This is a genomic window from Salinarchaeum laminariae, assembly GCF_023204835.1.
GTDB classification, from domain to species: Archaea; Halobacteriota; Halobacteria; order Halobacteriales; family Salinarchaeaceae; genus Salinarchaeum; species Salinarchaeum laminariae.
In genome coordinates this window covers 1,198,790-1,256,460 of sequence record NZ_CP096270.1, presented here as the reverse complement: position 1 = coordinate 1,256,460, position 57,671 = coordinate 1,198,790, and the positions used below count along the sequence as shown (strand labels likewise).

53 protein-coding genes, 1 tRNA gene and 1 pseudogene (2 of these 55 running past the window's edge) are annotated in these 57,671 nt (G+C 64.0%); 32 read left to right on the top strand and 23 right to left on the bottom strand.

All coding sequences use genetic code 11. From position 1 onward, the window contains the following. A protein-coding gene (locus MXF70_RS05680; RefSeq protein WP_248518034.1) for an AAA family ATPase crosses the window boundary here: on the top strand, positions 1-673 show its 3' portion. The gene continues 287 nt to the left of window position 1, outside the view; only the last 673 of its 960 coding nucleotides appear in the window; the start codon falls outside the window, past its left edge; it ends in the stop codon at positions 671-673. Between the two features lie 126 nt (positions 674-799). Here MXF70_RS05680 and MXF70_RS05675 read toward each other — a convergent pair whose 3' ends face one another. From MXF70_RS05675 to MXF70_RS05650, 6 genes are all read right to left on the bottom strand, one after another. Next, on the bottom strand, positions 800-1,927 hold the full coding sequence (locus tag MXF70_RS05675; protein WP_248518033.1) for an ABC transporter ATP-binding protein: 1,128 nt from the start codon (positions 1,925-1,927) through the stop codon (positions 800-802). Further along, a complete protein-coding gene (locus tag MXF70_RS05670) occupies positions 1,924-3,006 on the bottom strand; it encodes an ABC transporter ATP-binding protein (RefSeq protein ID WP_248518032.1) in 1,083 nt (360 codons plus the stop codon). The genes MXF70_RS05675 and MXF70_RS05670 overlap by 4 nt, the downstream gene beginning before the upstream one ends. A 1-nt stretch (position 3,007) precedes the next feature. Then, a complete protein-coding gene (locus MXF70_RS05665; protein WP_248518031.1) occupies positions 3,008-4,147 on the bottom strand; it encodes an ABC transporter permease in 1,140 nt (379 codons plus the stop codon). Then, positions 4,128-5,147, bottom strand: a complete 1,020-nt coding sequence (locus MXF70_RS05660) for an ABC transporter permease (protein WP_248518030.1) — start codon at positions 5,145-5,147, stop codon at positions 4,128-4,130. Before MXF70_RS05660 ends, MXF70_RS05665 begins: the two co-directional genes overlap by 20 nt. 27 nt (positions 5,148-5,174) lie before the next feature. Continuing rightward, positions 5,175-6,971 carry an ABC transporter substrate-binding protein gene (locus tag MXF70_RS05655; RefSeq protein ID WP_248518029.1) on the bottom strand — a complete coding sequence of 599 codons (1,797 nt, stop codon included), beginning with the start codon at positions 6,969-6,971 and terminating at the stop codon, positions 5,175-5,177. 485 nt (positions 6,972-7,456) lie between these two features. Beyond that, complete coding sequence (locus tag MXF70_RS05650; RefSeq protein ID WP_248518028.1) at positions 7,457-8,395, bottom strand: HEAT repeat domain-containing protein; 939 nt, start codon at positions 8,393-8,395, stop codon at positions 7,457-7,459. Positions 8,396-8,766: 371 nt separating this feature from the next. On the opposite strand from MXF70_RS05650, the gene MXF70_RS05645 reads away from it, so the two are divergent. Beyond that, complete coding sequence (locus MXF70_RS05645) at positions 8,767-10,446, top strand: CRTAC1 family protein (RefSeq protein ID WP_248518027.1); 1,680 nt, start codon at positions 8,767-8,769, stop codon at positions 10,444-10,446. Between the two features lie 87 nt (positions 10,447-10,533). Here the strand turns inward: MXF70_RS05645 and MXF70_RS05640 are convergent, their stop codons facing one another. Together MXF70_RS05640 and MXF70_RS05635 are read right to left on the bottom strand one after the other, a co-directional pair. Next, entirely contained in the window at positions 10,534-11,889 is a 1,356-nt protein-coding gene (locus MXF70_RS05640; protein WP_248518026.1) for a DUF7405 family protein, read from the bottom strand. A gap of 172 nt (positions 11,890-12,061) precedes the next feature. Next, a complete protein-coding gene (locus tag MXF70_RS05635) occupies positions 12,062-12,385 on the bottom strand; it encodes a hypothetical protein (protein WP_248518025.1) in 324 nt (107 codons plus the stop codon). Positions 12,386-13,001: 616 nt separating this feature from the next. Between MXF70_RS05635 and MXF70_RS05630 the strand changes: the two genes are divergently transcribed. The 11 genes from MXF70_RS05630 (at position 13,002) to MXF70_RS05580 (ending at position 25,954) form a co-directional block, all read left to right on the top strand. Beyond that, positions 13,002-15,845, top strand: a complete 2,844-nt coding sequence (locus tag MXF70_RS05630; RefSeq protein WP_248518024.1) for a HAMP domain-containing methyl-accepting chemotaxis protein — start codon at positions 13,002-13,004, stop codon at positions 15,843-15,845. Between the two features lie 157 nt (positions 15,846-16,002). After that, positions 16,003-16,854 carry a creatininase family protein gene (locus MXF70_RS05625; RefSeq protein ID WP_248518023.1) on the top strand — a complete coding sequence of 284 codons (852 nt, stop codon included), beginning with the start codon at positions 16,003-16,005 and terminating at the stop codon, positions 16,852-16,854. A gap of 161 nt (positions 16,855-17,015) precedes the next feature. Next, on the top strand, positions 17,016-18,179 hold the full coding sequence (locus tag MXF70_RS05620) for a signal peptidase I (RefSeq protein ID WP_248518022.1): 1,164 nt from the start codon (positions 17,016-17,018) through the stop codon (positions 18,177-18,179). 81 nt (positions 18,180-18,260) lie between these two features. After that, on the top strand, positions 18,261-18,554 hold the full coding sequence (gene eif1A / locus MXF70_RS05615; RefSeq protein WP_259370403.1) for a translation initiation factor eIF-1A: 294 nt from the start codon (positions 18,261-18,263) through the stop codon (positions 18,552-18,554). Positions 18,555-18,708: 154 nt separating this feature from the next. Next, positions 18,709-19,206 (top strand): Holliday junction resolvase Hjc, encoded by a 498-nt coding sequence (hjc, locus tag MXF70_RS05610; protein WP_248518021.1) that lies wholly within the window; start codon positions 18,709-18,711, stop codon positions 19,204-19,206. 99 nt (positions 19,207-19,305) lie between these two features. Continuing rightward, positions 19,306-20,421 carry a DUF7536 family protein gene (locus tag MXF70_RS05605; RefSeq protein WP_248518020.1) on the top strand — a complete coding sequence of 372 codons (1,116 nt, stop codon included), beginning with the start codon at positions 19,306-19,308 and terminating at the stop codon, positions 20,419-20,421. Between the two features lie 97 nt (positions 20,422-20,518). After that, a complete protein-coding gene (gene citZ / locus MXF70_RS05600; protein ID WP_248518019.1) occupies positions 20,519-21,670 on the top strand; it encodes a citrate synthase in 1,152 nt (383 codons plus the stop codon). Positions 21,671-22,214: 544 nt separating this feature from the next. Continuing rightward, positions 22,215-22,288, top strand: a tRNA-Arg gene (locus tag MXF70_RS05595). A 494-nt stretch (positions 22,289-22,782) separates the two neighbouring features. Beyond that, positions 22,783-24,102: a replication protein gene (locus MXF70_RS05590; RefSeq protein ID WP_248518018.1), complete on the top strand. Its 1,320-nt coding sequence runs from the start codon at positions 22,783-22,785 to the stop codon at positions 24,100-24,102. 169 nt (positions 24,103-24,271) lie between these two features. Next, positions 24,272-25,255, top strand: coding sequence for a DUF8098 family protein (locus tag MXF70_RS05585; protein WP_248518017.1), 984 nt, complete (start codon positions 24,272-24,274; stop codon positions 25,253-25,255). 3 nt (positions 25,256-25,258) lie between these two features. Beyond that, positions 25,259-25,954, top strand: a complete 696-nt coding sequence (locus MXF70_RS05580) for a hypothetical protein (RefSeq protein WP_248518016.1) — start codon at positions 25,259-25,261, stop codon at positions 25,952-25,954. Here MXF70_RS05580 and MXF70_RS05575 read toward each other — a convergent pair. Both MXF70_RS05575 and MXF70_RS05570 read right to left on the bottom strand, forming a co-directional pair. Then, a complete protein-coding gene (locus tag MXF70_RS05575; protein WP_248518015.1) occupies positions 25,919-26,407 on the bottom strand; it encodes a hypothetical protein in 489 nt (162 codons plus the stop codon). The genes MXF70_RS05580 and MXF70_RS05575 overlap by 36 nt on opposite strands. Before the next feature lie 9 nt (positions 26,408-26,416). After that, entirely contained in the window at positions 26,417-26,761 is a 345-nt protein-coding gene (locus MXF70_RS05570; RefSeq protein ID WP_248518014.1) for a helix-turn-helix domain-containing protein, read from the bottom strand. Between the two features lie 250 nt (positions 26,762-27,011). Between MXF70_RS05570 and MXF70_RS05565 the strand changes: the two genes are divergently transcribed. Together MXF70_RS05565 and glmM are read left to right on the top strand one after the other, a co-directional pair. Next, on the top strand, positions 27,012-28,061 hold the full coding sequence (locus MXF70_RS05565) for a tyrosine-type recombinase/integrase (protein ID WP_248518013.1): 1,050 nt from the start codon (positions 27,012-27,014) through the stop codon (positions 28,059-28,061). A gap of 275 nt (positions 28,062-28,336) precedes the next feature. Continuing rightward, positions 28,337-29,689: a phosphoglucosamine mutase gene (glmM, locus tag MXF70_RS05560; RefSeq protein WP_248518012.1), complete on the top strand. Its 1,353-nt coding sequence runs from the start codon at positions 28,337-28,339 to the stop codon at positions 29,687-29,689. A 44-nt stretch (positions 29,690-29,733) separates the two neighbouring features. Here the strand turns inward: glmM and MXF70_RS15240 are convergent, their stop codons facing one another. Continuing rightward, a complete protein-coding gene (locus tag MXF70_RS15240) occupies positions 29,734-29,862 on the bottom strand; it encodes a hypothetical protein (protein WP_259370402.1) in 129 nt (42 codons plus the stop codon). Positions 29,863-29,885: 23 nt separating this feature from the next. Next, positions 29,886-30,365, bottom strand: a complete 480-nt coding sequence (locus MXF70_RS05555; protein ID WP_248518011.1) for a hypothetical protein — start codon at positions 30,363-30,365, stop codon at positions 29,886-29,888. 151 nt (positions 30,366-30,516) lie between these two features. Here MXF70_RS05555 and trpD point away from each other — a divergent pair, with 151 nt between their 5' ends. The 4 genes and pseudogenes from trpD (at position 30,517) to trpG (ending at position 34,856) form a co-directional block, all read left to right on the top strand. Then, a complete protein-coding gene (gene trpD / locus MXF70_RS05550; protein ID WP_248518010.1) occupies positions 30,517-31,512 on the top strand; it encodes an anthranilate phosphoribosyltransferase in 996 nt (331 codons plus the stop codon). Positions 31,513-31,516: 4 nt separating this feature from the next. Beyond that, positions 31,517-32,143: pseudogene (locus MXF70_RS05545) on the top strand (phosphoribosylanthranilate isomerase); the annotation flags it as partial. Between the two features lie 251 nt (positions 32,144-32,394). Beyond that, entirely contained in the window at positions 32,395-34,221 is a 1,827-nt protein-coding gene (gene trpE / locus MXF70_RS05540) for an anthranilate synthase component I (RefSeq protein ID WP_375140842.1), read from the top strand. After that, a complete protein-coding gene (gene trpG / locus MXF70_RS05535) occupies positions 34,218-34,856 on the top strand; it encodes an anthranilate synthase component II (protein WP_248518007.1) in 639 nt (212 codons plus the stop codon). Before trpE ends, trpG begins: the two co-directional genes overlap by 4 nt. Positions 34,857-34,896: 40 nt before the next feature. Here trpG and MXF70_RS05530 read toward each other — a convergent pair whose 3' ends face one another. Then, a complete protein-coding gene (locus MXF70_RS05530; protein WP_248518006.1) occupies positions 34,897-35,094 on the bottom strand; it encodes a DUF8029 family protein in 198 nt (65 codons plus the stop codon). A gap of 617 nt (positions 35,095-35,711) precedes the next feature. Between MXF70_RS05530 and MXF70_RS05525 the strand changes: the two genes are divergently transcribed. Continuing rightward, positions 35,712-38,867, top strand: coding sequence for an adenosylcobalamin-dependent ribonucleoside-diphosphate reductase (locus tag MXF70_RS05525; RefSeq protein WP_248518362.1), 3,156 nt, complete (start codon positions 35,712-35,714; stop codon positions 38,865-38,867). Positions 38,868-39,248: 381 nt separating this feature from the next. Here the strand turns inward: MXF70_RS05525 and phoU are convergent, their stop codons facing one another. Both phoU and pstB read right to left on the bottom strand, forming a co-directional pair. Continuing rightward, positions 39,249-39,929, bottom strand: coding sequence for a phosphate signaling complex protein PhoU (phoU, locus tag MXF70_RS05520; RefSeq protein WP_248518005.1), 681 nt, complete (start codon positions 39,927-39,929; stop codon positions 39,249-39,251). An 84-nt stretch (positions 39,930-40,013) separates the two neighbouring features. Then, positions 40,014-40,910 (bottom strand): phosphate ABC transporter ATP-binding protein PstB, encoded by an 897-nt coding sequence (pstB, locus tag MXF70_RS05515; RefSeq protein ID WP_259370420.1) that lies wholly within the window; start codon positions 40,908-40,910, stop codon positions 40,014-40,016. 241 nt (positions 40,911-41,151) lie between these two features. Between pstB and MXF70_RS05510 the strand changes: the two genes are divergently transcribed. Then, positions 41,152-42,150 (top strand): phosphate uptake regulator PhoU, encoded by a 999-nt coding sequence (locus MXF70_RS05510; RefSeq protein ID WP_248518003.1) that lies wholly within the window; start codon positions 41,152-41,154, stop codon positions 42,148-42,150. A gap of 121 nt (positions 42,151-42,271) precedes the next feature. Here the strand turns inward: MXF70_RS05510 and MXF70_RS05505 are convergent, their stop codons facing one another. Both MXF70_RS05505 and MXF70_RS05500 read right to left on the bottom strand, forming a co-directional pair. Then, positions 42,272-42,472: a DUF7981 family protein gene (locus tag MXF70_RS05505; protein WP_248518002.1), complete on the bottom strand. Its 201-nt coding sequence runs from the start codon at positions 42,470-42,472 to the stop codon at positions 42,272-42,274. Beyond that, a complete protein-coding gene (locus MXF70_RS05500) occupies positions 42,473-42,850 on the bottom strand; it encodes a RidA family protein (protein ID WP_248518001.1) in 378 nt (125 codons plus the stop codon). A 151-nt stretch (positions 42,851-43,001) separates the two neighbouring features. Between MXF70_RS05500 and MXF70_RS05495 the strand changes: the two genes are divergently transcribed. From MXF70_RS05495 to minD, 3 genes are all read left to right on the top strand, one after another. Further along, positions 43,002-43,247 carry a ferredoxin gene (locus MXF70_RS05495; RefSeq protein WP_248518000.1) on the top strand — a complete coding sequence of 82 codons (246 nt, stop codon included), beginning with the start codon at positions 43,002-43,004 and terminating at the stop codon, positions 43,245-43,247. 62 nt (positions 43,248-43,309) lie between these two features. Continuing rightward, a complete protein-coding gene (locus MXF70_RS05490; RefSeq protein ID WP_248517999.1) occupies positions 43,310-44,488 on the top strand; it encodes an inorganic phosphate transporter in 1,179 nt (392 codons plus the stop codon). A gap of 120 nt (positions 44,489-44,608) precedes the next feature. Continuing rightward, positions 44,609-45,370 carry a MinD/ParA family ATP-binding protein gene (minD, locus tag MXF70_RS05485; RefSeq protein ID WP_248517998.1) on the top strand — a complete coding sequence of 254 codons (762 nt, stop codon included), beginning with the start codon at positions 44,609-44,611 and terminating at the stop codon, positions 45,368-45,370. 52 nt (positions 45,371-45,422) lie between these two features. Here the strand turns inward: minD and argS are convergent, their stop codons facing one another. Then, positions 45,423-47,234 (bottom strand): arginine--tRNA ligase, encoded by a 1,812-nt coding sequence (argS, locus tag MXF70_RS05480; RefSeq protein WP_248517997.1) that lies wholly within the window; start codon positions 47,232-47,234, stop codon positions 45,423-45,425. A 156-nt stretch (positions 47,235-47,390) separates the two neighbouring features. Here argS and MXF70_RS05475 point away from each other — a divergent pair, with 156 nt between their 5' ends. After that, positions 47,391-48,596 (top strand): outer membrane protein assembly factor BamB family protein, encoded by a 1,206-nt coding sequence (locus tag MXF70_RS05475; protein WP_248517996.1) that lies wholly within the window; start codon positions 47,391-47,393, stop codon positions 48,594-48,596. Positions 48,597-48,647: 51 nt separating this feature from the next. Here MXF70_RS05475 and MXF70_RS05470 read toward each other — a convergent pair whose 3' ends face one another. Then, positions 48,648-49,070: a universal stress protein gene (locus MXF70_RS05470; protein WP_248517995.1), complete on the bottom strand. Its 423-nt coding sequence runs from the start codon at positions 49,068-49,070 to the stop codon at positions 48,648-48,650. 98 nt (positions 49,071-49,168) lie between these two features. Between MXF70_RS05470 and twy1 the strand changes: the two genes are divergently transcribed. The 6 genes from twy1 (at position 49,169) to fer (ending at position 54,038) form a co-directional block, all read left to right on the top strand. Continuing rightward, positions 49,169-50,161, top strand: coding sequence for a 4-demethylwyosine synthase TYW1 (gene twy1, locus MXF70_RS05465; protein ID WP_248517994.1), 993 nt, complete (start codon positions 49,169-49,171; stop codon positions 50,159-50,161). 211 nt (positions 50,162-50,372) lie between these two features. Then, on the top strand, positions 50,373-51,062 hold the full coding sequence (locus MXF70_RS15490; protein ID WP_445677852.1) for a GNAT family N-acetyltransferase: 690 nt from the start codon (positions 50,373-50,375) through the stop codon (positions 51,060-51,062). A gap of 30 nt (positions 51,063-51,092) precedes the next feature. Then, positions 51,093-51,662 (top strand): DUF5810 domain-containing protein, encoded by a 570-nt coding sequence (locus tag MXF70_RS05450; protein ID WP_248517993.1) that lies wholly within the window; start codon positions 51,093-51,095, stop codon positions 51,660-51,662. A 21-nt stretch (positions 51,663-51,683) separates the two neighbouring features. Beyond that, positions 51,684-52,097 (top strand): DUF5809 family protein, encoded by a 414-nt coding sequence (locus MXF70_RS05445; RefSeq protein ID WP_248517992.1) that lies wholly within the window; start codon positions 51,684-51,686, stop codon positions 52,095-52,097. Positions 52,098-52,477: 380 nt separating this feature from the next. Further along, a complete protein-coding gene (gene ddh / locus MXF70_RS05440) occupies positions 52,478-53,404 on the top strand; it encodes a D-2-hydroxyacid dehydrogenase (RefSeq protein ID WP_248517991.1) in 927 nt (308 codons plus the stop codon). Positions 53,405-53,648: 244 nt separating this feature from the next. Further along, a complete protein-coding gene (gene fer / locus MXF70_RS05435) occupies positions 53,649-54,038 on the top strand; it encodes a ferredoxin Fer (protein ID WP_248517990.1) in 390 nt (129 codons plus the stop codon). 471 nt (positions 54,039-54,509) lie between these two features. Here the strand turns inward: fer and MXF70_RS05430 are convergent, their stop codons facing one another. From MXF70_RS05430 to MXF70_RS05415, 4 genes are all read right to left on the bottom strand, one after another. Beyond that, entirely contained in the window at positions 54,510-54,755 is a 246-nt protein-coding gene (locus tag MXF70_RS05430) for a hypothetical protein (protein ID WP_248517989.1), read from the bottom strand. A 95-nt stretch (positions 54,756-54,850) separates the two neighbouring features. Further along, a complete protein-coding gene (locus MXF70_RS05425) occupies positions 54,851-56,104 on the bottom strand; it encodes a hypothetical protein (RefSeq protein WP_248517988.1) in 1,254 nt (417 codons plus the stop codon). Between the two features lie 216 nt (positions 56,105-56,320). Continuing rightward, a complete protein-coding gene (locus tag MXF70_RS05420) occupies positions 56,321-56,830 on the bottom strand; it encodes a PIN domain-containing protein (protein ID WP_248517987.1) in 510 nt (169 codons plus the stop codon). Next, positions 56,823-57,374, bottom strand: a complete 552-nt coding sequence (locus tag MXF70_RS05415; protein ID WP_248517986.1) for a UPF0175 family protein — start codon at positions 57,372-57,374, stop codon at positions 56,823-56,825. Before MXF70_RS05415 ends, MXF70_RS05420 begins: the two co-directional genes overlap by 8 nt. 44 nt (positions 57,375-57,418) lie before the next feature. Between MXF70_RS05415 and MXF70_RS05410 the strand changes: the two genes are divergently transcribed. Then, positions 57,419-57,671, top strand: partial view of a hypothetical protein gene (locus MXF70_RS05410; protein WP_248517985.1) — the beginning only. 950 nt of this gene lie beyond the right edge of the window; the window shows 253 of its 1,203 coding nt (coding positions 1-253); it begins with the start codon at positions 57,419-57,421; its stop codon lies off the right edge, out of view.

Sequence of the window (57,671 nt, the reverse complement as noted above, 5' to 3'; positions counted from 1 at the left end):
GGAAGGACCGATCTTCGCGAACGTCGTTCTCGCCGACGAGATCAACCGAGCACCACCCAAGACCCAGGCCGCACTTCTCGAGGCGATGGAAGAAGAGCAGGTGACCGTCGACGGCGACACCCACAAGCTACCCGACCCATTCATCGTCATCGCGACGCAGAACCCCATCGAACAGGAGGGAACCTTCGAGCTCCCCGAGGCCCAGGTCGACCGGTTTCTCATCAAAACGACGCTTGGCTACCCCGAGGAAGCGGGCGAACTCGAGTTGCTCCGTCGGCGCGCCGGCCGAAGCGATCAGACGCCGACCGTCGAGCCCGTTCTCGATGGCCCGACCGTTCGCGAGCTTCGGCGCGTCCCCGAAGACGTCCACGTCGATCCCGACGTGCTCGAGTACATCGCGGCACTCGGGCGGGCGACGCGGATCCGCCCACAGGTCCAGACTGGCGTCTCCCCGCGTGGCACGCAGCGTCTGTTCGAGGCTGCTCGGGCACGCGCGGTGATCGAAGGCCGGGACTTCGTCACCCCAGACGACGTGCGCCACGTCGTAGAGCCGGTGCTCGCCCACAGGCTCGTGCTCACGCCAGAGGCGGCCGTCGAGGGCGTCGAACTCGAAGGAATCGTCGACGACGTCCTCGAAAGCGTGCCGGTGCCGACCGTCGAGCCGACCGTCTGAGTGTGCGGCTTTGGAGTTCTATCGTTACAACGACGACCAGCAGTGCTGCGTGACGTTCGAAAGATCAATCACTCGACGGTGCAGTCGCTGTAGGCGGTGAGAAACGAGAGAAATGACGCCGAGGTGTTAGTCGTCGGCCTCGGAGTAGAGCTGGTCGGCTTCGTTCTCGTCGTCCGTGATCTGCGGACTCGACCAGTACTCGTGGGAGTCGTCCTCCCGGAAGCATTTCGTCTCGTGGAACTCCTCGGTGGTGTACTCCGGCGGCGTCTGCTCCATGCAGACCTGCCGTGCCTCCGGACACCGAGTGTGGAACCGACAGCCCGGCGGCGGGTTTTTCGGGTCCGGGATGTCGATCTTGCGAACCGGCGGCTTATCGCTGCTCGCGCCGTCCGGTGTGAGGTCCGGCGTCGCCCAGCGCAACACCTTGGTGTAGGGGTGCTGGGGGTTGTTGATGATCTTCTCGGCCGGACCGATCTCGACGAGTTCGCCGAGATACATCACGCCGATACGGCCACCGCTGTGGGCCGCGAAGTAGCGTGCGTTCGACAGGTCGTGTGAGACGAACACGAACGACGTGTCGAACTTCTCCTGCAGGTCCAGCATGAGATCCATCATCTCGACGCGAAGCGACACGTCGAGGGCGCTGACGGCCTCGTCGGCCAGGATCAGGTCCGGGTCCATCAGCAGGGCCCGTACCAGTGCAACGCGCTGTTTCTCTCCGCCAGAGAGCTGGTGGGGATAGCGGCCGGCGTAGTCGTCCGGCGGCGTCATCCCGACCTCCTCCAGCATCGAGAGCACCTGTCCGCGGCGGTCGCCCGCGCTCATCTGGCTCTGCCAGCGTTTGAGCGGCGCCTCGAGGATCTTCATGACCCGGCGGTTCGGGTTCAGCGACGAACCGGGGTCCTGGTGGATGATCTGGAGCGACGATCGGATGTCCTTGTAGGGAATCTCGACGTCACCCTTGCCGTCCTTGGCGTCCCAGATGTCCTGACCGCGGTAGCTCACGCTGCCGCCGGTCGGACGCTGGAGCCCGATGGTCGTCTTGCCGAGCGTGGTCTTCCCACACCCGGACTCGCCGACGAGAGCGACGACGTCTTGCTCGAAGATGTCGAGGTCGACGCCGTCGACGGCGCGGACCACTTCGGGCTCGCTGAAGTCGAAGAGTCCGCTGCTCTCCTCGAAGTGGACTTCGACGTCTTCCAGCGATACGAGCGGGTCTCGGCCCTCGTAGTCGGGATGTGTATCGACGCTCATCGTGCTTCACCTTCCTCGGGCGAGGACGGTTGTTCGATGTTGAACGGGATCGCCTCCGCAGCGTCCTCCCAGTGGAAACACTCCACCTGGTGACTGCTGCTGACATCGTGGAAATCCGGCGCCTCCGCGACGCACTGTTCGTCGGCGAGCGGACACCGCGGGTGGTAGGAACACCCCTCGGGAACGTTCACCGGGTCCGGCGCCGATCCCTCGATGGACGTCATCTCGGAGAGTGGCGCGTCGAGGTTCGGCGTCGAATTCAGTAGCGCTCGCGTGTAGGGATGTGCTGCGTTCTGCAGGATCTCGTCCGTCGATCCCTTCTCGACGAGCTCGAAGGCGTACATCACCGCCATGCGGTTTGCCAGCTCGGCGACGAGCGGCAGGTCGTGGGTGATGAACACCATCGTCAGATCGTACTTCTCCTTTAGCCCCTCGAGCAGCGAGAGGATCGACCGCTGCATGAGGAGGTCGAGCGCCGCCGTCGGCTCGTCCATGACGAGCAGATCGGGCTCGAGAACGACCGAGAGCGCGATGAGTGCGCGCTGTCGCATCCCGCCACTCAGCTCGTGGGGGTACGACTCGAGCACTCGCTCGGGATCGAGGTAGAGGTCCGAGAGAAGCTCGTGGGCCCGCTCCATCCCCTCCTCGCGGTCGTACTCGTGGGCCTCGAGCGTCTCGACGAAGTGGCCCTTGACGGACATCGTCGGGTTGAACGAGCTCATCGCTCCCTGGAAGACCATCGAGATGTCCTCCCAGCGGAGTCGCCTGAGCTCTTCGTCGCTCAGTCCGAGCACGTTGACGGGGTCGCCGTCGTCCGGGTAGTAGGTAATCTGTCCGGAGAGGATTCCGGGGTCGACGACTGCGTCGAGCATCGCGGACGCGAGCATCGACTTGCCACTACCACTCTCGCCGACGACGCCGAGGATCTCGCCCCGGCGGATATCTAGATCGACGTTGTCGAGCACGCGGGAGACGCCACGGCTCATGTCGAAGACGACCTCCGTGTTGCGGAGTTCGATGATCGTCTCCGATGCGCTGTACATCTCTCCACTCTCGTTTGTGGTGTTGTGCGTGCTCATATTAGGCCATTGCCGGCTGGACGCTATCGTCGTCGTCCATCTCGTGATCTTCGACCGTGTCACCCTCGTGGCGCGTCCGCACGCGCGGGTTGAACAGCCGGTCGGTCCCCTGCGAGAGCAGGATGAGGCCGAACGACAACAGCACGATCGGGGCCATCGGGACGATGATGAGGTACCGGGGCCCGCTCGGTGCGAGCGCGCCCTGGTTGGCGTACGCCCAGTTCATCATCACGCCCCAGTTCGCGATCGTCGAGTACGACAGGAAGCCCAGGAAGTACAGCCCCACCGTGTCGTAGATCACCCGACGCGCCGAGTAGACGAAGTTAACCATGATGTACGGCATCAGGTTCGGCAAGATGTCTTTCTGGATGATCGATGGCGTCCCGATACCCATCGTGCGGGACGCCTCGACGTAGGACTGCTCGCGCAGGGAGAGTACCTGCGCCTGGATCGTCCGGGCCAGGCCGGCCCAGACGTTGATCGTCACGACGACGCCGATGAGGTACGGGTTCGTCGGATCGAGAATCGCGACGATAACGATCACCAGCGGCAGGCCGGGGATCGACATCGCGACGTCGGTGAGGGTCATCAGGACCGTGTTGACCACACCGCCCTTGTAGCCCGCAACCGTGCCGACGATCGTCGCGACGGCGATCGAGAAGACGCCGCCTGCCAGAACCATCCGGAGCATCCGCGGCGTCGCCCAGACGATGCCGGCGAAGATGTCCCTCCCCTCGGGATCAGTTCCGAGCGGGGTTTGCCAGTTTTCGAATGGCTGGCGACTACGCTCGTACCCTGCGACGCAGTTGTTCCCGTTCGCGTCACAGCCGAAGGCACTCGACGGCTTTGTGAGTTCCCAGGGCGAACCGACGATCCCCAGGAAGTCGTTGAGGATCGTGTAGCCGTTCTGGTGGAGGTCCGACAGAATAGCGATCAGCACGAAGGCGCCCAGGATGATGATCCCGGTCTTCGTTCGCCAGTCGGACCACGCGATTTTGGCGGGCGCTACGAGGCCCTCGTAGAGGACCTCCTTGTACTCCTGAACGGCACCGACGTCCGTCGACTCCGCGTCGTCGAACATCTGGCCGCCGTCAGTGCGAACGTCGTCCGCCGTGTCTTCCTCAGTAGGCTTCACCTTCATCACCCGATTTGATCCGCGGATCCAGATAGCCGTAGGTCAGGTCTGCGATATACGTGGCGATGACGACGCTTACCGTGATCATCAGGAAGATCGCCATCATCAGCGGGATGTCGGTGTACTGGACGGCGCGATCCATCCAGTAGCCGACGCCCTGGTAGACGAAGATCTGCTCGAGGATGACCGACGCCCCGAGCATGAACCCGATCGACAGGAGCAGGCTCGTGTACAGCGGGAGCACTGCGTTTCGCCCCACGTATCGGAGCGCGATTCGTCTGTCGGGGAGGCCCCGAAGCTGCGCGACGCGCACGTAGTCCTCGCCGAGCACCTGAATGCTGTTCCCGCGCATCGAGAGCGCGAGCAGCCCGTAGGCCGTGATGACGTAGGACAGTGCGGGAAGCGTCGCGTGTCGAATGGCGCCGCTGATGAACGCCAGCGTGAAGCCCGGATCGACGCCGTCGGGAAGCTTGTACCGCACCGGGAAGTACTGCGTGAACACCCCTTCTGGGTAGCCGATGTAGATGATCAGCAGGATACCGGCGACGTAGTAGGGAATCGACGTCGTGACCATGCCCAGAAGCGTGTTCGAGAGGTCGAACAGCGACCCCTCTTTGTAGGCCATGATCGCACCCAGTGCGAGCGAGATGCCGAAGAGACCGAACGTGGCCAGCGCCATGACGAACAGCGTCCACGGGACGGTCTCGGCCATCAGTGTGTTCAGGTTCTTCTGCGCTTCGATCGACCAGCCGAGGTTCCCGGAGAGGAGCTCGCCGAAGTAGGCGATGTACGCCTCGTGGAACGGCGCGTTCGGGTCGATCATCAGCTGTTCGACGATGTTGCTTCGGACGATCTCCGGGTCCTGCTCCGGGTTGTTCTGGATTACCTGGTCGACGTAGGTCGCGACCTGATCCCCCGGCATCTGCCGCGTCAGGAAGAACGCCAGCGACGCAACTGCCCAGAGCGTGAACAGCGCCTGCCCGGTCCGTTTTACGTACCAGTTCATTGGAAATAAGAAAATAACCCGCGGCGATCAGTTGGTTCGTGCCTTCATCAGGCCTTCCGTCGCCTCCTCGCTCGCGGAGCTGAGCTTCTCGCTGACCTGTGGGAGCCACCAGAGCGGCCAGAAGACGGAGGCGTGCGATCCAAGCTCTCCCTCCGGCGGGATGTCGAAGTCGGCGGTGTCGATGAAGGACTGCTCGTACTTCTCCATGATGACGAAGACGGGCACGTCCTTGTTGACGACCAGCGCGAGGTCACGGATGTGCTGCTCACGCTCGCCCTCAGGCGCCGTGGAGAGCGCCTCGAGAGTCTCGTCGATGTTGATCGTCTTGCCGTCGATCTCGACTTCGTTCTTGTCGTAGCCAGCGAAGTGAGAGCTGTCGTCCTCTCGAAGGGTGTTTCGCAGCTTGTAGTTGAGAGCGAAGTACGGGATGGTGTACGTACTGCCACCCGCCGTGTGCTGGTCGGCTGCCAGGTCGAACCCATCGCCGAGGTTCGCAGCGTAGGTACCGGGACCGTTGGAGTTCCCGTTGCCCGAGATGTCCCAGCCAGCGTTGCTTGCCTGGTCGACGACTGCCTGCGCGGCAACGGCCCAGTCGGACCATCCGGCGGGGTACTCCAGCGTCGGGCTGATGTCGCTCATGGAGTAGCCAGCCTCAGAGAGCAGCGACTCGGCCTTCTCGGTGTCGAGCGAGTAGGAGTTGAAGCCCTCGGGCTCGTCGGAGCCGAGAGCCGACTCGACGCTTGCGGCCGTCAGTCCCGTCGGAGCCGGGTGCTCGACCTTCGTACTCGAACCGACGTTCTCGATGATCGCGGTGCGGTCCAGGGAGTAGTAGAACGCCTGGCGGACCTCTCGAACGCTCCACGGCTCGTTGGAGTGGTCGGGCCAGATACCCATCCCGAACCCACCGGGGATCTGGAACTGTCGCACGGAGTCGGGGAATCGATCGAGCGTCTGCGGGTCCGCGAACAGGCTGTGAACGCCGTCCAGCTCGCCCGCCTCGAAGGACGAGTGGAACGCGTTGTTGCTCTGTCGGTAACCGAGGTCGTAGCCATTCCAGTTGTAGTGGTCACCGGCGACGGCGTCGTCCTCGTAGTTCTCGAGACCATTACGCGGCTCGTAACGGTGGTAGTTGGACTCTCGGGACGTGAGGGCGAGGGGACCCGACGGATCGGGCTCCGGAACCTCCACGCTGGCAGGGGACTCGTTGTCGGCCTCGTCCTCCCAGATCGACGGGGCGAATGCGGCCTGTCGGTCGAGGACCGAGTACGTGATGAAGTCCTGGCGAACGTCGTCGGCGTAGCTCACCGTGAGCTCGTAGTCGCCAGTTGCCTCGATGTTGTCGGCCAGATCCCCGAGCTGGTCGCCGTTGTTGATCTGGATCTGAAGCTGCAGTGCGAGGTCCTCGGCGGTAATGGAGTTCCCAGTGCTGCCCCAGGTGAAGTTCTCGGCGAGAGTGCACACGAATGAACCGTCGGTGTGCTCCCAGTCCGTGACGAGATGGGGAAGGAACTCGCCGTTGATGTAGTCGAACTGTGCCCAGCGGGCGTACACTCCGAACTGACTGTGCGGAATGAACCACCCAGCAGCAGGGTTGTACTGGAACGTGTCGACGGCGAACGAACCGGACGCCGTCTCGAACCAGATGTTCTCTTCCCCGTAGTCGTAGGTTTCACCGGAGGTGCCGTCGTCACCGTCGTCGTCGCTGTCGCCGTCACCGCCAAGGCAACCGGCGACCGCTGCCGCTCCAGTTGTTCCAGCGAGCGATACGAATTTCCGTCGGGAGACCACGTCGCTATAGTCCCCACTTGAATGGCTATCTGCCATACGGTCACTGAGTCATGGTCACACATACATAAATGTTTCATATGTCGGTGGCGGGTGGAAAACGGGCCTGAGAAGCCCGAAATCCGGGACCCCTGTTACTCGGTCCCACCCCTCAGATAGAACCACATCCGGTCGTGATTGCCGGTTCGCATCGTCGCTACGGCCCGTTGAGGGACGGGGCGTATCGATCGGGCAACGGTCGGGCGAGCGACGACCCCGGAGAACGTTCACCACGTCTGGAAACCATCGAGGCGATCTGTACATCGGTATAGCCGAAGCCTGGGCGGCTGCTCGCACGGATGGCCCGCAACCACCACGACGTCGATCGAGCGACCGAAACGGTCGAGGAACGGGAGCGCCGGAGTACGTGACTGTCGGAAAACGACCTCGGAGAGCGAAAGACGTGGAGAGTGAGAACGACGGGGAGAGTGAGAACGACGGGGAGAGTGAGAGAGACGTGGAAAACCACGGAGAGGAGCGACGGCTCAGTGCTGTGCGTCGATGAAGTCGGCGGTCTCCGTCGCAAGATCGCTGACCTCGGGAGAGACGGCCTCGTCGTCGGATTCGGCGACCTCTCGCAGCGGCTCGATCGCTTCCGGTGCCTCGGCGAAGCCGAGGGCCTGAATAGCGTGAACGCGCGCAGCTCGCATGTCGGTGGTGGCGATCTCGATCAGGTCCTCTACCACTGGCTCCACGGCCGAACTGTCGTGTTTGGCGACGTTCGCGACGACGTCGGTAGCTGCACCCCTGACGATCGGCGGCTCCGTCTCGAAGGAGGGTCGCAGTTCGGTCAGCCGACCCACGAGCGCCTCGGGTTCCACGTCGCTGACCTCCACGAGTGTGTGAAGCGTCATCTCACGGATGCCGTACACGCGCTGAACGTCGTGCTCGACCTCGTCACCGCGAGAGGAGAGCTGGTCCATGACCTTCTCGCGGATGTCGGGATCCATCTCGTCGAGATCCGCCTGCGTGGGGACGCCGTCGTCCGGGGGATCGGACGCGATGGCGAGAAGTTCGTCGACGTGTTGCACGAAGTCCTCGGGGTAGTGCTCGAGGAGCGGGGCGATCGCTCGCCCGGCTCGGTAGCCGGTGAGTGGCGGCATCTGGTCGAGCAGTTCGACCAGGCGAGGGATCGCCGGTCGAACCGCCTCGGGATACTCCGATCCGAGGCGTGAGAGCACCTGCAGCGCGGTGCTCTGCGCCACGGGGAACTCGTCGTCGAGGTGGTCGATAACCTCGTCGGAGTGCTCGACGACTCGATCGGGCTCCTCCATAGCAATCGTCGAGAGCGCCATGAGACCGATGTTGCGGAAAGTGCCCATATCGTGATCGAGCAGCTTCACGATTGCGTCGACCTCGACGGACGTGGGATCATCTCGGACGGTTTCAAGAAGATGCTCGTCGTCCGGGGGTTCTGGTGACATGCTTGGGAACGTACTGACACAGCACCAAGTACCTCACGATACGAAGTGTACGACGGCGTGACTCCCGATTGTATGGTCGTACGCGACGAGAGCGAGTGAGAGGAGCGAGACGTTGAGAGTAGCATGACTAGCGAGATGGGCGAATGAGATGCTACTGAGAATCGGCTGTGAGAACCAACTGGGGAGCGAGTGCAAGGCCCCTGTGAACGCGAGGTCAGTGTGAGGTCAGTGTGAACTGCGTTGGCGGCTGGGCAGGAATCAGCCTGAAACCAGTCCGGAAGGATCGTGACGGGAAACGAGAGCGGCAGCGATACCACGCCGAGTCCGCCACTCCAACAGCCTTATGAGCGCCAATCGGATCTCTATACGGTATGCGAGCGGTCGCCGTGGGAATATCCCTCTTGACGCTAGTGGTTTTGGGTGGATGCCTCGTCGGGGTCCCGGCCGACGTCGCCGTCGACTCCTCGGGACCACCTCCGAACGCCACGGACCTCTCCTTCGCCGAGGTCTCCGGAGAGATCGGATTCAACTACAGCTCGATAGAGGGCGGAGCCGGCAACGGGAACGACGGCATCTACGTCGCGGACTACGACGGCGATCTCAGGGACGACGTCCTCGTCCTCGGTGGCGAATCGCCAACGTTGTTCCACAACACCGGCGACGAGTTCGAAACGTCCGGAGCGCTACCCAACGTCTCCTCGCCCGACGCCGGACGGATCCAGAGCGCACTCTGGCTGGACCGTGACAACGACGGGAGCGAGGACCTCCTCCTGTTCCCGCGGTCAGCTGACCCCATCTACCTCGAGAACGATGGCGGATCCTTCGAGCAACGGGACGTCGGACTCGACGACGCGTTCACCAACCCGGTATCGGCATCGACTGCGGACTACAACGGCGACGGCTGTCTCGACGTGTTCGTCGCTCAGTACGGCCTCTGGTCGGATAACAACCCCCAGGCGTGGCAGAACAGCTACTGGGAGACTGACAACGGCAACCCGAACGCGCTCTACCGAGGGAGCTGTGGGGACGGGTTCGAGCGGGCCGAGGACGCCGGCATCGGACCCAACGACCGCGGCCCGCACTGGAGTCTCGCGACGAGCTTCGTCGACCTCGACGACGACGGACTGCCCGACATCCACGTCGCGAACGACTACTACAACGACACGATCTACTACAACGACGGCGACGGGACCTTCACCCGCAAGATTATGGGCGCGACCACGGACCGCAACGGGATGTCCTCGGAGGTCGCCCACGTCATGGGCAACGATCGCCCCGAGATCTTCGTGACGAACATCTTCTTCCCGCGCGAGCGTATCGGCGAGCTCGCCCCACTCCAGCGAGAGCTCATCACGGATTTCTTCTCTGTCAGGCTGGGCAAGCGAATGCACGGGAACAACCTCCTGCAGCCGACTGGCAACGGGTACGACGGACTCGGTGAGCAGGTCGGCCTCGCCGAGGGCGGCTGGGGCTGGGCGTCGGCGCTGGCAGACCTCGACAGCGACGGGGAGCGCGACGCCGTCCACAGCACCCAGACGGTCGTGACCTTCGACAAGGAGAACCCGGTCTACGACCTCCCGATGGTCTGGCTCCAGCAGGACGGCCAGTTCTATCGCCAGGACGCCGACGAGATCGGCCTGGAGAGCGCCGACGGCCGTGGCATCAGCCGAATGGACTACGATCTCGACGGCGCCCTGGACGTCGCCGTCGCGACCTACGACGACTCGTACCTGTTCTACGAGAACCAGGCCGAACAGGGCAACAGCCTGCAGGTCGTCGTCGACGGCGGCGACGCCGGGACGGCCGTCGGCGCGGAGGTCTACGCCACGGCGGACGGCGAAACACAGCAGTACGTGTCGAACGCACGCGCGGACTTCCAGTCTCAGGAGAGCAGCGTCCTCCACGTCGGGCTTGGCGACGCCGAGGCAGTCGAAGAACTCCGCGTCGTCTGGCCGGACGGCACCGAACGAACCTTCGAGGACGTGCCGGCTGGCGGGCGCATTCGGATCACTCCCGACGGGATTGAGCAGCGACTCGACTACGAGGACTGACGACCACAACGGGCGCCGCTCGCGAAGCTCTCGAAGAGTAGGAGTAGAGATCGGTGTCGGCGGTGCGCTACGCGCGTAACGGCACGGTCACTCCCCGTCTGGCTGCGGAGACGGCAGCGCCCGCTTCGAGCGCGGGGGGATGAGATACGTGCCACGGCGCTCGACGGTCAGAAAGTCGACGATGCCGCTGTGGTGGGGATCGATGTCGTCGGATCCCATGTCGTTCATCGCCTCGCGAACGGAGACGAACTCCTCGATGCCCCGTTGAACGGAGGTGAAGTTCATCCCGGCGTCGTGCTCGGGGTCGGAGACGTTCCCCTCCGAACGCCGCAGGATCTTCGGAACGAACGACTCGTCACGAGCACGGGCGGTCTTCTGGGTATGGCCGAGCCGGCCGTGCTCCTCGGCCTTCTCGGAGAGGTTTTCGGTTTTGTCCTCCGTGATGCGGCTGCTCGCACCGAGGTCCTCGGCCGTGTCGCCGACCTGCTCCTCGTCGTAGCTCGTGCCGAACATCTGGGTCACGCGCTCCTCGTCGCTGAGTTCGTACCAGCCGTCGAGGTCGATGCCGAGCCGGCTGACGAGCTGCGTCGTGCCGCTCGCAAACGGCCCCCCCTCGAACGTCACCTTGTCTTCGGGCGGGTTCGAGTCGTCGAACCCGGATTTGAACCCCATCGATAGCGGGGACTCCTCACGAATCTCGGGGTGGTCGAGCTCCTCTGCGGGGTTGCCGCGGCCGACGACTGCAGGACGGCGGCCGATCTGCTCGAACACCGAGGCGAAGTCGCCACCGACGTCGACGCCGTTGATCCTGTCGAGATTGCCGGCGAGCGCCTCTTCGACGGACAGCGGAATCGTGCCGTAGTCGCTGTTGAGCAGGATTGCGACGTCGGCGCTCTCCGCGGTTGCGTCGTCCTCACCGAGTCGGTCGATGACGTCCTCGGGGCGCTGGAGGTCGACGCTTTCGGGGAGCGGCTCCTCGAAGCGATCGAAGTAGGTCGGCGAGTAACCCACCATGAAGAGAAGCCCGCGCGACCACGTCGCGCTCGTGTCGCCCCCGGTCCCACGCTGGTAGGCCCGTTCGACCGACTTGAGCGCCTCCTCTACCGCGGCGCGCTCGTCCTCGGTCGGCGGAATCGAGCCGGTGTATTCATAGAACAGGACGAGTTGCTGTTCGGGCAGATTCGTGTTTCCAGAGGGCTCACGTCGGAGATACGCGTTCCAGGCGTGCTGGCGTTCTGGAAGTAAGGAGAGATCCTCGGGGCCCTTCGGGAAGTTTGGGTCCTCGGGGGTCGGCCCCCCATCCGTGGTGTTCGAACCTGGACCGTCACTGGAATTCCCTGACTCCACGTTGAGACACGCCGACAGCGCGCTGGCGCCGCCGATCGCCAGTGCACTCCTGACGAACTGACGCCGCGGGATCGCTTCGAACCGATCGCGTGACATGGCCACACAGTATGGAGCAGGGGGATAAATGGGTGTTGTACCCTCGGCCAAACTACTCGGGGGACGGGCTCGGGGCAGGACGGGCCGTAGACGAGATCGAGTCGGGGATGGAGAGGAACGGTGCGATAGGGAAACAGCACGTAGGCGAAAGGGCGCGCCAGGCCGACGGTGCTCAGGCCGATTCGTTGTACTCCTTGGGCGCACGCATACGATTGCACTGCCAGAGCACGAGGGCGACGCCACCGCCGGTCGTGCCGAGGATGACGAACACCATCACCGAGATGACGAAGGATGCCGTCGACTGCTCGGCGAGCAACATTGCGATCGCGTTGAGAACCGCGAACACCGTCAGCATGATGAGGAGCATGAAGTAGTACTCCGAGTACTGGCAGACGTTGAACCAGAAGCGCGGCCAGAACCCGCTCTGACTGGGTCCGATCCGGTCACGTGGCTCCTCGGGACGATCATCCGACGGGGGAGAGCTATCGCTTGGCATACCGGCTCTCGTGGGCGGGTGGTTATAAACACCGGTACCGCGAGGAGAGCCGACTACGTTGCGGCCCAGGCGGTGATACGGAACGTCGGGAACGGATCGCAGAGGGAGACTAATGGGGAGGGGCAAGCAGGGCGGAGAGCACGCAGGAATGCCAGGAGGGAGTGCGAAGAGAGGATACCAAGATGGAGTACCAAGAGACGGTGCCAGGAGGGAGGTGGTGGAAGGAGTGACCAAACGGACGTGAGACAGAGAGGAAGAGACGCGACAACTGTTCGGAGAGCTGTACGAGAGAGTGGCAGATGAGAGAGGACGAAGCAACTGGGACAGAACGACGCAGACTCGAGATCGGTTTCGCCAGACTGTTGCAGGAAATAGAATATAACTGATACGTTTTCGTTCCGGGAATCGTCGGACGTGGCGACCCACGGTCGTTCAGCGGAACGGCATCGCTCGCTCGCCTGTGCCGGGTGCAACACCGCTAGCGGGGCATGCGAAAACGACCGTGGTTTCGGATTTGCAGATGCCGAAAAGAGCAGCACTCAGCAAGCCAACACCTTTAATATCGGGCGAAAGCGTTGCCTACTACATGCCAAATACCGGAGGGTCGTGAACAATCATGGCACCGAAACTCTCCTCACTCCTAGTCCCGTCATTCATCCAGCGCAGATACACGGCGAAGTTCATCGTCTCGATTCTCTTCGTCCTGCTGGCGATCGGGATCGTGGGGTACGTCGGGTACGCACAGGTTAATACCACAATCGAAGACAGCACGCAGACGAACGTCGAAACCACTGCGTCGTTGCAGGCCGACTCGCTGGACGAGTGGACCAGCGCGATGGGTTATCAGACCCGAGCGGTCGCAAATCTCGATACCGTCGCTAACGGCGACGCTTCGAGGATACCGTCCTACCAGACGAATATGCAGGGGTACGCGGCGATACACGTCCTCGATCTGGCCAACGAGACGATCGTCCACTCCTCGGTGAGCGATCTCGAGGGAGAGCCCATCAATAGCGTCGACGACCCGTGGTCGACCGCGGATCTCGAATCTGCAACCAGCGGCGGGGACCTCTGGACCTCAGAGTCGAGCTACGATTCCAGTACCGTCCCGGGCACGCAGGTAGTCGCGTTCGGTGCGAGGACGCCGACGAACGGCGACCGAGTCGTGATCCTCGACGCGTCCATCGGTACTCGCGTGAACCAGCTCCAGCAGAGCGGGTCCAGTGATTCCGGTAGCAGCGACCAGACGAGCGACATCGTCGAGGGCAACGGTAACTACGTCCTCAGCCAGGAGGGGACCGCCGAAGGATCGATCGATGATCCCGACGAGCTCCAAGCGATCCGGGACGCCCTCCAGGAACAGACGGTGCAGTTCACCAGCAGCGGTAACTCGCTTCGTGCATACGCGCCGGTCGACGGCTCGGGGAACACGAACGACTGGGTGGCGATGACCACCATCCCGAAGGACGAGGCGTACACCGTCCGTGACACGGTCGGGCAGAACGTCCTGCTGATCGTCGGGGTTGCGTTCCTCGCACTCGGCATCATGGGCGTCGTGCTCGGTCGACAGACCGTCACGCCGCTCCGCCGGCTCCGATCCAAGGCGCAGTCCATGGAGGAGGGAGACCTCGACGTCGACCTCGAATCCGGACGGAAGGACGAGATCGGTCAGCTCTACCAGGCGTTCGACAGCATGCGGCTGTCCCTCCGCGAGCAGATTCAGGAGGCCCAGTCCGCACGCGAGGAGGCCGAGGCAGAGCGCGAACGCATCCAGCGCATCAACGAGGAGCTGGAGGCGACCGCCGACGGCTACAGCGACGTGATGCAGCGGGCAGCAGAGGGCGACCTCACCGCTCGCATGGATGCGTCGACGGAGAACGAGGCGATGGAGGACATCGCCGAGGAGTTCAACGAGATGCTCGCGGAGATCGAGGGCACGGTCGAGGAGCTCAACGCCTTCGCCGCGGAGGTCGCGACGGCCTCCGAGCAGGTGACCGCCTCCAGCGAGGAGGTTCGCTCCGCCAGCGAGCAGATTAGCGACTCCGTCCAGGAGATTTCCGCTGGCGCCGAGCGCCAGAACGACTCGCTGCAGTCCGTCAACCAGGAGATGTCCGACCTCTCGACGACGACCGAGGAGATCGCAGCCTCCTCCAACGAGGTCGCCGACATCGCCGAGCGGACCGCCGAGACCGGGAAGGAAGGTCGCGACGCCGCCCAGGCGGCGATCGCGAGTATGCGCGAGATCGAAGACGAATCGAGCCAGGCAGTCGAGGAGATCGGCCAGCTCGAACAGGAGGTCGGGCAGATCGACGAACTGATCGAACGGATTCAGGAGATCTCCGACCAGACGAACATGCTCGCTCTCAACGCGAACATCGAGGCCTCCCGATCCACCAGCGGCGACGGCGACGGCGGGTTCGGCGTCGTGGCCCAGGAAGTCAAGGAGCTCTCACAGGACGCCAAGGAGGCGGCCGAGGAGATCGAGGACCGGCTCGAAGGAATTCGAGAGCAGACCCAGCGCTCCGCCGAGGAGGTCGAGCAGACCAGCGAAGACGTCGACGAGGCGAGTGCACAGGTCGCCAACGCCGTCGAGGCGCTGGAGGAGATTGCGGAGTACGCCGCCGAGACGAACACCGGCGTGCAGGAGATTTCCGCCGCGACGGAGGAGCAGGCAGCCTCCACCCAGGAGGTCGTCGCGATGGTCGACGAGGCCGCGACGATCAGCGAGGAGACGACCGCGGAAAGCGAGTCCGTGGCCGCAGCCGCCGAGGAGCAGACCACGGCGCTGACGGAAGTGTCCAACTCCGCGAGCGATCTCTCCGAGCAGGCAGCGCGCCTCTCGGAGGCGCTCGATCGCTTCGACACCGACGCAGACGCCGACGCCGCGGAGACCCGGATGCTCGACGGCGAGCAGCTCGAGGGTGACCTCGCCGAGGCCGACGAGCTCGACGACGGCACCGGCGACGCCCCCGAGGACATCGAGGAAGACATCGACGCATTCGAGCCCGGCGTCGAGCCCGACGAGTTCGGTGCCGATACCGCAGCAGATGCCGAGGGCGGCGTCGACGAACCCGCCGCGGCTCCGGCCGCCGAACCCGACGACGAATCCGGCGACGCGCCCGACGAATCCGACGGCGACGACGCTGACGCCACCGAGGCCGAGGGCGACGCGGAGCAGGCCGAGGAGGACGTGTTCGAGTTCGGCGCCTCCGAGGGCAGCGACGTCGTCGACGGTCTGGAGGACGACGTCGCGAACGCAGATGCCACGGATGCTGACGCCGCGGACGGCGTGCTGACTGACGTCGCCGGCGTCGGCGACGCGAAGGCCGACGCACTCCGCGAGGCAGGCTACGAGTCGGTCGCGGATCTCCGCGCGGCGAGCCAGGCAGAGCTCGCCCAGATCGAGGGCATCGGCGACGCTCTCGCCGTCGAGATCAAGAACGACGTCGGCAGCGAGTAAGCGATCGGCTGCGGCTGCGGCCGGTGCAGTGTTTTTCCGGATTTTCGTCGCGCTGGGTTCGACCGCGGCATCGATGGCCGAGAGTGGCCCACGCAGCGACCGGTAACCTGCTTGCCCGCGTCGGCAGATCTTTGCGACGGAACGACGATGGCAGCGTATGCGACTCGATCCAGCAACCAGCCTCGCGGCACGGCCGGCGCCGGACGTCCGAGCCGTCGCCGAAGCGCCGGGGTCGATCCTGGTCGTTCCAGTCGGAAGCATCGAACAGCACGGCGAGCACCTCCCGGTCGCGACCGATAGCCTGCTCGCAGAGGCCGTCGCGCACGGCGGCGTCGAGCAAGCCAGCGACGGCACAGCAGATGGAACCGATTTCGACGTGCCCGCACTCGTCGCGCCGGTCGTCTGGACCGGCTACTCGCCCCACCATCTCCCCTTTGGCGGCACGCTCACGATCGGATTCGAGCGGCTGCTCGGCGTCCTCGAAGATCTCGCAGCGAGCGGACTGGGCGGCAGTGTGGGGAGTGGGGACACTGAGAGTGGAGAGAGCAACGGCTTCGACGCGCTCCTCCTCGTCAACGGCCACGGCGGCAACGCGGCGCTCCTCGAGGGCGCAGTGAGCGAAATCGGTATCGCGAACCCCGACGCGGAGGTCGTCGGCGTGACCTACTTCCAGCTGGCGGCGGGGCTGCTCGAGGACGTTCGCGAGAGCGAGCCGGGCGGCATGTCCCACGGCGGCGAGTTCGAGACGTCGCTCATGCAGCATCTCCACCCGGAGCTGGTCGGGGACTCGCGGGCGGCGACGCCACTGGAGCCCGCGTACGATCGGTCCAGCACTGACCTCCTGTCGGGCGGCCCCGTCTCCGCATACCGGTCCTTCGACGAGTACACCGATAGCGGCGCGATCGGGGAGCCCGCGCTGGGAACCGCGGAGACTGGCGAAGCGATCTACGAGCTGGTTACCGGCGAGCTCGCGTCGCTACTGGCGGAGATACACGAGACTGCACGCTAAGGCCAGTGGAGCACGGAGGGCGGATCGCCGGGCTCGAAACCGATCGATAGAGGCGTTCACGTGCACTCACGTTCGTCCCGTGCCCAACAGGTATAACAGCAAATCCCCCCTACCAAATTTCCAATGCGTGGCGTGGGGGCGGCGGAACGGGGGTTCCAGCCGTGACGGCCCGCGAGTGGGCCGGGAGGATCGCCTCCGCCGTTCTCGTGGTTGTCGTCCTCTCGCTGGTCGTCGGCCACCTGCTGGGAACCCCGATCTTGCTCGGCTACGTCAGCTCCAACAGCATGGAGCCGACGATCGACGAGGGTGACGCCTTCGTCTCGATCCCGCAGCCACTCGCCGGCGATATCGAGGAGGGCGACGTCATCGTCTACGAAGCCCGCGAGCTCGACGGCGGCGGCCTGACCACACATCGCGTCGTCGAGGTCCGGGACGACGGCTACGTCACGAAGGGGGACAACAACCCATTCACTGACCAGGACGGACCGGAGCCGATCGTCACCGACGAGCAGGTGAAAGCCGAGGTATTGCAGGTCGGCGGGCACGTGGTGACGATCCCGTTCCTCGGAACGCTCGTCGAGGGGATCGGATCGGTCGCGTCTGGCGTCCGGACGACGCTCGCCGAGACGTTCGGTCTCGGGGCCGCCACGAGCCCGCAAGGGTTCGGATTCTTGCTGGTGGGCTCCGGTCTCGCACTCGTCGTGCTGGCCGCACTGGGCGGCGGCCGTGGCACGCGGGTCACCGACCGCCGCACCGATCGCGAGAACGTGATCAAACTCTGGTCGGCGATCGGGGCGGTGGCGGTCCTCGTCGTGTTGCTCGCGACGGCCGCGATGGTTCTGCCTGGCGGCGTTCAGGAGTTCGGCATCGAGAGCAGCGAGGATCCCTCCGACGATCCGCTCTCCGTCGAGCCGGGAGAGAGCGCGACGATCGAGTACGAGGCGAACAACGCCGGCCTCGTTCCGACCGTCGTGATCATGGAGCCCCGGACGAACGACGTCTCGGTCCAGCCGGACCGCGTGACCGTCGGTGGTAGGTCGACGAAAACAGCGACGGCGACGATACAGGCGCCCGAATCGGAGGGTATCCACTACCGACACGCCGCAGAGCACCGCTACCTGCTCGTACTCCCGCCGGGCATGCTCGAGGCGGCCCACGACGTGCATCCGCTGGCAGCACTCGTGCTCGTCGATCTGGTGATCGCCGGGCTGGTCGTGCTCGCCGGCGTGGCCCTCCTCGGAACCAACGACATCCGCGTGCGGGCAGGCTCCGGGGATCGACCACTCACAGTCCGCCTGCGCCGCGCGCTCTTCCGGTGGTTCTGAGCAGGGGCCCTGCGGGCTCCGGGGCGTCACTCTGCAACAGTAGAGTCAAGAGTTAAAACGGCCGCCTGCGAAACGACCCCCATGAGCGACGAGGACGGCCCCGCCAGCGTCGAGGACGTGCGAATGCCCGACGACGACGAGGTGTTCGCAGAGGTCCTCGAGATGCTGGGTGCGAATCGGGTGCGGGTGCGGTGTGCGGACGGCGTCGAGCGGACGGCACGGATCCCCGGGAAGATGCAAAAGCGGATCTGGATCAGGGAGGACGACGTGGTCCTCGTGGAGCCCTGGGACTGGCAGGACGAGAAGGCGGACATCTCCTGGCGCTATGAGAAGGCCCAGGCCGAGACCCTGCGCGAGGAAGGGTACATCGCCTAGCGAGTCCGGCGATCCTCAGGCAGCCGACGAGTTCTCTCTCTCTCCCAGTAGCAAGACGGGAGGCGGTTAGTCGAACGGCAACGCACTCCTCTTGTGCGACCACTTTCACCACGCTGGCCGCGGGTTTATGCCCGTAGGGCGGCGACCTGCTGGCATGTCCAACGCGAAGGGCGATCGCCGGGAGCGCGAGCTCGTCAACGAGCTCGACGCCATCGGGTTCGCCGTCATGCGAGCGCCGGCCTCCGGCTCCGCGACGGAACGGGAGCTGCCGGACGTGCTGGCCGGCGACGGGGAGGCGTTCTACGCGATCGAGGCGAAATCGAGCGCCGGCGATCCGATCTACCTCACCGGCGAGGAGATCGAGGCGCTGATCTACTTCGCACAGAACTTCGGTGCTCGCCCGCGCGTGGCCGCACGATTCGACCGCGAGGCGTGGTACTTCTTCCACCCCGCGGACCTCTACGCGACCGACAGCGCGAACCGACGCGTGAAGAAGGAGACGGCACTCGAGGACGGCGAGACGATGGACGATCTCGTGGCCCACGGGCCGACGACCGACGACGAACCGGCGCCCGACGTCCTCGACGTGTTCCAGGCGGTTGCGGACGGGACATTGGAGCCCGAGGAGGGCGCAGCGATGGTCGACGACTGACCGACCGGCCCGAGCAGGACCCCCAGATCGGCGGGAACGGTCGCGCAGGTGGCGATCGGTTCCGACGGCGCTTTGGGGGTTCCGGCGAACACTCCTGTAGTGAGTGGGAACGACGCCGAGGCTGGCGAGGCAGATGGAGCCGAGGCGGACAGCGAAAGCGACGCCGCCGCTGGCGGAGCCAGCGATGCCGATGCTGGCGGGCCGGCCGACGCCAGCGGACCGACGGCTGGAGATCAGGCGAGCGGAGATTCCGTGACCGGAGATCCGGCGACCGGCGCCGATCGACCCGGCGTCGAGCAGTCCGGCGAACCGCCCGAGGGCGAGCACGATTCGCTGCTCGCAGCGGTGCGCGTTACGCGCCACGCACGCGTCGGACTCGCGGTCGGGCTCGGTCTCGCGGCGCTGCTCTACGTTCCGCGCTACCCCGTGTTCGACGCCTCGATCGAGGGCGCTCGGGGCTACTATCTCGGGCTCGCGTTCGTCCTCGCGGCGACGACGGCGGCGGTCGTCACTGCCGCGTTGAGCGTCAAGACGTTCCTCGAGCCGGTGCTCGATCGGGCGGCGTGGCTCCGTCGGGGGGGCGTGGTGGCGATGCTCGGCGGGCTGGGCTGGATCGCGGCACCGGCCTGTGCCGCGCTCGCCGACGCCGGGACGATCGACGTGCGGCTCTGGCGGAACGTGACGAGCCTCGGCAGTCTCGCTCTGTTGGTCGGGACGATCGGGTTCCACGCCGCTGTCCGCCCCGCGGCGGCCCGGCTCGGCGATCGAACGCGGCGGATCGAGCGAGCTGCCTACTGGCTCGCCCTGGTCGGGCTCCTGATCGCGGCCGCGAACGCGACCGGCAACGCGGCGCCGATGGAGACCGTCGACGGCAGCCAGACGGTGACGCCGTTCCTGATCGGTGCGTTGCTCGCCACGATCGCGGGGATCCCTCTCGCGTTGGTGGCGGAGCGATCCGGAGCGCTGCCGCGCTGGCGCACCCGGGCACTCTTAGTCGGAGGGGTGGCGAGTAGCCTCGCAATTTCGTGGATTGGACTCCTCGGTGGCTGGGACTGGCTTGTCGGGACCGACCTGCCGGACGTGGCCGTCGGGCTCGCGATCGCGCTGGTTCCAGCGGGAGTGGGCTGGGTCCTCGCGGGGCAGGGCCTCTGGGCCTCGGTCCAGCGGGCAGGGGATTCCGACGGTGGAACCCATACGTATCGCGAGAATGGATGACCATTCGTCCGCCAAATTCGGGGAGTAGCGCCGTCGAACGTGCAGTTCGTGCGGGGATTGGCAACCCTTTTGAGGAACCACCGGGTATCGGTAGTATATGCTCGAGGACGTGCAGAAAGGACTCGAGGGCGTGCTCGTCGCCGAGTCAGGCCTCAGCTCGATCGACGGCGACGCCGGGCGCCTGATCTACCGGGGCTACAATATCGAGACGCTCGCCCGCGAGGCGACGTACGAGGAAGTACTCTACCTGCTCTGGCACGGCGAGTTGCCGACGAGCGAGGAGCTCGAGGAGTTCGCCGGCTCCATCCAGGACGAACGGGAGATCGACGCCGACGTCCTCGAGATCGTCCGCAGACAGGCGGTCGCCGACGAGGAGCCGATGGCCGCGCTGCGCACCGCCGTCTCGGCGCTCTCGATGAGCGAGCCCGAGGACGACGCCGATCCCGAGGATCTCGACGCCACGCTCCGGAAGAGCCGCCGGATCACCGCCAAGATCCCCACGATCCTCGCCGCGTTCGAACGGTACCGACTGGGCGAGGCGCCCGTCGATCCGCATCCGGATCTCGGGCTCGCGGCGAACTTCCTCTACATGCTCACCGGCGAGGAGCCCGACCCCGTCGCCGCCGAGACGATCGACCAGGCGCTGATCCTCCACGCCGACCACGGCCTCAACGCCTCCACGTTCACCTCGATGGTGATCGCCTCGACGATGGCCGACGTCTACTCCGCCGTCACCGGCGGCATCGGCGCGCTCTCCGGCCCGCTCCACGGCGGCGCCAACCAGGACGTCATGGAGGTCCTCATCGAGGTCGACGAGAGCGACCGCGATCCCCTCGAGTGGGTGAAAAACGCCGTCGACGAAGGCCGACGCATCCCCGGCTTCGGCCACCGCGTCTACAACGTCAAGGACCCTCGCGCGAAGATTCTGCAGGAACGCTGTGCGGAGCTCGCCGAGGCCAACGGCGACGAGAAGTGGTACGATTACACCACCACGATCGAGCAGTATCTCACCGAGGAGCAGGGCCTCGTCGAGAAGGGCATCGCCCCCAACGTCGACTTCTACTCCGGGACCGTCTACTACCAGCTCGGGATTCCGGTCGATATGTACACGCCCATCTTCGCGATGAGCCGCGTCGGCGGCTGGGTCGGCCACGTGCTGGAGTATCAGGACGACAATCGGCTGATCCGCCCGCGTGGGCGGTACATCGGTCCGGACGACGCCGAGTGGGTCCCGATTGAAGAGCGGTAGAACTGAGCCTTTCTTTTTGAAGTCGTCGTTCATCGCCGCGTAGTGACTACTTCCGCAGAATCGCTTGCATCGAACAGCCTGGAAGCCCCCTCCCGCTCGCGCCCGCTCACTTGCTGCGCGCTTCACTCGCTCCCGTTGGTCGCTCGTTCCAGTGCTTACCGCGTGAGCGAACGCGAGCGGTCGGCCCCTTCCAGTCCCACCCGATGCCGAATGGGAAGGAGCGTAGCTCGATGGGGTTCCAGCCAAGCTGAGACAGGGGATCGTCTACTGCGCTGCAGCCGTGGACGATCCACCGCGCTACGACAGTTCGGAACCCCAGCCGGGTGGGAATGGAAGGGGCCGACCGCTCGACCCGTCCCCGGCGATGCAAGCACTGGAACGAGGGAGCAAAGCGACCGAGTGAAGCGCGCAGCGAGCCGCGGGCGGTCGAGCGGGAGGGGGCTTCCGGGGCGGTCTGTCGTCTCCTGAGTTCTGGCGTCACCAGCCCACTTCTGACAAGGTTCGAGCGGAACACATTTTGAGCGGGTCGAATAACGGATGTCCAGGGCACGTAGCTCAGTTGGACAGAGCGTCCGGCTTCTAACCGGACGGTCGTGGGTTCGAATCCCATCGTGCCCGTGCGCAGACTGTCGGTTTAGAGGTTCTTCGTAGGAGTACGCCAGAGAGTCGCTACTGTCGCAATTCGCGCAGTGCTCACGATTCCGTTCGTGCTGTCAGTCCGGTGTTCGTTCAGCGACGTAACGCACCCTCCTGCTCGCACGCGATTTCCAGATTCGGATCTACCCCCTTCGCTCAGTCTACTCGAGCTCCCAAGCCACCCACCGCCCCACCCACCAGAACCGGAGTGGGGCCCTCGCGGCCCCCTGCGGTTCGTGCTGCGATCTACTTCCCCGCCACCTTCCACCGCAAGCGAGGGAACGCCAGAGGCGGTTCGCCCGGCAGCGCAGCGACTTTTAGGAGCGAGCAGCCCGGAACGCGCGCCGAGCGCCAATCGGCGCGCGCATCCGCCTCGGGCAACCGGAAGCGGGGGCTTGCCCCCCGACCCGGAAGCCCGAGCGCACGCACTCGACCGGAGGGAGAGTGCGAGCGTGATGCGGGGCGGGGTGGTTGCGGTGTCTGACCAAACCGCCATCGCAGGTCCAAACGCGCGAAACTGGGACTCCGCCTCTCGGCCTTCCAAGACTAACTGTACAACCGCCGATAGCGAATCGCTGCCAGCTGGAGAGGGCAGTTGGCAGGGTTATTGGTGGAAGGAGAAGAACGCGCTCGTCGACGAGTTCGTGGGAGATTTCTCCGAACGTGCTGCTCGACCGGTGTCAGTCCGTGGCGGGACGAAGCTTCGCGAGGAGTGTACCTCCGAGAAGCGCGAGGGAGGTCACCGTAGCAAGTCCTGGTCAGATGTTCTGAACGAGTTTCTGAAGTGGTACAACGATTACCGTCACGCGCATCTGGTGTTCGACAGTCCCGAAGGTGAGACTGTCCGGAGTCAGATGCCGAATAGCCACCAGCCGGAGTATGGCGACAAGTACTATGCTCGCTTGAAGGCCCTGGAGAGGCAGATTACAGCCGAGTACGACGACCTCCAGGTTGCTATGCTCACGCTCACGGGCTCAATGAGAAACGCTCGCGGTGGTTGGCGTTGCCCAGCTGACCATCTACGTGACGTGATCGATACGTGGCGGCCCGACCGGGGCAGAGGTGTCTACCATGCACTCCGCGATGCTCTCGAAGGCAAGCGGTGGGAGTATACCCTTGTCGTCGAGAAACATCAGAACGGCTACGGGCACGTTCACGTTGCTGTCTTCGTTGATGGCTCGATCGAAGAATCCGATTTTCACCCTGTGATTGATTGCCACCTGCGGAAATGCGATATCGCTCATCGGGACGCTCACGACTACCACCATCCCGATCCGGAGAAACGACCTATCTCTGTCCGAGAGGTGGATGCCGATCTCGACCCCGATGAATACGAATCGACCGAAGACGTTGGTAACGTTGGTAGCTACATCGGCGAATATGTCGGTGCATACGGAAACTCGCTATTTGAACGATCAATCGAGGAGCTTGCCTTTCGCGCTGTAACTTGGTCAACTGGCACCCAGGTTGTTCGCTTTTCTGCCGGGGCGAATCAACTGATCAACGAGGAATTCGATCGGATCTCAGAGGATCAGCCAGGTTCTCCGCCTTGCTCCCACCCAGACAGTAACTCACCAAAGAGTGCGGCATCTGAATCGGACAGTTCTGGCCAAAACGAAGCCCCAGAAGGATGGACACTTGGTGGTATCGGCAGAGTTGATTCTGATGGAGAATCCATACACAGAGCTTCGAGCAGTGGTGTTCAGTGGGTAGATATTGCAGATGATTCGTATTTAGATCCCCCTCGGCAAATTACCTCTGACCGGCCAAAGGAGAGATTAGGGACTAGTGAATAATCACTAATCTGCTCTGTATGACCACTTTCACCTTTCTACCTATTAGGGTGGAGCCTGAAGCCTTAATTGAGACAGTGGTACAGGGATGCCGCTTGTCGGCTAGCGTAACATCTAAACGAACGCCCTGTACAATACAGACTACGAATCAACCGCGGACCCTACGCCAACGATGATCCCGATCCAAATTAGGGACTCTGAGCGGGCCGCGCTCAAGCTCTTGAAGCCCGCCATGGAGAGCGCCCTGCACGATGAGGAGATTGACCTCAACATTCCGGCTGAATACACTGGAGTGACAGGATTCTATGATAGCAACCTGAAAATCAACAAGCTTGCATACGCGGCCATTGATGAGTTTGATCTCCCTCTTCTGCGGACTTGGTATAAGTACGGCCAGTACGAGCCGTACGAAGAACTCCGTCCAAAATCTCTGAGCATAGGAGATAATGCAGAAGATGCGTATGTACCAAGCGGTCTCAAAACTGACGTCACTCAAGCAGATATTAAGCAGTATCTGCTGGATAGAGACCTAAGATCCGTATTTGAGCAAGACAAGTTTGAGTTCCTTGTTGAGAATTATGAAGATTGGGACCCTGAGCCCTATACGGATGCCTACATTGCAAGTACGAAGATTATCCAAGTCTTGGAGAAGTTGGATAATTCCAATAGTGAAACGATTATAGCCCAAGTTGGAGATCTTCGGGACGACTTTAAACAGGCCTCTATCGATCTCCGCTATAACTTAGATACGATTGACGCGTTTGGCGAGGATATCCACGAGCATGCTAAGTCATATCTAATGAATCTAGAGGATGCTCTCGTTAAGATAGATGAAACTTCAGATGTGACTGAGGATCAAGTTGAGACGATTCAGGAGGCCAGCCAAGTCTACCATGAGTCCGTCTTGCCTTGGGCAGCTATGATTATCTCGATCGACAGAGCCGATGGGCCCCCAGAGTCATTGCCTCAGTTCAGGAAATCTGGAAAGCGGCGGCTCAATGACCGCAAGAAGACATATGACACGCATTTGAAGGGGTGGAGGGCTGACCTAGGCGACCAGGAGCTTAAGCCAAGTCGGACTCAGCACCAGGCGGCAACCGATCCAGCTCCAGAAGCGATTAAAATGTTGCAGAAGGCCGCTTTAGAGAACACTTGATGGATGGGTGCCAACGGCGCTGTCCTCCTCGAGTTTGAAACTTCCCTAGACTACTGCCAGCCAATCCTTCCAGACCACGAAACTACGTCTGAGGCTTTGGATGCCATTCATGAGTTTGGCGTCCGTATTGAGATGAGGAGAAGTTGCTGGAGAAATCTAACAGACTCACTCACGAATACGTTAGAATTGTTTCTTTACCTTCGTGACCAGGCTAGTGAGTTGCTTCGGCAGCATGACTCAGATAAGGCCTTAGAGATTTTTAATGAATCTGTCTTGACGAAGGGGAATCTGGTGGGCGACCAACACATATCTCTAAGTGAGGAGTACATGCCAGATGTTGAGGATTTGAGGGAGGCAGTGGAAGAAATGGGCATAAAAGATTTCCGAGGATATGCTGATACCCAGCAGCGAGTTTGTAGCAGTGCCCAGGATGAGCTTGACTTAATGATTGACAGCTACTTCGATGGCAGCGGGAAAGATCCATATCTCTTTGAGGTTTCTGTTGAACAAGTAGTGGATAGCGATCGTATCGTTGATGTTCTCGTTGATGCCCATATCTGGGGAACACAATGCGACGGTTATCTTCTCACAAGACACGAATCAGTGATCCACTCTGAAAAAGAAGAAATCTTGGACTGCATGGCCGAGGATGCATTCGATATACTATCTCCTGTGGAGGTGGCCGAACGTTTGGCTTAGAAAACTATTCTCGCCTCCATTTGGCCCCGAATTTATTTTATCAATGAAATCTTCAGACTTTTCTATCAATGATTGCCGGTGGGCTGGGAGAGAAGAATCGGGAGAGTCTGGATCAAATCGGGTGTGGCAAAGCGTGATATCGTCCAAGGCAGAATTAATATCTGATCCGCGATATTTTTGCGGGATGCTATGGGTTTGTTTCTCTAATTCTGAATGTAATCTGTCAAAGGTTTCTTGATCATATTCATCAAGATCCATCCCCGTAGCTTCTCTTCGCAATTCCCTCACAATTGAAATGGTTTCTCTCTTCCAGTGGAACCGAGTCATCCACCTTTTGTTCCTTTGTGTGAGTTTATATTGTCCGAATAGAGAGATGAGGTTGATAACGAGGCTTGTCACTCCTGCAACGATACTCCCAATAATCGCTGCCAAGATGGGGGTAGAGATGGACATGACGCAGCCTTATTTGCTTGAACTTTCGCGATAAATATCTGGGTCTTCAGAGACTAGGAATGCACCCTCTTTGGTGATTTTATACTTCCCGCGGTCCACCTTCTCGACAAATCCTCCAGCTTGTAGCGTTTCCAACCGACGGGAGACTGTTTGACGCGTGAGATTAGTATTCTCTGCGATGATTGAGGGTGTTAGAGTCAACCCCGTATAGAGGACGAACAAAATATGTCCGTCAGATCCAGTAAACCAGTCCGGCGTATCTCCCTCAATTATTGGAGTCACATCTCCAGTTAAGTCCGGTACAAACGGCATGTCGTCATCGGAGGTACCCTCCGAGTCGTCTAAATCGCCCATAGACTCATCTGTAATTCGTTCGTTAAAACGTTGGTGCCTGTTTCTATTTTACTGAAAAAGTATTCTATAAGCCATTTACTATAACATGTTTACGAATTAGGAACAGGGTTAAGTTCTCCCAGTAGTATTGCTTTCACATGGATACGCCGAAACACCGCAATAGCAACCCAGAAAAGCTCAAACAGTCCCACAGAATCCCGGTTACCAGACAGATTCTAGCCAATTCGATGGAAGCGAGGCTGGTCCGCGAATGACCGACCTCGATCCGATCCAGCCGGCAGAGGCGGTGAAGATGTACCACGAGGCGATGCAGGACGAACACGCCAAATCAACTCGGCGTAGCGAAAAGCATCGACTCCGTGCGTTCCTCGAGTTCTGCGAGGAAGAAGAGATCGAGAATCTGAACGACCTCACCGGGCGCGACCTCTACAAATATCGAACGTGGCGTCGGGAAGGTCAGGGCGACGACCGTGAGCCGATCAAACTGGTTACGCTCAAGAGCCAGCTAGCGTCGCTCCGTCGGTTCCTCCGATTCGCGGCCAACATTGATGCCGTCGAACCGGAGTTTCACGAGCAGCTCTCGCTCCCGACGATGAAGAACGGCGAGGACGTGTCCGATTCGACTCTCGAACCCGAGCGAGCCATCGAGATTCTGGACTACCTCGAACACGCCCAGCCCGGATCCCGAGACCACATTATCGTCTTGCTGCTCTGGCGAACCGGAGCCAGAACCGGTGCGATCAGAGGGCTCGATCTCACCGATATCGATCTCGACGGCACGCATCCACGCGTGAATGGCCCGGCGATTCACTTCGTCCATCGGCCCGAAACCGGCACTCCACTCAAGAACCAGGAGAGTGGCACCCGTTGGAACCGAATCAGTGGGCAGACTGCTCGATTCCTCCAAGACTATATCGACTATCACCGGGACGACGTGGAGGACGAACACGGCAGAGAACCGCTCATCACGACCCAGTACGGACGGCCCGCGTCTAACACGGTACGCAAAACGCTATATCGGGTGACGCGCCCTTGCTGGAGAGACGAAACTTGCCCCCATGATCGGGATGTTGAACGATGCGATGCCGCCCATCTCGATCACGCGAGCAAATGTCCCTCCGCTCGATCCCCGCACGATCTCCGTAGCGGTCGTGTGACCTACCTCCGTCGGGAAGACGTCCCGCGCAGAGTCGTCAAGGACGAGCTGAACGCCAGCGAGGACATTCTCGATCGCCATTACGACCGCCGGTCGGATCGAGAACAGGCAGAGCAGCGTTCCGATTTCATCCCGGATATCTAACCAACAATGTTCGCCAGTATCAGGGCCGCGTCATCCGCAATAGCCGGACCCCATCGTGCCCGTGATTTTGCGACGAACGGACGTGAGGAGCAAATCACGTCGACGTGGGTTCGAACCCTGGAAGTCGCAGCCCGCGAGGGCCGCAGGCCCGAGCAGGAACGTCTTCCTCCGGTTCGAATCCCATCGTGCCCGTTCGTCCTCGCTTCGTATAGACTCACCAGCACGTCTCGCGTCTCGTCGCAACCGCTTTCCCCTCGGAGTCAGTCCCACTCCACATGGACGTATTCGGATCCAGCGGCGTACGCGGCGTCGTCAATCAGGGGATGGATCCAGGATTCGCGACGCAGGTCGCCCAGGCCGCGGGAACGGTCTGGGACGCAGAGCGGGTCGCGATCGCCCGCGACACGCGTCTCTCCGGGGAGATGCTCGCGGACGCGGTCGCAGCGGGCCTGGCGAGCGTCGGCTGTGACGTCGAGCGGCTCGGGGTGGTGCCGACGCCGGCTGCGCAGGCACACGCGGAGCGGGAGGAGATGCCGGCGGTGCTGGTGACGGCCTCGCACAATCCGCCGGAGTTCAACGGGCTGAAGCTGGTCGCCGCGGACGGTGGCGGGCTGACCGTCGAGACGCTGGAGGCGGTCGAGCGCACGCTGATCGAGGAGTCCTTCGAGCCGGTCAGCTGGGAGGGGATCGGCGCGTCGCGATCGACCGACGACGCGGCAGAGCGCTACGTCGACGCGGTCGTCGGGGCGGTCGATCGCGAGCGGATCGCCGCGGCGGATCTCACGGTTGCAATCGATCCAGGCAATGGCGCGGGCTGTGCGACGAGCCCGGCGATCTTCCGGGAGCTTGGCTGTCAGGTCGTGACGGTCAACGCACAGGCCGACGGCTGCTTTCCCGGGCGCGCGCCCGAGCCCGTGCCCGAGGAGCTGGGCGATCTCTCGCGGCTCGTCCGAGCAGCCGACGCGGACCTCGGGATTGCCCACGACGGAGACGCGGATCGCGCGGTGTTCGTCGACGAGCGGGGGAATCCTGTCGACGCCGACGCCTCGCTGGCTGCGCTCGCCTCGGCGGAGCTTGGCCCCGACGATGTCATGGTGTCGGCGGTGAACGTCTCCCAGCGCGTGGTCGACGCGGTGGAGTCTGCGGGCGCCAGCCTCGAACTCACGCCGATCGGTGCGACCTTCCTCGCGAGCCGGGTCCGGACGCTCCGCGCGGAGGGGAACTCGGTGCCCATCGCTGGCGAGGGCAACGGCGGCGTCTTCTTCCCGCCCTACCGGCTCGCCCGGGACGGCGCCTACGGCGCGGCCCGGTTCCTCGAACTCGTCTCCGAACGCCCTGCCAGCGAGATCGTCGCGCCCTACGACGACTACCAGTTCGTGCAGGCGAACCTCGAGTACGACACCGAGGCGGACCGCGATCGGATGCTCGAGGCCGCCACGACGTGGGCCGAGGCCCAGGACGGCCGCGCGGACACCACCGACGGCTATCGCGTGGACTACGGCGACGCCTGGGTCCTCGTCCGAGAGAGCGGCACGGAACCGCTGGTGCGCGCCTACGCGGAGGCACGACAGCGCGATCGGGCGGAGTCGCTGCTGGGCGACGTAGTCGCGGTACTGGAGAGCGCCTGAGCTGTTGAATATTCGTACGGCGGACAATCGAACTGGCGACGCAGCTACTGCTTCCCGTCCGGTGAGTCCGTCGGCTCGTCGTCGAGCCGACCGAGGAGGCGGGAGAGGAGCTGGCGGCCCTTGCCGCTCTTCAGCCCCCACCGTTTGGCCTTGTTGCGGGCTTCCTCGCTCATGGTCGAAAATTGCGCGCCGTCACCTAAATAGCTGTGGCGAGCACGGCAGTGGCAACGCCAATCACCAGTGTCGCCTGTGTCACCGTCAGGAGCCAGGAGTTCCAGGCGATCGTTTCCTCGTTCTCCAGGATCATCCCGGCATACCCTTCGAGGAGATCTCTATCCCATTCACTGCCGGTTGTGGACCGCTCGGTCGCTCGCTCGAAGTACGTGCCTCCTGGACCCACGTAGAGACTGGATTCACCGTAGGTGACGATCCCGACGACAGCCGACACAACCAGTGATGCGAGCGAAGCGTGGAGAAGCGTCTGATCGAAGACCCCCGCTCCCGCGAATCGGCCCGCGGTGAGCAATAACCCGATCAGAACTGCGTTGAACCGTACGGTCTTCGTCGCCTTGTCGTCGATGTCCACCATCGTCTCGTTTTGAGACTCGAGCACAGACCGCGCCTCTCCATGAATCACCTCGAGACGAACGCTCTCCCAGTCCTCGCCGTCGGTCACGAGACGCTTTCGCCGCGCCTCCGGGCATAAACCTGCGGCCCGGCTGCACAGTTTGCTCGCGTCTTCACAACCGTTCACGCCCCTCCGACACGCTTAACTCAATGGACTGATTTGTGCATTACAAGCCGAATCCATACAGTAGTGATCTTCCATGGAACAATACATCGATCGCGTCGCTGACGGCGAGGATCTGACGCAGGCCGAAGCTCGCGAAGCTGCCACTGCGATCTTCGAAGACGCCACGGAGGCCCAGATCGGGGCCCTCCTGGCGGCGCTGCGAACCAAGGGCGAGACCGAAGCGGAGATCGCGGGTTTCGCGGAGGGGATGCGTGCCGCCGCGAAGACGATCGATCCCGGCCGCGCCCCGCTCGTGGACACCTGCGGCACCGGCGGCGACGACTACGACACGATCAACGTCTCGACGACGAGCACGTTCGTCGTCTCCGGTGCTGGCGTGCCCGTCGCCAAACACGGCAACTACTCTGTCTCTTCCTCGTCGGGGAGCTCCGACGTCCTCGAGGAACTCGGCGTCGAGATGGAGACCGATCCCGACGCCGTCGAGGATCTCATCGAGGCCGAGGACGTCGGCTACATGCACGCGCCGGCGTTCCATCCTGCGATGAAGGCCGTCATCGGCCCGCGCAAGGAGCTCGGCGTCCGGACGATCTTCAACGTGCTCGGCCCGCTCACGAACCCCGCCTGCGCGGACGCACAGGTCGTCGGCGTCTACGATCCCGACCTCGTCCCGACGCTCGCGAACGCCCTCGCGAACCTCGACGTCGATCGGGCGCTGGTCGTCCACGGTTCGGGACTCGACGAGATCGGGATTCACGACGAAACCGTCGCAGCGGAGGTCTCCGGCGGCGACGTCACCGAGTTCACCATCGAGCCCGAAGATCTCGGCCTCGACCGCGCGCCGATCGAGGAGATCGCCGGCAGTACGCCCGAGGTCAACGCACAGGACCTCGAAGGAATCCTGACCGGCGAGGTGACTGGAGCCAAACGCGACGTCGTCCTCGCCAACGCGGGCGCGGCGATCTACGTCGCTGGCGAGGCCGACTCGATCGAGGAAGGCGTTGAGGTGGCCACCGACGCGATCGACACCGGGGCTGCCGCCGCACGCCTCGACGCCCTTCGTGAGGCCTGAGCCGATGACAGGATCCGATTCTGCGACCGCCGATTCCGCGGCCGACGATCGTACGACTGACGCCCCCTCCCACCCTCGCGTGAAAATCTGTGGCCACACATCCAGTGAGGATCTCGCCGCGAGCGTGGCGGCGGGCGCTGACGCCGTCGGCGTGATTACCGCTGTCGACGTCGAGACGCCCCGTGAGGTCACGGTGCGACACGCTGCGGACCTCCTGGCACCGGTTCCACCGCTCGTGACGGGCGTGCTCGTGACGATGCCCGAGACCGTCGGCGACGCCGTCGAGCTGATCGGTCGGACGAACCCGGATGCGGTGCAGGTCCACGGCACGCTCGACCCCGCCGAGGTCGCCGACCTCCGGCAGCGCGTCCACGTCGACGTGATCGCTGCGATCGGCGCCGACGAGCCTGCCCTCGCCGACTACGCCGACGCCGCTGACGCGCTGCTCGTGGACACCCCAGCTGCGGACGGCGGCGGTGGCACCGGCCGCACGCACGACTGGACGGCGACCCGGAGCGCGACCGCCGATCTCGACGTGCCGGTGATTCTGGCTGGCGGCCTCGATCCGGCGAACGTCGCCGACGCGATCGAGACCGTCCGACCGTTCGGGGTCGACGTGGCCTCCGGCGTCGAATCCGAGGGCGTCCGCGCGAGCGAAGCGAGTGCGGTATCCGGCGAGCGAAGCGAGACGGATGCTCGTCAGGCCGACAGGTCTGACGGTGGCTCGGAAGGCGAGCGAAGCGAGTCTTCCGGCGGGGAGAAAGACCACGACGCCGTTCGCGCGTTCGTCCGGAACACGCGAGCAGCGACCGCGGACGATCGCGACGCTGCGCCGGCCGCGGAGGGATCCCGATGAGTACCGAGCACGATCCGGTGCTCTCGATGGATCGGGAGACGTTCGTCGCGCACGCAGCGGGCGAGCGGGCAGACGACGACGCGGACGCGACGGCGTCGGATCCGGCAGTGATCCGCGTCGCGACCGAGCTCGACGCCGACATCTCTCCCCTCTCGGCGTACGCCGCACTGACGGGCCGGACGACCGACGCTGACACCGCCGATCACGCCTTCCTGCTGGAGAGCGGCGGGAAGACGGCCGCGAGCGACCCCGACGGCGCATTTAGACCGAGTCACGCGACGACTGATCGTCACGCGCGCTACTCATTCGTCGGGTACGATCCCGAGGCAGTGGTGACCGTCGGCGACGACGGCGCCGAGGTCGACGTGCTCGGCGACGAGCGCTACGCCGATCTGATCGAGACCGGTGGCGACGACGTAGTCGACGAGCTCCGGGCCGCGATGCCCGACGTCCGGCGGGCTGGCTTCGAACACGGAGATCGTCAGCGGCTCGACGGCGGGCTCGTCGGATTCCTGGGCTACGACGCCGTCTACGACCTCTGGCTCGAGGAGGTCGGACTGGAGCGCCCCGACTCGCGCTTTCCCGACGCCGAGTTCGTGCTGGCGACGCGGGTCGTCGCGTTCGACGACGTCGAAGAGTCGATCGAGCTGGTGTTCACGCCGGTCGTCCGGCCCGAGGACGACGCCGGGGCGATCTACGACGCGCTCACGGCGGAGGCCGAACGCGTGGAGGCGCTGCTCGCCGACGCCACGGCGCCGGACACCGGCGGATTCGAGCGGCTCGGTGAGACCGCCGGTCCGCAGGCCGAGTACGAGGACGCGGTTCGGGAAGCGAAAGAGCACGTCCTCGACGGCGACATCTACCAGGGCGTGCTCTCCCGGAAACGCGAACTCTACGGCGAGGTCGATCCGATCGGGTTCTACGCGGCGCTGCGCGAGGTCAACCCCTCGCCGTACATGTACCTGCTCGCGCACGACGACCTCGCGATCGTGGGGGCCAGCCCCGAGACCCTGGTGTCCGTGCGAGGCCAGGAGATCATGGTCAACCCGATCGCAGGGACCTGCCCGCGCGGGACCGGCCCCGTCGACGATCGACGGCTCGCCGGCGAGATGCTCGCCGACGACAAGGAACGGGCCGAGCACACGATGCTGGTCGATCTCGGACGCAACGACGTGCGGCGGGTGGCCGAGCCCGGCTCGGTGCGCGTCGACGAGTTCATGAGCGTGCTCAAATACAGCCACGTTCAGCACATCGAATCGACGGTGACCGCGACGCTCGCAGCCGAATCGGACGTGTTTGACGCCACGCGAGCGACCTTCCCCGCGGGCACGCTCTCGGGCGCGCCCAAAATCCGTGCGATGGAGATCATCGACGAGCTGGAGCTCGCCCCGCGGGGCCTCTACGGCGGCGGCGTCGGCTACTACTCCTGGAGCGGCGACGCGGATTTCGCGATCGTCATTCGGACTGCGACGGTCGAGTCCGGCGTCGATCCGGCCGACGCACCGGCGGCTGCCGGCGTTTCCCAGGACCGCACCGGCACGCTCGATCGGATCACCGTCCAGGCCGGCGCCGGGATCGTCGCCGATAGCGACCCCACCGCCGAGTACGAGGAGACCGAGTCCAAGATGGACGGCACGCTGGCCGCCCTCGAACGCATCGAGAACGGTGCGCAGCACCCCGACGGCGACACCGCCGATGCCGCCGGGGCCAGCGAGGGATCCGCGCAGGGCGGGGGCGACGGGGATGGCGCCGCCACCGGCGACGACGAGGCGCACCGCGACGAGGAGGAGCCGGCAGGCACCGACAACGAACCCGCAGCTGACGACCCCGCCGGTCAGGAGGTGAGCCGATGAGTGCGACCGATCGCGGCGAGGACGCCGCCAGCGACGCCACGGCAGCCGACGAGGATCGCCCGCTCGTCCTGTTCGTCGACAACTTCGACTCCTTCACCTACAATCTCGTCGAGTACGTCAGCGAACACGCCGACACCGCCGTCGTCAAGAACACCGCCTCGCTCGCGGAGATCCGGGAGATCGACCCCGACGCGATCGTCATCTCGCCGGGGCCGGGACATCCGAAGAACGATCGTGACGTCGGCGTCACGCTCGACGTGCTCACCGATATCAGCCCCGAGGTACCGACGCTCGGCGTCTGTCTCGGGCTGGAGGCGGCGGTCTACGCCTACGGCGGCACGGTCGGCCGCGCGCCCGAGCCGATCCACGGCAAGGCGTTCCCGATCGACCACGACGATTCGGGCGTGTTCGCCGGACTGGAGCAGGGCCTGCGCGGCGGGCGGTACCACTCGCTCGTCGCGACGGCGGTTCCGGAGGTTTTCGAGGTCACGGCGACCGCGGATCACAACGGGGAGGAGCTCGTGATGGGCGTGCGCCACCGCGAGCATCCAATCGAGTGCGTCCAGTTCCATCCCGAGAGCGTGCTCACCGCTGCCGGGCACGACGTCATCGAAAATTTCCTCGACGGGCTGTAGCTCGCGGTATCGCTTCGCCGACGCTCAGTACGCAGGCTGCTCAGACCAGCCCGAGCAGGCTCAGCGCGAACAGCGCCGCGACGACCACGATCGCGATCCAGAGCAGCTTCCACGCCACGGAGAGCACTGCGCGGCCGACCACGACGATGATCGCGACCACGACCAGCGCGATCAGCAGGCGGCCGAACTGTGTGTTGAGTGGCTCGGGGATCGACTGAAGTAGCGTGACTGGTTCCATACAGGGGGTGCAACCCCGCGTGGTATCTATCTTGTGGGGAGCTGGGTGGAGAGTGAGTGTCGGAAGTGGCTCGCTCCAGAGGAGCTGGAGTCACAGAGGAGCCAGTTCCGCACAAACTGGAGGCTGAATCTCGTGAGTCACCCTCCGTGAATTCGGTCGTCTCCCCCACGACCTCGACCATCGCCCCGTTGCAGGGGTGCGTTCTCCAGTCGAAATGGAGGGGGCGAATTACCACACTGTTGCAACCGATAGGTTTTGGTGTCGTGATCCTCCGTCCTGCCGCCTGCATGCGATTCTCCGATATTCTCGCCGAGTAGCTGCCAGCAACGTCCACTTTCACTCTCCTTTCCCGATCCTTATGTGCGGGGCTCACGTACGATTCGAACAGCGACGGCGGCGAGGACGACCGACAGGGGCGCTGGCAGGGGGTTAGAACCGCATAACCACCAGTATCTGCAACACCCTACGCTGTACTGCGATTTGCGCCACGCCACGGTACGCATACTTTATGTGGGATGCCCCAGAAGGAAGTCTCCGTCACCGACACCCAGAACGATGTCCCTAACACCACCCAAAACCGACCGACGGCACCGATTCGCTCGCGCGGGGGGCTCGGCATGAGCCAGCCCGACGCCTCCGCGGACGAGGTAACGCTCCCGATCAAACGCGTCGAGGGAGCGACCATGGAAGAGCGCCTGACCGGCAACGCGTACCACAACATCCTGCCGGCGCGCTACCTCCGCAAGGACGCGGACGGCGAACTGATCGAGCAGCAGGAGGACCTCTTCGAGCGCGTGGCGAAGAACGTCGCGCTCGCAGAGTCCGTCTTCGAGGCGCGCAAGCGCGATCTCGAAGTGACGGTTACGCCCGACCAGCTCAAGCCCGACCACCCGCGGCGCGACGAGCTCGCCGCGGAGGTCTTCGGCAAGGGCACCACCGTCGACAGCGACGCCGAGACGACGCTCACCGAGTACAACGTCAACAAGTTCGCCTACGAGTCGCTCGTCCCCGAACTGCCGTCGGCCGTCCAGAACCACGTCGAGTCCACGGCGAACGCGTTTCAGGACGCGATGGAGAACCTCTCCTTCATGCCGAACTCGCCGACGCTGATGAACGCCGGCGACGAGCTTCAGCAGCTCTCTGCGTGTTTCGTCGACTCTCCCGGCGACGACATCGACGACATCCACGAGACCGCCAAGGAGGCCGCGCAGGTCTTCCAGTCCGGCGGTGGCATGGGCTATGCGTTCTGGAAGCTGCGACCCTACGGCGACCCGGTCGGCTCGACTGGCGGTATCGCCTCGGGCCCGATCACCTTCATGCGGACCTTCGACCAGATGTGCGAGACGATCGCCCAGGGCGGCGCCCGACGCGGTGCCCAGATGGGCGTCATGCGGGTCTCCCACCCGGACGTCATCCAGTTCATCCACGCGAAGAACAAGGACGTCTCGCTGGCCAACACGCTGCGGCTGAACGACCCCGACGACTTCACGCACACCTCCTTCGCGGACGCGCTCGACGAAGCCCGCGAGCTCATCGACGACGAGGGGCGCGTGCCCGAGCATCTCCGTAACGCCGTCGAGGGCCACCTCTCGAATTTCAACATCTCCGTGGGCGTCACCAACGACTTCATGGACGCCCTCGAGAACGACGAGGAGTTCACCTTCACCAACCCCCGGACCGGGGAAGCACACATCGCGACGGAGGAGACCAAGGAGCTCTACGACATGTTCGGCCTCGGCGAGTACGTCGAGGTCGGTGAGGAGCTGTCGATCCCCGCCGACGAGCTCTGGACGGACATCGTCGAGGGCGCACACGAGAACGGCGAGCCCGGCGTCGTCTACCTCGAGCGGATCAACGAGGAGCACTCCTTCGACGTCGAGAAGCACGAGGACCACCGTATTCTCGCGACGAACCCCTGCGGCGAGCAGCCCCTCGAGGAGTACGAGGCCTGCAACCTCGGCCACATCAATCTCTCGACGATTGCGGCGACGGACGCGCCGGACTGGCGCGTCTGGTCTGAACAGCACGCCGACCGCTTCGACACCGAGGCCGAGGCGGTCGAGGCGTTCCTCGACGAAGCCGTCGACTGGGAGGAGTTCGAACGCCGCATCGCACTGGGCACCCGCTTCCTCGAGAACGTCGTCACGATGTCGGACTTCCCGGTCCCCGAGATCGAACAGAAGGTCCGGGAGATGCGCAAGATCGGGCTCGGCGTCATGGGCCTCGCACAGCTGTACATCCAGCTTGGCATGGAGTACGGCTCCGACGCCTCCAACGAAGTCGCCAGCCAGCTCATGCGCTCGATCAACCACGGCTCGAAGGAGGCCAGCCACGAGCTCGCCACCCAGCGCGGGCCGTTCTCGGAGTGGGACAAATCGAAGTTCGCTGACCCGACGGAGTACCGCGAGTGGTTCGAGCACCAGACCGGCCTCGACGCCGACGACTGGGCCGACGGGTACCCGATCCGCAACCACAACACGACGACGATCGCGCCGACGGGCACGACCTCGATGGTCGGCAACACGACGGGGGGCTGTGAGCCGATCTACAACGTCGCCTACTACAAGAACGTCTCCGACGACGTGCAGGGCGACGAGATGCTCGTCGAGTTCGACGACTACTTCCTGCGCGTTCTGGAGGAAAATGGCATCGACGTCGAGGCCGTCAAAGAGGAGGCTCAGGAGCAGATGGCCGAGAACGAGTTCGCCGGCGTCGACGGGCTGACGACCGTCCCCGACGCCATCGGCGAGCTGTTCGTCACCACCGGCGACCTCTCCGCGAAGCAACACGCCGAGATCCAGGTCGCCTGTCAGACCGGCGTCGACTCCGCGATCTCGAAGACGGTCAACGCGCCGACGGACTCCACCGTCGACGACGCCAAGGAGGTCTTCCAGTACATCTACGACCACGGTGGCAAGGGCGTCACCTACTACCGCGACGGCACCCGCTCGAAGCAGGTGCTCACCACGCGCGCCCAGAACGCCGAGTTCGCCGACATGGACGCCGAGGAGATCATCGCCCAGATCGAGGAGATCTTCGGCGACCTCGGCGAGTTCTTAGAGGAGCCCGCCGTCCGCGACGCCGTCGAGTCCGACGTCGCCGAGGTCCTCGGCGCAACGCCCGACCTCGCCGAGCAGTACGCCGAGAAGCGCCCGCGCCCGGACGTCCTCCACGGCGTCACCCAGCGCATCGACACCGGCTACGGCAAGCTCTACGTCAACATCAACGAGGACGAGGACGGCCGTCCCTTCGAACTGTTCGCCAACATCGGCAACTCCGGTGGCTTCACCGCCTCCTTCACGGAGGCGCTCGCGAAGACGATCTCGACGGCGCTCCGCTCGGGCGTCGATCCCGACGAGATCGCCGACGAGCTCCAGGGCATCCGCTCCCCGAAGGTCGCCTGGGACAAGGGCGAGCAGATCCAGTCGATCCCCGACGCCATCGGCACCGCGATGCGCCGGTATCTCGACGACGAGATCGACAAGGCCTACCCCGACCAGACGAACCTCACCGAGCTCGAAGCCGGCGAGGAGGCCGAGGCAGCCGCGCCCGAGCCCGAAACTGACGGCGGCGCAGTTGCAGCCAGCGGCGCGGCGACCGAACCCTCGACCGGCTCCGAGGGCGTCGAGCGCGCCCAGGCCGATTCCGGCGGGGACCAGCAGGAACTCATCGACGCCGGTGAGAGCCCCGAGTGTCCCGACTGCGGTGCGCTCTCGCTCTACTACTCCGAAGGCTGCAAGACCTGCGAGTCCTGTGGCTGGTCGGAGTGCTAATCTGAGGTAGCGGTCGAAGTTTCGTTTCTATCCGCGTTTTTCGAGGCGCCACTCGCAGTCCAGAGTATTGCATCCGCGAGCGACCGAAGGGAGCGAGCGGTTTCGTCCGAGAGAGCGAAGCTCTCTCGTGATCGGACGAGAGCACAGCTCTCGTCGACCTCGCGGGATCGAAGATCCCGCTCAGTCACGAAAGGCGCTTCGCGTCTTTCGAACGACTCCGAGCCGAGTGAATCGAGGCGCGGGCTTCCTCGCGAGCAACGCGAGCGAGGGCTCGCGGGGGCTCCGCTCCCGCGGTGTTTTTGGCCCAGATTTTTTGGCGGAGGGTTTCCTCGGTCGCGCTTCGCGCGACCTGCGGGAACCCTCCGAAAAAAAAGGTGGGCTCTAGTAAATGAGCTCGTCGTCGCTCTCGACCATGTAGAGCGTCCGCGCGGAGATGTTGACGGCGTGGTCGCCGACGCGTTCGAGGTCGCGAATCGTCAGGAGGAGCCGGGAGACGTCCTGCATGATGGCCTCAATCTCGGACTGAGGCGGATCGGGGCCGACCTCGCGCTCGATGAGGTCGCGGACGACGGTCTGGCTGGCGCGTTCACACAGCTCGTCGATCTCGTCGTCGCGATCGGAAATGTCGAAGCAGGCGTCGGTGTCCTCCTCGGCGTAGGCCATCATCGCGTCCTCGACCATGGCGATGACGGCGTCGCCGAGTGACTGCACGTCGACGTCGGGGTACCGGTCCTGGTCGGCGTCCTCGGCGTAGCCCGCGAGGTTGGTCGCGAGGTCGCCGATCCGTTCGAGGTCGGTGATGACCTTGAACGACGAGGCGATGAATCTGAGGTCGCCTGCGACGGGCTGCTGGAGCGCCAGCAGGTCGATGCAGTCCTGTTCGAGATCCAGATAGAGCTGGTTGATCTCGTGGTCGCCCTCGATGACCGTGCGTGCGAGCTCCTCGTCCTTGCGGTCGAGGGCGTCGAGCCCGTCGCGGAGCCGCTCGAGGACGAGCTCGCTCATGTACAGTACGTCGTCGCGGAGGTCGTCCAGTTTCTCTTGATAGGATTCTCGTGCCATAAGGGAGGCTGCGTCAGTGAGGTTTGTTAGCCTTTCCGTGAGCCGGTACCCATCTGCGCTGCTCGGAGCTGGTCGGTGGGTCGGTCACCCGAACTTGCCGGTGATGTAATCCTCGACGCGATCGTCGTTGGGGTTCTCGAAGATCGTCTGCGTGTCGTCGAACTCGACGAGCTCGCCGCCGGTGAGGAAGACGGCGGTCTTGTCGGAGATCCGCGCTGCCTGCTGCATGTTGTGCGTCACGACGACGACGGTGTAATCCTCGGAGAGCTCCTCGATGAGGTCCTCGACCTTCGAGGTCGCGACGGGGTCGAGCGCGCTCGCGGGCTCGTCCATCAGGATGACCTCTGGGTCGGGCGCGATCGCTCGGGCGATACAGAGGCGCTGTTGTTGGCCGCCGGAGAGGTCGAGGCCGGAGGAGTCGAGCTGGTCCTTGACCTCGTCCCAGAGCGCGGCGCGTTTGAGTGCTTTCTCGACGGCCGCGTCGACGTCGACGTCCATGTCCTGAACCTCGAGGCCGTAGGCGACGTTGTCCTTGATCGACTTGGGGAAGGGGTTGGGCTTCTGGAACACCATCCCGATCGTCCGTCGGAGGGCGACGGGATCGACGTCCTCGTCGTAGACGTTCTTCCCGCGGAACCGCAACTCGCCATCGACGGTACAGCCGTCGATCAGGTCGTTCATCCGGTTGATACAGCGCAGAAAGGTGGATTTCCCACAGCCGGATGGGCCGATGATCGCCGTGACCCGGCGCTCGGGAATCTCCATCGTGGTCGGTTTGAGCGCCTGCTCGTCGCCGTAGTGCACCTCCAGATTCCGGGACTCGATGACGGTGTCGGATCTCACGGTGGATCCGCCGTCTCCCCCCGTCGAGACCGTGGTATCGATGAGAACGTCGTCTTCGTCGTCGGGAGTGCCCGACGCGTTCTGCTCCGTTCCCCCATCGTCCGCCTCGGCGGCCGTCGGTGGTGCTGTGTCGGTCATGACTGGATGCAGCGCGGGGTTCCCCGCCTCGCCGCGGAGTCGATCCGCTCGGTCAGATTTTGCGTCCATTGCTCTAAATATGCTACTATGATCCCTCCGTATGCATATATAGTGAGATATACCACTACCCCAGTCGACGTACCAGAGAGCGTCTATTCGACGTATTATCGCGCCATACACGGGATAGGTCGCGCTATATATGATCGGTTGTACTTATGTATCTCCAGTCTAAGCTGGAGGCATGGAGACGCGAAAGGTCCAGCTCACCGGGGGGTCGACGTTCACGGTCTCCCTCCCCAAAGAGTGGGCGACCGAGAACGGCGTCGAGGCGGGGAGCGAGGTCGAGTTCCACCACGAGTCCAACGCGCTCGTGTTGACCCCACGGCGCGAGTCCGGGAGAACAGAGGGAACGCTCGACGTCAGCGGGCTCGAGGGCGAGCGACTGACGCGGGCCGTGATGACGATGTACGTCAGCGGGTTCGACGTCATCACGCTGCAAGGCGACTCGATCTCGGCCGACCAGCGACAGGCGATCCGGGACGCTGCCCAGGGGCTCGTCGGCGTCGAGGTCATCGAGGAGACGAGTGATCGGGTCGTCGTGCAGGACCTGCTCGACTCCTCGGAGCTGTCCGTCGACAACGCCGTCACGCGGATGCGGCTCATCGCGCTCGGCATGCTGGAGGACGCGGTATCGGGGCTCCTCGAGAACGACGACGACGTCGCCGCGAGCGTCGTCGACCGGGACGACGACGTGGACCGGCTCTGGTTCGTCGTCTCACGCGTGTTCCGCGCAACGCTCCGGTCGCCGAGCGCGACGGAGGAGCTCGGACTGCCGCGGGAGGTCTGTTTCGACTACCACTCCAGCGCCCGGCAGCTCGAACGCATCGCCGACCACGCCGCGAAGATCGCCCAGTTCTCGAAGCAACTCGAAGAGATCGACGACGACGTGGCGACGGCGCTGACCGAACTCCACGACGACGCCGCAGACGTCATCGACACTGCGATGGACGCACTGCTCGAGGACGACAGCGACCGATCGACGGAGCTCGCCAGGGAGGCGACGGACTCGATCCTCGCCATCGACCAGCACGCACGGCACATCGACGACCTGCTCCGGGAGCAGGATCCACAGGAAGCCCAGCACCTCGGGCTGATCGTCGACTCGCTCTCGCGAAGCGCGGACTACGGCGGCAACGTCGCCGAGACCGCACTGCAGAACGCAGCGCCGAAACCACCCTGAGGCCCGCGAGCGAAGCTCTTCGGTCGGTCGTCAATCGTACCAGCCTGCCGAACCGCAATCGGCAGCGGCAGCAGTCACAGTACCAGTCACGGCCGCCCGATCCACCACGTTCTCCAGGGACTCACTCCATCGCCACCAGCAGCCGACGTTCCGCGCGCGGCGTGAGGACCGCCGAGGCGACGCCGGCGCCGATCATCCCACCGACGAGGACGGCCACGTCGACCGTCCCCGATCCGACGATGGCGTACCCCTGATAGAGCACGCCGAAGGCGAGCGCGCCGATCAGTCCCCAGAGCAGGGCGTGTTTGCGAGCCGGCTCCATTCAGATCGCCGCGATGGCCTCGATCTCGACGCCGGCCCCCTTCGGGAGCGCGTCGACGCCGACGGCGCTTCGCGCGGGTGGTTCGCGCTCGAAGTACTCGGCGTAGGCCTCGTTCATTTCGTCGAAGTCCTCGATGTCGTCGAGATAGACCGTCACTTTGAGCACGTCCTGGGGCTCCGCGCCGCCCTCGGCGAGCACGGCAACGAGGTTGTCCAGTGCCTGCTCGGTCTGGGCGGCGATCGGCTCGCCGTCGAGGAGTTCACCGTCCGGCGTCAGCGGGATCTGGCCCGCAGTGAAGACGATATCTTCGGTTCGAGCGCCCTGGCTGTACGCGCCGACCGCCTCGGGCGCGGCGTTGGTATCGATGATGTGCTTCACGTCCGGCAATCGGGCCGGTCCGGCCTTAACGCTGGTGCGGGAACACTGCCCGTGGAGATCGGGACCGGACCGTCAAGCGGGACCGGACCGCGACGTGCAACGAGAACTGGCGGTCGCCACGCCTATGGTCACCTCCCGCCAACCGGCTGGTATGCGCGTGGAGTACGATCGCGAAATTTGTATCGGCATGTTCCAGTGCGTCGCGGAGTGGGACGCGTTCGAGGAGGATCAGGACGCGGGCAAAGCCGTGCTCGCTGACGCCGAAGAGACGGAAGAGGACCTGTTCGTTCGAGAGGTGCCCGAGGGCGCCGAGCTCGACGCGAAGTTCGCCGCGCGAGCCTGCCCGGTGGACGCAATCGCGATCTACGACGACGATGGCGAGCAACTGATTCCCTGAACGCGGGCAGATCGCGTCCGGCAGACGGGCCACTTAACAGCCTTCCGCGGCTGGTATCTATCGTGCCAGAAGCGCTCCTGATCGTCGGGCTGCTCGTCGCCGTCTTCGTCGGCTACAATATCGGGGGATCGACGACCGGCCCCGCGTTCGGCCCCGCAGTTGGTGCCGGCGTGATCTCGAAGGCGACCGCAGCCGCGCTGATGTCCGTGTTCTTCTTCGTGGGCGCGTGGACGATCGGCCGGCGCGTCGTCGACACGCTCGGGAGCGATCTCGTCGGCGATCCCGGCGTGTTCACGCTGGAAGCGAGTATCGTCGTATTGTTGTTCATCGGGCTGGCGCTGTTCGTCGGCAACTACGCCGGGGTCCCCGCGTCGACATCGATGACTGCCGTCGGTTCGATCGCCGGCCTCGGCGTGGCCACTGGCGAGCTCCAGTGGACGGTCATGGGCGAGATCGTCACCTGGTGGATCGTCGCGCCGGTCGTCGGCTTCTGGGTCTCAGGCGTCATCGGCCGGTACGTCTACCCCACGCTCAACAAGTGGGTCGCGCTGCACAGCACCGAGGGCGCGTTGGTAGAGGTGGACCGCTCGGGGGCGATCCCACGGCCCGTCCGTGGGCCGAACACCTCCGACAAGGAGATCGCCGGCGCGACCGTCGTCGTCTTCATCGGCTGCGTGATGGCCTTCTCTTCGGGAACGTCGAACGTCGCGAACGCGATCGCACCGCTGGTCGGCAGCGGCGAACTCGAGATGAACCCGGGAATCGTCATCGGCTGCGTCGCGGTCGCGATCGGTGCGTTCACCATCGCGCGGCGGACCCTCGACACGCTGGGCAACGACATCACCGACCTGCCGCTGACGGCCGCGATCGTCGTCGCGACGGTCAGTTCCGCGATCGTCGTCGCGCTCTCGCTGCTGGGAATCCCCGCGAGCTTCGTCGTCATCGCGACGATGTCGATCATCGGGCTCGGCTGGGGCCGGGCGACCCGCTCCGTGACCGTCTCCGAGGTCCGGAAGGGCGAAGAGTCGCCGCGGGTCTCCGTCGGCGCGCTCGCGGCGGACGAGCCCGGCGAGGCGGCCCCCGAAATCGGCGAGGAGGGCCCCGAGGACATTCCGCAGGCCTCGGACCTCTTCGACCCCGAGACGACCGGACGAGTCATTCTCATGCAGAACGTCGTCCCGCTGCTCTCGACGGTCGGGGCGTACGCCGCGTTCACGGTGCTGTACACCTTCTGGTGGTAGCTCCTCCCGCGGGCGCAACGGCGGCCAGTACACCCCAAACAGTTGGCTGGTCGAAGGGAGATCGGCAGTCGATCGTGCCGGCATTTATTAGGGATCCCCACCCGAATCAGACACGAACCGATGACCGAGCAGCACGTCTTCGCGGTCGCGAGCGGGAAAGGCGGCGTCGGGAAGACCACGACGGCCGTCAACGTCGCGACGGCGATCGCCGGCGGAGGCTTTCGCGTTGCCGTCGTCGACGCCGACCTCGGCATGGCCAACATGTCCGGCCTCATCTCGCTGGATCCCGGCGACGCGACGCTCCACGACGTGCTCGCCGGCGAGGCCCCGGTCGAGGACGCGACCTACGAGGTCGCCCGGGGCATCTTCGCGATTCCGTCCGGCGAGGAGCTCGACAGCTACGCCAAGACGGACGCCCGCGGACTCGGCGACGTCGTCGAGGATCTCCGCGGGCGCTTCGACTACGTCTTCCTCGACGTGGGCGCGGGGATCAGCCACGAGACAGTCCTCCCGCTGGGCGTCGCCGACGGCGTCATCCTGATCGCGACGCCGGAGCCCGCCGCGATCAACGACGTCGGCAAGACCATGGATCTCGTCGAGCGATCGGACGGCGAGGTGCTGGGGCTCGTGATGACGCGAACCCGCGCCACGGACGCGATCGACCCTGAGGACGCCGCGGAAGACCTGAGCATCGACCTGCTGGGGACCGTTCCCGAGGACGCCGCCGTCCGGGGCAGCCTCTACGCTGGCGTACCACTCGTCGTCCAGAATCCCGAGAGCAAGGCCTCGATCGGCTACCGTCGGATCGCCGCACAGCTCGCGGATCGGACCGAGGCGACCCAGCCCGCGACCGGCAACGCCGCGAGTCCCGAAGACGAGTGACGCTGGGCGGTCCCGTGACGGAGTGATCGCGACAGGACCGCAGCAGCCGTGCTTACATCGAGTCGGGAGCGGCGACGCCGAGGACGTCCAGCGCGTTCGCGAGCGCCGTCCGCGCGGCGACGACGGTGCCGAGGCGAGCCTGCTGAAGCTCGCCCTGCGCGTCGAGCACCGGGCAGGAGCGGTAGAAGGCGTTGAAGCGGTCGGCGAGCTGGCGGACGTAGGTCGCGACGACGTGGGGTTCGAGATCGTCAGCTGCCGCCTCGACGACCGAGGGGAGCCGCGCGATCGTGAGCAACAGGTCGCGAGCGGCCGGCTCCTCGAGGACGGCGGCATCGACGGCGCTGCCGTCCGGAATGTCGACACCTGCAGAGCGAGCTTCGTCCAGGATCCCACAGCACCGGGCGTGGGCGTACTGGAGGTAGGGTGCGGACTGGGCCTCGAAGTCCAGGGCACGCTCCCAGTCGAAGGTGATCGTCTTGGTCGGCTGTTTGCTGACGATGTCGTATCGCACCGCGCCGATGCCGACCTGTCGGGCGATCCGATCGACGTCCGCCTCGGTCAGGTCGTCGTCGCGGAGCCGCTCGGCAGCGCGAGACTCGTACTCCTTGCGGGCGCGCTCGACGGCCTCGTCGAGGAGATCGTCGAGGTCGATGCCGGTGCCCTCGCGGGTGCTCATCCCCTCGCCGCCGGGGAGATTGACCCACGAGTAGTGGATCGAGTCGAGCCGATCCGTGTCGTTGCCGAGCAGGTCGAGCGTCGCCTGGAGCTGTTCGGCCTGGAGCTTGTGGTCCTCGCCGAGCACCGTGACGGCGCGGTCGTAGGTGTCGAACTTCCACTCGTGGTGGGCGATGTCACGGGTCGCGTAGAGGCTGGTACCGTCGGATCGCTGGAAGACGAACTGCTTCTCGATGCCAAACTCGGAGAGGTCGAGCTGCCAGGCTTCCTCCTCGTAGACGGCCTCCTCGAGGGCCTGCATCCGCTCCATCAGCGCCTCGACGGAGCCGTCGAACATGAACCGGGTCTCCTTGACGAACTCGTCGAACTCCGCGGGCAGGCGGTTGAGCGAGTCCTGCATCCCCGAGAGCACCGTATCGACGACCTCGGTGGTGCGCTCGTAGGTGTCCTCGTCGCCCGCCTCCAGGCCCTGCATGATGGACTGAATCTCGTCTTCGGCGGCCTCGATGGCAGCCTCGTCGGCGTCGGGGTGGTCGCCGTCGAGGAAGGCGTTGCCGATGCGGTAGTAGCGTACGAGATCGTAGTCGGGTTTGTCCCGCTCGGGGTCGGCGTAGCCGGCGTCGGCGAGGTCGTCCTCGTCGAAGGTTTCGTAGGCCCAGGTGAACGTCGCGATCTGCCGGCCGGCGTCGTTGACGTAGTAGTGGACGTCGACGTCGTAGCCGGCGTAGTCCAGGAGCCGGGCGATCGAGTCGCCGATGATCGGGTTCCGGGCGCGCCCGACGTGGACCGGACCGGTCGGGTTCGCCGAGGTGTGCTCGACGACCATCGTCGTGTCGCGGTCGGGGAGGGCACCGTAGTCGTCCTCGCTGGCAGCGGCCGCGATCGTTTCCGAGAGATACGCCTCGGAAGGGACGACGTTCACGTAGGGGCCCGCCGGCTCGATCCGGTCGACGTAGGTCAGATCGGCACAGTCGTCGGTCTGGTCCTGAATCGTCGCAGCGATCTCGCCGGCGACCTGAGGCGGCGGTGCGCCGGCCTCGCTCGCGAGTCGGAAGGCGACGCTGGAGGCCAGCACGGCGTCGACGTCCTCGGGCGGCTCCTCCAGTCCCAGATCGCCCGTCGGGTACCCCTCGGCGTCGAGGGCCGCCTCGATGGCCTCGGCGGCCTCCGCGCGAAGCTGTCTGAACATGGAGAGCGGTACTTCCGGGGCCGGTTTGAGGCTGTCGGCATGGGCGCGACGGCGTCACTGGCGTTCCGTCGTCGGAGCGGACGGCGGGGCAACGAACTGCTCGGCAGTGCCCCACCTTTCGGTGTGCTTATTGATTCTCGAACGGCTGTCGAACCTATGCAACGGCCCAGCCGACGCGACCTGCTGATTGCGGGCAGTAGTCTCCTTGCCGGCTGCTCCAGGCTGCCAGGGGACGGCGATGTCGGAGGGAGTGAGTCGGAGGGCGACGATACCGGAGGAGTCGAATCGGAGAGCGACGAGTCCCGTGGAAGCGGACCGGAGATCACCGAGCGGTACCCCTCCTGGCAGTACGACTGGCAAAACTCCGGGGCAGCGGTCGACGTCAGCGCTCCGCAGCAACGACCGTCGCTGCTCTGGGAGCGTGAGATCGGGCCAGGAAACGGTGGGGCAACGCCAGTGATTGCGGACGGGACGGCGTTCGTGGGGAACGGCGACAGTTCCTTTTACGCGCTCGACGCTGCTTCCGGGGAGCCGAACTGGACCGCGGGGACCGGCAAGTGGATCCACTCGACCGCCGCGATCGACGGGGAGTTCCTCGCGTTCGGCTGTGACGATTTTCGAGTCCGCGCGTTTCACACCGACGGCACCGAGCGCTGGACGTACACCGCCGACTTCGAAATCTCGTCCGATCCGGTGTTGACCGACGAGCTGGTCATCGTCACCGATACCGACGGGCTGGTGTACGCGATCGAACGGGAGACGGGGGACGCCGCCTGGACCCGAACGCTCGAAACGGACTCGTCGGGCCATATGTACTCTCCGGCCCTGGGACCGGAACGGCTCTACGTTGGCAATCACGACACGACGTGGGCACTCTCACCGGACGATGGCAGCACCGTCTGGAGCACCGACGACGACCGGCCAGTCGGCGGATCACACGCCGTCGTGGACGGGCGGATCGTCGGAGTGACGTTCGCCGGCTTTGGCGAGGAGCGGGGGACCGTGCACGCCCTCGACCCCCAGACTGGAGCGGTCCAGTGGTTCCACGAGCTCGACCAACAGTATCCGAGCGACGCTGCCGTCGTGGAGGAGACCGTCTACGTCAGCGATCCCGACGGGCTCGCCGCCCGTTCGGCGTCCGACGGAACCGTCAAGTGGCGCGTTCAACTCGGCGGGGGCTGCGGTACGCCAGTCGTCGCCGACGGGACGGTGTACGTCGGTTCGAGCAGTGGCATTCACGCCATCGACACGGACGGGACCATCCGGTGGAAGACGGACGCCGTGACGGGCGACGCCGGTATCGCGATCGCCTCGGGGACGATCTTCACGAAGCAGGAGGAACGGCTCTACGCGCTCCAGTAACGAAGCGACCGTTCGAGTGCATCGGCACTGCTCGTCGGCTGGCCGCCCGACTCACTCCTCGCGGGAGCCGGTCACGACCACCGGCAGCGAGGTCTCTCGGATGACGTCGAGTGCGACCGAGCCGAAGACCGCTTTTCCAACGGCCGAACGCTCCCGGCCACCGACGACGATCGACTCGAAATCGCCCTCCTCGGCGGCCGAGACGATCCGCTTCGAGGGATCGCCGCTGTCGTCGCGAATCTCGATCTCGACGCCCGCCTCCTCGAGACGCTCGGTGGCCCGACGTACGGCCCCGACGCGCGTCGCCGTGTTGAAGCGCTTGTGCTCCTCGGGAACGTCGCCCGTCGTCTCGTCGAAGACGAAGAGGATCGTCGCCGACACCGACTCGGCGGCGTCGGGGAGGTCGGCGACGTGGTCGGCCTGGGCTGTGGCCCGGGATTCGTCCGTGTCAATAGGTACCAACACTCGGTACATGACGTCTCCTACGGAGACCCCGTCGAAAAGTCCACCGACGAGTGTTTCAGCGACGGACGACCGCCGGCGTTTTGGGGGTCGGGGCCGTCGCCGACGATATGAGCGACGGGCCCAAGCAGGTTGACGATCCCGACTACCACAGCGTCAATCACACGGCGGCCCAGACCTGCGGCTGGACCAAGAACGCCCTCAACGGTGAGGGCACCTGCTACAAGCACGCCTTCTACGGCATTCGATCACACCGCTGCATCCAGATGACGCCGGTCGTCAAGTGCAACGAGCGCTGCGTCTTCTGCTGGCGCGACCACGCCGGCCACGCCTACGAGCTGGAGGGCGTCGAGTGGGACGACCCCGAGGCCGTCGTCGACGCCTCGATCGAGCTCCAGCGCGAACTGCTCAGCGGCTACAAGGGCAACGACAACGTCCCGACCGAGCGCTTCGAGGAGGCGGTCGAGCCACGCCACGTCGCAATCTCACTGGACGGCGAGCCGACGCTCTACCCCTACCTGCCCGAGCTGATCGAGGCGTTCCACGACCGCGGACTGACGACGTTCCTCGTCTCCAACGGTACGCGCCCGGAAGTGCTCGCTGAGTGTGACCCGACGCAGCTCTACGTCTCCGTCGACGCGGCGGATCGCTGGACCTTCGACCAGACGGTGAAAGCCGTCGAGGACGGCGCCTGGGAGAAGCTGATCGACACGATGGACGTGCTCGCAGAGAAAGAGGAGACCAGAACGGTCCTGCGCACGACGCTCGTCGACGGCCACAACATGCGCGATCCGGACTGGTACGCCGCGTTCTATCGGCGCGCGGATCCGGACTTCGTCGAGCTGAAAGCCTACATGCACGTCGGGCACTCTCGCGGCCGGCTCGACCGCTCGAATATGCCCGAGCACGAGGCGGTCGTCGACTTCACGCGAGAGATCGGCGAGCACCTCCCCGAGCACGACGTACTGAAGGATCGCCCGCCGTCCCGCGTGGCGCTGCTCGCTCGCGAGGAGGAGACCTGGGTGCCGAAGCTGCAGGCTGACTCCGCGTTCTGGGACGAGGCGGCCGACGACGAGGAGCGCGCCGACGTCGCCGGCGACTGATCGCCGGCTGGCCACGGGTGCCGATCCGTTGCCATCCCCCTGCCCAAACCACCCTACGTACGGACGTCGTCTCTGTGGTCGAGAGATCCCGACCCAGCCCCAGCTCTCGCTCGCGATGGTGCTCGTCGTCCCGTCTGCGGCCGGGTTCGCTACCGCAGTGACTGTGCGACCACCGCTGGCTCTTTAGTTCGCGACACCCAAGGTACGGGTCGTGACGGTCGCTCCAGACGCCGACGGTATCCGCGTCCGCCATGTCGAGCGGGCGGACCTGCTCGCCGTCCACCGCATCGAGCGAGCGGCGTTTCCCACGCCGTGGCCGTTCGAGGCGTTCGAGCGCTTCGTGGAGGCACCGGGATTTCTCGTCGCCGTCGAGGCGCCAGAGGACGCGGTCGCACCCAGCGCAGACGGCGGCGCGGGAGAGCGAGCGACCGAGAACGCACCCGGCGACGGGGATGCGGTCGACGCTGCAGATGCGATCGACGGTGCGGACGCAATGGGGAGTACGGGCGCAATTAACGAGGCGGAGGCCGACAGTTGGGACGCCGCCGACGCTGGTCAGAACGAGGAGGGGAAGGAAGCCCCGTCGAACGTGATCGACGACGGCGGCGTCGTGGGCTACGTCGTGGCGGAGGTGACACCTAACCACGGCCGGGCGTTCGGCCACGTCAAGGACCTCGCAGTGCATCCCGACCACCGCCGGCGAGGGATCGCGAGCACGCTCCTCGAGCGTGCCATCGTCACCGTCGCCGGACATGGCGCAGCGTCCGTGAAGCTGGAGGTCCGCGAGGACAACGATCCCGCGCGAACGCTGTATCGGGAGTTCGGATTCTCCCCGATGCGCAGACGCGAAGGGTACTACGAGGACGGGGAGGACGCGCTCGTGCTCGCCCGGGAGCTGTAACTTTTTGCCTGGCCGGAGCGAGGCCCAGACATGGCCTACGTCTGCCCGGTCTGTGAGACGCTCGCCCCCGACGGCGAACATCTCGCCCACCATCTCGCGATCGTCGCGATGACCCGGGGCGGCGAGCACGAGGACTGGCTCGACGCGAACGCCGGACCGTCGGCAGGCGACCACGCGGAGGACTGGCGCGAAGCGAGCCCCGAGGACCTCGCGAGCATCGCACTCGACCACGCGGAGTCGGTCGAACACGATCTCGTCGACGAGAGCGCCGGCGACCATCCCGACGCGGGACACCACCACGGCGAGTCACACGATCACGGCCAGAGCGGCGGTCGAGGGGGCCAGCCAGGCGGTCGAACGGGCGGCGAGGCCCAGAGCGAGGATGCCGCGGCCGTGCTCGCCGAAGCGCGAGAGATCACCGAGCAGATGCTCGACGACGGTGAGGAGACGGACGGTGCGGACGGCGAGGGCGACGGACGCGACGAGGAGAACGGAGGCAACGGATGCGGCGATGGCAACGAGGGAGGCGAGGACGGCAAGCGCGAGGAGGGAGACGAGAGAATCGATGGCGAGGCGGCCGAAACCGACAGCGACGAGTAGCCCCACGCGCCACCATCGCCCATGGAGACGACCGGACGGCTCGCGCCGACCGATCCAGCGGACGCCCGAGCAGCCTACGAGGAGCTTGCGACGCCGGCCTCCGTCGTGACGAAAGAGGTCGCCCGAGCGCTGGAGATCGAGGAGTTCCAGGACCGCGTCTCGCCGGAGGTCATCGTGACCGCCCGGGACGCGATGTTCGCCTCGTATCTCACCGTGTCCGTCGGGACGCAGGAGGCCTTCGAGGAGTGGCGCGAGAGCTACGACGGCGAGGTCGTCGTATCCGGGAACGACGCCGTCGACAACGTCGTCTGGCACGAGTTCGACGGCACCGCGCTCGCCGCGACCTTCCACGAGGAACAGGACGCGGCCGTCGCGACCGTCCGCAGGCAGGCGTTCAATCGGTGTTATCGCGAGCTGTTCTACCCCGACGAGTAGCGGTTTCGTCGAAAACGGTTCGCTGTCTTTGGGAGCTCTTTCGTGCGATAGTGGGTGGGTTGAGCCAGCACGGACGATATCGACGCGACCGCCACCGACAGCCCGGAAGCCCCCTCCCGCTCGCGCCCGCTCACTCGTTGCGCTCCTCGCTCGGTCGCTTCGCTCCCTCGCTGTGGTGCTTACGTCGTCAGCGAACGCGAGCGGTCGGCCCCTTCCAGTCCCACCCGCGGTTCGTTCAGCCGAGCGGACGCAAGACGAAGCCGATCGGAGCGCGCTCCCGCTGTCCGGGATTTCGAGCGTGGAGTATCGGCCCCAACGGGAGAGCCCGAACCGTTCGACTGCCAGTTCCATTTTATAGTTCCCGACCGCACGTCCGGACGATGAAGCTGGGCATCCACGAGTCGGTCGAGGCGGTGTTCCCGCCCGCGGAGCTACGAACCGCCCTCGACGACGCCGACGGGGTCGAGGCCGAGCTGATTGGAGACGATCCCATCGCGCTGGGCGCCTGCGACGGCGTCGTCACGTTCGCCTACCGCGAGTACTTCCTCGACGCAGTCGAGTGGGTCCACTCGATCCAGGCGGGCGTCGATCGGTTCCCGCAAGCCGAGTTCGAGGCCGAGGGCATCACGCTCACGAACTCCACCGGCATCCACGGCGAGAGCGTCGGCGAGACGGTCCTCGGCTACATGACGGCGTTCGCGCGAAACCTCCACGCGTACCGCAGCGCCCAGGAGCGATCGGAGTGGGCAGATCCGGAGTGGGACCGCCCATTCACGCTCGACGGCGAATCCGTTTGCGTGGTCGGCCTGGGAACGATCGGGCAGGGCGTCGCCGAACGCGCGACCTGGATGGGGATGGACGTTCGGGGCGTCCGGCGCACGCCGGACCCGGTGCCGATCGTCGACGAGGTATACGGCCACGAGGGGCTCCACACGGCGCTGATGGACGCCCGATTCGTCGTACTCGCGGTGCCGCTGACGCCGTCGACCCGCCGGATGATCGGCCCCGCGGAGCTGGCCGCGATGGACGACGATGCATACCTGATCAACGTCGCTCGCGGTGGCGTCGTCGTTCAGGACGCGCTCGTGAGCGCGCTGGAGGACGACCAACTCGCCGGCGCCGCACTCGACGTGTTTCAGGAGGAGCCACTTCCGGAGGAGTCGCCGCTCTGGGAGATGGACGAGGTGATCGTGACGCCGCACTCGGCTGCACGGACGCGGGACTACTTCCGCGACATCGCCGACATCGTCCTCGACAACGTCGAGCGGCAGGCGGACGGGCTGACGCTACGGAACCAGATCGTCTGAGCCCGGCTGCACGTACGGCTGCCCACTGTCGGCGAGAAGGACCCGGCGTCGACAGCGACGCGGGACGTTCTGATGATATACGACCACGACTGCCGATGGCCACCGCCCCTGTCGTCGGCGTTCCCGCCCTGAATCCCGCGAACTACTAGCCGTCCAACCCCTGCACAAGTGTTACCGGGGAAGTGGACGCCCGTTCAGGGGTGAACAGCAAGGTTGAACAGTGCGGACGAAGAATTTCCGGTTGATGCCTACCGTAGAATACCTCAACTACGACGTGGTGGACGACGAGGGCTGGGACATGTACGACGACGACGTCTTCGGCGAGGCCGCCGATATGGACCTCTCGGACGAGGACTACGGCACCCTCGACGTGAACGAAGGCGAGTACATCCTCGAGGCCGCCGAGGCCCAGGGCTACGACTGGCCGTTCTCGTGTCGTGCCGGCGCCTGTGCGAACTGCGCCGCCATCGTCCTCGAGGGCGACATCGACATGGACATGCAGCAGATCCTCTCCGACGAGGAGGTCGACGACAAGAACGTCCGCCTGACCTGCATCGGCAGCCCCGCTGCCGACGAGGTCAAGATCGTCTACAACGCCAAACACCTCGACTACCTGCAGAACCGCGTCATCTAACGTACAGCGTTCGACGTACGTTTAACAATTTTGTTAAAATAACGAGTTCGTTAGGCGCAATTATTTTTGGACACGGGATAGAGGCGCTCTATCCCCATTCCAGCTAAATAGCAGAAACTGCGGTCAGAATAATTGCTGAGCAACTGGAATACCCCACGAGAAAACGTTGACTGAACAGGTTACGTAGGCAAGCCGGGATTGACTGCAACGCCTCCACGCCGGGCGTTGATCATCCAATTGCGATATTCCACACGCCATGTGGAATATCGCACATGGGCAGAATGGACGCGCTGGCGTCGCGGTCAATGTCGTCTGCTCACGGCCATACTGCTTGATGCGTCGCTGCGCTGAAGTGCCTGCATCACTTCGTCCGTACCATGTTCGACGGCGTCGGCGCACGGCAGCTGGCGATCCTGCTCCTCGGGTTCAGCATGATCACGATCGGTGTGATCGGGCTGCTCGCCGCGTAACCTACTCCTCCTCGTCCTGCAGGAATCCGCTCGCGTCTAGATCCATGGCCGCCTCAAACCCTTCCCTCTCCTCGTAGATCTCACACAGTATTTCTCGGAGTTCCTCGTCGGTGTGCTCCTCTTTGAGGTCTTGCGGGAGGTTCTCCTCAATGTCCTTCAATTCCTCGCCGAGCGCGTGTTTGTCGATCATCGTGCCCTCCCGCTCCACTGTGATTTCCTCCTCTAACTCTTTGAGCTCTTCCTCCACTGGTTCCTCGTCAATCGCGTTTTCGGCGTCAAACCGATCTCCCTGAGCGTGGCGAATTACTCTGCGCAGAGCGATTAGGCACGCGATTTCCTCTTTTACGGATTTTCAATTACCACGCTCGGTTCTTCCGGCCACAGATCGGATTCCAGATTAGCTTCATTTTCCACCCTGACCATAGAGAAGTAATATTCTCCGCTCGCCGCATCGTCCGGCACGACGTACGTCCACGTTGTTTCCCAAACGCCAGGTTCGGTTTCGGTGAAATCTGTCCCTTGACCGCCGCCGTACAAACTGCCGTTCGGCCCGTCCAGCCCGATATGCAGCCAATCTACAGCGACGTTCGATTCTGCAGTCACGGTTAACTGCAGCTCAGTTCCATCCGCTACAGCAGCCGTGTTGAGTGTGACATCGACCAGTTCTGGTTTCTCGGGGCTCGAATCGGTTTGAATTGTAACGCTCGGTTCTTCCGGCCACAGCTCGGACTCCAGATTCGCTTCGTTTTCTACACGGACACGGGAGAAATAGTATTCCCCGCTTGCTGCACCGTCCGGCACGACGTACGTCCACGTTGTTTCCCACACTCCATCCTGGATTTCCGTGAACTCGGTTCCTTGACCGCCACCGTACAAACTGCCGTTCGGCCCATCTAACCCGATGTGTAGCCAATTTACAGGAATGTCCGACTCGGCAGTAACCGTTAGTCGGAGCTCCGTGCCATCACTCACGTCAGCAGTAGTGAGCGATACGTCCTGTAACGAGGGCGGTTCCTCAACGGTGTTCGTCTCGATCGTTGTACTGGGCTGCTCTGCCCAGGCATCAGACTCCAGATTCGCAGCATTCTCCACCCGAATCTCAGAAAACGTGTATTCGCCACTGGCTGCGTTATCCGAAACGGTGTACGTCCACTGAGTCTCCCACACCCCTTCCTCAACCTCGTCAAACTCCCATTCCTGCCCGCCGCCGTACAAACTGCCGTTCGGCCCGTCTAATCCGATGTGTAGCCAGTTCACGGTTACGTCGGACTCGGCGGTGACTGTGAGTCGGAGTTCTGTCCCGTCGGCCATGTCACCGGTTTCAAGCGTTACAGCTGTTATCTCCGGCAGATCGGCTGTATTTCCGTCGGTAGAACCATCGGATGATCCGTCCTCGTCCGAACTGTTCTCCGGTGAATCTGGGGGAGTGTTGTTCCCATTCGATTCGCCAGGGTTGGTTCCGTTCCCGGCTTCATCATCGCCTGCGTCCGTACCGTCGTCCTGTGAGATGCAACCGGCGAGACTGAGCGCACCAGTAATCGTAACGAATTCTAGAAACTCACGACGACGAGCCACTATGCCTTCAAGTAATGCCACCGTCCCTATAATTCTACGGGGATACAAACTTCCAGTTTGATCCGCGGCTGAATTTGACCTGTGCGGATCGTGTTTGAGCGATGCAATGACCGTTAATATCGTCTCACTGTATCCATGCTCGATACACCGGATTACACCCGTTAAAGACAGGAAGAAGCGTTGACAAGCTATCCACTGTCACTCTGGATCATCACACTCGATAACACGGAGTAAAAGTCAATCCGATGTCGGTGGTGATTGAATTAATTCACGGTGATTCTCTGGCAGCCGTGTCCCATTCGCCTTCATCTCACAAATCAAAGAATCCGCCTTTCCCAGATCCATCGAACCCTTCGCAACCAACTCCCGGAACACACCGATACTACCCATCAACTCTAAATCTAACCGGTCACACACATTCCGAGCTCGACCGTCGTCAAGCACGCACGAATACTCCACATCCGACGAATCGTACCGCTCACCAAGCGCAAGCACGGACAACTCCCCGCTCCCCAACCCCAGAAACCGATTCGACAACTCTTCCTGACGCACCGGATCCGTACGAACAATCTCCGACTTGTCCCGCACCCGGTCAACCTGCGGACCGTCAGTCAACACTTCGTTCATCACCGTCTTGGTCGTCACCGGTGCGTATCCACTGTCGAGGATCGACTCAAGCACAACAAGATCCTGCAGTTCATCACACCAAGAGATAACCACGGAAGCGTCGAGAATCAGCCTATGCACGCATCGCCCCTCGAAACTCAGAAATCGGCATATCTGCCAATTCAGACGCCTTCTCAATACTCACCTTCCCTCGATCGTAGAGGTGACGAGCAACGCGTTCACGCTTGTGTTCTAAATCACTCTTCTCCATCGAATTCTTCGTCATATCCGGATACGAGTAATAGACGTACACAAGCAACTCCTCCTTCGACAAATCGTTAGCGAAGTCTTTGATATCCCCAATTAGCGCAGGGATGTGATCAGGAACATCCGCATAGAAATCCCCCATAAGCTGTTCTCCCTTTGAGGTCAACGAAACTCCATGCCGGGTTCGCTGAACCAACCCGTATATTTCGAGTTTGTCGTGAATTCCTTCCACAGTCTCGCTAAACGGTCCTCGAAGGTACGGTTCGAATTCCAAGGCGTCCTCTAACTTCGGGAGGTTTTTCGCCAGCAGGAACATCTCTTTTTGAATCCAGAGGTCGCCTGGTACAGCCTCACCCCCATTGGCGTCTAGTAACAGCAAGTAGAGTTTATCTACTTGATCCAGGTCGTCATCAATCATGCTTACCACTAGTATTTATATGATGCGCCCGACCTCTTAAGGCTATGCCGAAGTTGAACGTGAAAGTCGATACCTTTGACGATAATTCTCTCTTCTCTCACAAGACGATTCAACTTGGGTCAAAAAGCATCGAAACCCCCACGAAAGCGATACAGGTCGGTGAAACAACCAAGAACGATAAAATACTCGACGATGTCCGCGGTGCCAACGAAATCTACTTCTCGACAGATCCGGGGAAACTCACCAAGGCTCAGAAAGAGTTCAAACCGAGCTTCAAGAGAAACATTGGGCAAGCCC

Coding starts and splice junctions, on each gene's coding strand:
- trpD (WP_248518010.1), top strand. CDS start 30,517: ATGGAACAATACATCGATCGCGTCGCTGACGGCGAGGATCTGACGCAG.
- trpG (WP_248518007.1), top strand. CDS start 34,218: ATGAGTGCGACCGATCGCGGCGAGGACGCCGCCAGCGACGCCACGGCA.
- MXF70_RS05525 (WP_248518362.1), top strand. CDS start 35,712: ATGAGCCAGCCCGACGCCTCCGCGGACGAGGTAACGCTCCCGATCAAA.
- MXF70_RS05565 (WP_248518013.1), top strand. CDS start 27,012: ATGACCGACCTCGATCCGATCCAGCCGGCAGAGGCGGTGAAGATGTAC.
- eif1A (WP_259370403.1), top strand. CDS start 18,261: ATGAGCGACGAGGACGGCCCCGCCAGCGTCGAGGACGTGCGAATGCCC.
- MXF70_RS05625 (WP_248518023.1), top strand. CDS start 16,003: ATGCGACTCGATCCAGCAACCAGCCTCGCGGCACGGCCGGCGCCGGAC.
- MXF70_RS05570 (WP_248518014.1), bottom strand. CDS start 26,761: ATGGGCGATTTAGACGACTCGGAGGGTACCTCCGATGACGACATGCCG.
- pstB (WP_259370420.1), bottom strand. CDS start 40,910: ATGACCGACACAGCACCACCGACGGCCGCCGAGGCGGACGATGGGGGA.
- MXF70_RS05415 (WP_248517986.1), bottom strand. CDS start 57,374: ATGATTGATGACGACCTGGATCAAGTAGATAAACTCTACTTGCTGTTA.
- MXF70_RS05655 (WP_248518029.1), bottom strand. CDS start 6,971: ATGGCAGATAGCCATTCAAGTGGGGACTATAGCGACGTGGTCTCCCGA.
- MXF70_RS05665 (WP_248518031.1), bottom strand. CDS start 4,147: ATGAAGGTGAAGCCTACTGAGGAAGACACGGCGGACGACGTTCGCACT.
- MXF70_RS05645 (WP_248518027.1), top strand. CDS start 8,767: ATGCGAGCGGTCGCCGTGGGAATATCCCTCTTGACGCTAGTGGTTTTG.
- glmM (WP_248518012.1), top strand. CDS start 28,337: ATGGACGTATTCGGATCCAGCGGCGTACGCGGCGTCGTCAATCAGGGG.
- argS (WP_248517997.1), bottom strand. CDS start 47,234: ATGTTCAGACAGCTTCGCGCGGAGGCCGCCGAGGCCATCGAGGCGGCC.
- phoU (WP_248518005.1), bottom strand. CDS start 39,929: ATGGCACGAGAATCCTATCAAGAGAAACTGGACGACCTCCGCGACGAC.
- MXF70_RS15240 (WP_259370402.1), bottom strand. CDS start 29,862: ATGAGCGAGGAAGCCCGCAACAAGGCCAAACGGTGGGGGCTGAAGAGC.
- MXF70_RS05505 (WP_248518002.1), bottom strand. CDS start 42,472: ATGGAGCCGGCTCGCAAACACGCCCTGCTCTGGGGACTGATCGGCGCG.
- MXF70_RS05630 (WP_248518024.1), top strand. CDS start 13,002: ATGGCACCGAAACTCTCCTCACTCCTAGTCCCGTCATTCATCCAGCGC.
- MXF70_RS05495 (WP_248518000.1), top strand. CDS start 43,002: ATGCGCGTGGAGTACGATCGCGAAATTTGTATCGGCATGTTCCAGTGC.
- twy1 (WP_248517994.1), top strand. CDS start 49,169: ATGAGCGACGGGCCCAAGCAGGTTGACGATCCCGACTACCACAGCGTC.
- citZ (WP_248518019.1), top strand. CDS start 20,519: ATGCTCGAGGACGTGCAGAAAGGACTCGAGGGCGTGCTCGTCGCCGAG.
- MXF70_RS05640 (WP_248518026.1), bottom strand. CDS start 11,889: ATGTCACGCGATCGGTTCGAAGCGATCCCGCGGCGTCAGTTCGTCAGG.
- MXF70_RS05585 (WP_248518017.1), top strand. CDS start 24,272: ATGATCCCGATCCAAATTAGGGACTCTGAGCGGGCCGCGCTCAAGCTC.
- trpE (WP_375140842.1), top strand. CDS start 32,395: ATGGATCGGGAGACGTTCGTCGCGCACGCAGCGGGCGAGCGGGCAGAC.
- fer (WP_248517990.1), top strand. CDS start 53,649: ATGCCTACCGTAGAATACCTCAACTACGACGTGGTGGACGACGAGGGC.
- MXF70_RS05470 (WP_248517995.1), bottom strand. CDS start 49,070: ATGTACCGAGTGTTGGTACCTATTGACACGGACGAATCCCGGGCCACA.
- MXF70_RS05475 (WP_248517996.1), top strand. CDS start 47,391: ATGCAACGGCCCAGCCGACGCGACCTGCTGATTGCGGGCAGTAGTCTC.
- MXF70_RS05510 (WP_248518003.1), top strand. CDS start 41,152: ATGGAGACGCGAAAGGTCCAGCTCACCGGGGGGTCGACGTTCACGGTC.
- minD (WP_248517998.1), top strand. CDS start 44,609: ATGACCGAGCAGCACGTCTTCGCGGTCGCGAGCGGGAAAGGCGGCGTC.
- ddh (WP_248517991.1), top strand. CDS start 52,478: ATGAAGCTGGGCATCCACGAGTCGGTCGAGGCGGTGTTCCCGCCCGCG.
- MXF70_RS05575 (WP_248518015.1), bottom strand. CDS start 26,407: ATGTCCATCTCTACCCCCATCTTGGCAGCGATTATTGGGAGTATCGTT.
- MXF70_RS05670 (WP_248518032.1), bottom strand. CDS start 3,006: ATGAGCACGCACAACACCACAAACGAGAGTGGAGAGATGTACAGCGCA.
- MXF70_RS05635 (WP_248518025.1), bottom strand. CDS start 12,385: ATGCCAAGCGATAGCTCTCCCCCGTCGGATGATCGTCCCGAGGAGCCA.
- MXF70_RS05450 (WP_248517993.1), top strand. CDS start 51,093: ATGGCCTACGTCTGCCCGGTCTGTGAGACGCTCGCCCCCGACGGCGAA.
- MXF70_RS05580 (WP_248518016.1), top strand. CDS start 25,259: ATGGGTGCCAACGGCGCTGTCCTCCTCGAGTTTGAAACTTCCCTAGAC.
- hjc (WP_248518021.1), top strand. CDS start 18,709: ATGTCCAACGCGAAGGGCGATCGCCGGGAGCGCGAGCTCGTCAACGAG.
- MXF70_RS05530 (WP_248518006.1), bottom strand. CDS start 35,094: ATGGAACCAGTCACGCTACTTCAGTCGATCCCCGAGCCACTCAACACA.
- MXF70_RS05445 (WP_248517992.1), top strand. CDS start 51,684: ATGGAGACGACCGGACGGCTCGCGCCGACCGATCCAGCGGACGCCCGA.
- MXF70_RS05650 (WP_248518028.1), bottom strand. CDS start 8,395: ATGTCACCAGAACCCCCGGACGACGAGCATCTTCTTGAAACCGTCCGA.
- MXF70_RS05675 (WP_248518033.1), bottom strand. CDS start 1,927: ATGAGCGTCGATACACATCCCGACTACGAGGGCCGAGACCCGCTCGTA.
- MXF70_RS05660 (WP_248518030.1), bottom strand. CDS start 5,147: ATGAACTGGTACGTAAAACGGACCGGGCAGGCGCTGTTCACGCTCTGG.